This window comes from Saccharopolyspora cebuensis (genome assembly GCF_039542665.1).
Lineage (GTDB): Bacteria > Actinomycetota > Actinomycetes > Mycobacteriales > Pseudonocardiaceae > Saccharopolyspora > Saccharopolyspora cebuensis.
Genome location: NZ_BAABII010000005.1, coordinates 1 through 55,273, shown reverse-complemented (window position 1 = coordinate 55,273; position 55,273 = coordinate 1). Strand labels below are relative to the sequence as shown.

The window sequence follows — 55,273 nt, the reverse complement described above, 5'->3', positions numbered from 1 at the left end:
GGTAGCCCCATTCCTCCGCGCGCCGGGCCAGTTCGACGCTGGCGGCGAAGCTCTCACCCGCCGTCTCACCGGAGCCGATGTGCGCGAGATCGAGGACGGAGAGCGGAGCAGTCACAGCGGGTCAACCCTTCAGGTCACGTACGTGCGGCGCGAGACGCCGGTTCCGGGGACGAAACGCCCGCGCGGACCGGGCTATTCCCCGCCGGGCCGCGCCACCGCGCGGAGGAGATCGCGGCCGGGAGGTGTCGGCCGGTGTTCAGCCGGGAACACCCGTCGCGGGTCGAGCTGCTGTCCGGACATCGGCCCGGCCAAGGCCCTCGCCGGTTCAGACGTGGAGCCGGTGGGGGCCGTCGTCGGCGGCCGCCGCGTTCCCGGTGCGCCCGTGCTCGATCGCCAGCCGCTCCAGCACCGGCACCACCTGGTGCGGGCTCGGCATCGCCCGGACCTGCGCCCGCAGCCGCGCGGCCTGCGCGGCGAAGCCGGGCTCCACGAGCAGGCGGGCCAGCCGGAACCGCACGTCGGCGTGGTCGTCGGAGGTCGTGGCGAGGGCCGCGCCCTGGCGGACGAGCGCCGCCGTCCGGTGCGGGTCCGCGCCCGGTGCCGTCGCCAGCACGAGCTGCGGCACGCCGTGCACCATCGCGGCGGTCATCGCGGTGCGGCTGCCCCGGTGCACGACCGTCGCGCAGTCCGGCAGCACCTCGTCCAGCGGGATCGCCGTCGCGTCCCTGGCACGTCCGGTCCCGGGGTGCGTCACGACCACCTCGACGTCGAGCTCGGCGACCGCTTCCGGCAGTTCCGCCGGTGCCGGGTCGACGAAGCACACCCGGGGGCGCCGCGGCGGTTCGCGCAGCCACTCCGGCAGGATCGCCGGGCCGCCGTAGGGGATCGGCCGGATCGGCGTGCTGCGCAGGTCGAGCGCGGGGCGCAGCCAGGGCGGTGTCGGGTCGAGGGTGAGCTGGCCGACCACGACCTCCTCGGCGAAGGCGCAGCCGAAGCGGGCGAGCTTGCCCTCGAGCCAGGCCGCCACCGGATCGGCCCCGCCGCCGTCGAGCTCCGCGTGCAGCGCCAGGAACACCGACCGCAACCGGGCCCAGTGGTCGACCCCGCTGAGCATCCTGGCGTGCGCCGCGCCCACGGCGGTCGCGACCACCGGCCCGGCGTAGGACACCTCGTCCCACACCACCAGGTCCGGTCGCCAGCGCTGCGCGACGTCGGCCAGGTCGTCGAGCATCGGGTCGTCCAGCGCGAGCGGTTCGTGGACGCAGGTGGTGAACAGCGCGTGCAGGCGCTCGTAGGTCAGCGCGGCGGGACTGGTCTCGTCCAGCAGCACTTCCCACCCGGGCGCGGCGCGACCCCGGTCACGTCCGACCTCCACGGCGGTGAGCCCGGTCCGCGCCACGGCGTCGGCCATCCCGGGCGGCCCGGCGACCCGGACCTCGTGCCCGGCCGCGCGCAACGCCCAGGCCAGCGGGGCGAGGGCGTGCAGGTGCGCCGGGGCGGGGGTGAACAGCACGCGCACGGGTTCACCCGCGCGCGGCGGGCCGGGTGCGGGACATCACCGGTCAGCCGCCGTAGAACAGGAAGCCGTCGTCCTTGAACCCGACGTCGGAGCCGAGCGTGTCCGCGTTGAACCCGCCCACCTCGGCCAGCGCCGGCGGCCGGTACGTCGGTTCGTCCATCGTGCTCTCCCCGGTGATCGGCGACCGCCCTCCGCGGTCGTCCGCGCCTACAGCACGGATCGTGTACGGCGACCGGTTCCGGGTCAACGGCGCGGCACCCGGCTCACCCGCTCCGTGCACGGGGATCATCCGCTCGGGGCCGCCGATCGGATCCGCCACCCGCACCGCTGCGCAGATCATGCTGAGAACAGTCCTTGCAGTAGGGGTCCTTTCGGAATGCGGCGGAGCCGCATGCGGTGCGGCCGTCAGCTTGCACCGCTGCGGGTTCTCAGCGGTCTTCTCGCGAGGACGCCCTGATGCCGTGTATGGGCATACATCAAGAAGGGCGCCCGGAGCGAGAAGGCCGCTGAGGTTCCGCTACCCGCACCGCCACGCAAGCCATTCTGAAAACAGTCCCTAGGGTGAGGGCATGGTTCCGGAGGACGAGGCCGACTCGTCGAAGCGCAAGCCGCTGCTGGTGCTGGGCAAGATCACCGAGATCCTCGACGCGTTCTCGCTGTCCCGCCCGGTGCTGACGTTGGGGGAGATCCAGCAGGCCACCGGCATCCCGGCGTCCACGGTGCAGCGCCTGGTGTCCAACATGGTGGGCGAGGGACTGCTGGACCGGGCGGGGGAGGGCATCCGGATCGGAGCGCGGATGGCCTCCTGGGCGGCGACCGCGGTCTCCGGGGTGGACGTGCTGACCCTGGCCCAGCCGGTGCTGCGGAGCCTGCGCGACCGCACCGGCGAAACCGCCTGCCTGTTCCGCGCCGAGCAGGGGCACCGGGTGTGCGTCGCGGTGGCCGAGACCCGGCACGCGCTGCGGCGCGAGATGCACGTCGGCAAGATCATGCCGCTGCACGCGGGCTCGGCCGGGCGGGTGCTGCTGGCCTGGGACGCCGAACTCGCCGAGGCGGTGCTGGCCGGGCCGCTCGAAGCGCTGACCGGGACCACGGTGACCAGTCCGGGGACGTTGCGCGGGCTGCTGGACCGGACCCGGCGCGACGGGTACGCGATCACCGCGGCCGAGCGCGACGACGGGGCGTCCGGGCTGGCCGCGCCGGTGTTCGGCGCCGGTGGCGAGCTGGCGGGGGCGCTGGCGGTCAGCGGTCCCACGATCCGGATGACGCGGTCCTGCTGCGAGCAGTGGGTGGAGCCGCTGCTGGAGCACGCCGAGCGGCTCACCGGCGTGCTGGGCGGCCGCCCGCCCGGCTGAGCCCCTCGATCGCGAGTCTTGCTCATATCGCGGGTGGTGGCCCATGATGTGAGTCGCCGCCGAGGTGAGGAGAGGAACACGTGAGCGCCGACAAGCCCTTGCCGCTGGAAGGCGTGCGGGTCCTCGAACTGGGCAACTACATCGCCGCGCCCACCGCCGGGCGGCTGCTCGCCGACTTCGGCGCGGAGGTGATCAAGATCGAGCGCCCGCGCACCGGCGACGAGCTGCGCGGATGGCGGCTCTACGGCGGCTCGACCTCGATGCTGTACCGCACCGTGAACCGGAACAAGAAGTCCGTCGTGCTCGACCTGCGCACGGCGGCGGGGCGCGACGCCGTGCTGCGGTTGGCCGAGCGCAGCGACGTGGTGCTGGAGAATTTCCGCCCGGGCACGCTGGAGCGGTGGGGGCTCGGCCCCGAGGAGCTCGACGCGGTCAACCCCGACCTGGTGCTCACCCGGATCTCGGCGTTTGGCCAGACCGGGCCGATGGCCGGGCGACCCGGTTTCGCCGCCGTCGCCGAAGCGGTCGGCGGGCTGCGCGCGCTGGTCGGCGAACCCGACCGCCCGCCGTCGCGCACCGGCGTGTCCATCGGGGACTCCATCGCCGGCCTCTACGCCGCATTCGGCGCCATGATGGCGCTGTTCCGCCGGGAGACCCGGCGCGGCGGCACCCGTCCGCCGCTCGACGAACGCGTCATCGACGTGGCCCTCAACGAATCCGTGCTGTCCATGATGGAATCGCTGGTGCCCGATCACCTGGCGTACGGGGTGGAGCGGCAGCGGGTCGGCGGCCGGATGGAGGGCATCGCGCCGACCAACGCCTACCCGTGCGCCGACGGCAGCAGCGTGGTGATCGCGGGCAACGCCGACGGCATCTTCCGGCGGTTCATGACCACCATCGGCCGGGACGACCTGGCCGCCGACGACGGGTTGGGCACCAACGCCGGGCGGTGGGCGCGCCGCGACGAGCTCGACGCGGCCATCGGCGAGTGGACCTCGTCGCTGCCGCGGGAAGCGGTGCTCGCCGAGCTCGACGCGGTCGGCGTCCCGGCCGGGCCGATCTACACCGCCGCCGACATCTGCGCCGACGAGCAGTACCGGGCCCGGGACATGGTCCAGCACTTCGACGTCGACACCGGGGACGACGAGCCCCGGCGGGTCGGTTTTCCCGGCATCGTGCCGGTCCTCGGCGGGACCTCGCTGCCGATCCGGGGCCTGGGCCCGGACCTCGGCGAGCACACCGAGGAGGTGCTGACCGGCCTGCTGGGGCTCAGCGCGGACGAGCTCGCCGCCGCCCGGGGCTGACGGTCAGCTCGCGTGCTGCCTGCGGCGGACCTGGAAGAAGTTGCTGTCCCCGCCGCCCTTGCGGTGCTCCTGGTAGACGAACTCCAGGTCGCGTTCGTCGAAGGTGTGGAACCAGTCGTCCCACGAGACGGTGCGCAGCTTCTCGCCGCCGTAACCGGGGAAGTCGACCTCCAGCACGCCGAGGTGATCGCCGTGCTCGGTCCCCGGTGGAGTCGCGGGCGTGCCGCCGCGCTGCTCGACCCACTGCTGGATCGTGTCGTGGTCGGTGGTGGTCAGGGACTGCCCGGGGTAGTCCTCGCGGGTCATCGTGGGCACCTCCTGTTCTGGGGTCGTCCACCGGTGGCTACCCGCCGGCGCGCGGACGGACCACATCCGCGTTCGGGGTCGACGGCCCCGCCCGGTACGCAGAGCGGGGCCGTCGCGCAGGACACCGCTGCGCCTGCGATTCGGGCCGGACGCGGCCGCACCCGGCCCGGTGATCGACACCCAAGCGCACGCCCGCTCCGCGCGCTGGCCGGCCCACCGGATCGGGCGACCGCGGTCAGCTCGGCAGGTGCGCGCGGGTGGTCGCGGTGATCCCCGCCGCGACGCCGAGCATGCCCGCGGTCAACCCGAACACCGCGCCGATCCCGGTGACCCCGGCCAGCGCACCGGCCAGGTAGGGCACCGCGACCTGGCCGAGCCGGTTGCCGCTGAGCCGCAGCGACAGCGCGCTGCCCCGGTCCTGGTCGGAGACCAGCCGCACCACCCAGGTCATCGTCAGCGGCTGGCCGAGGCCCATGAAGAACCCCGCCACCGCCAGGCAGACCAGCAGCACCCACGGCACCGGGACCAGCGGGACCACCGCCAGGGCGATCGCCGAGCACAGCGGCGCCGAGACCAGCAGCAGCCTGCGGTCGACCAGCGCCACCAGCCTGCCGAGCAGCAGGCGGGACAGCACCGAGGTGATCGTGCGCGCGGTGAGCAGCGCGGTGACCACGCCGACGCCGATGCCGTGGTGCTCGCCGAAGACCGGCAGGTAGGCGGTCAGCACGTCGGTCGCGGACAGCACCGCGAGGCTGGAGTACATCGCCGGTTTCATGCCGGGCGTGCGCAGCATCCGCCAGCTCGACTGGCGCTGCGCCCGGCGCACCGGTGCCGGCGGCGGCGTGCGCAGCACGGCCACCAGCGGGAGGGCCAGCACGGCGAGCGCGGTGGCCACCAGCAGGCCGGGTGTCGTGTTCAGCTCCCCACCGGGCCCGCGCGTCGCCGCGGTCACCGCGCCGCCCAGCGGCAGCCCGACGGCTTGGCCGAGCGAGACGCCGAAGGTGAGGCCCCCGAAGCGGCGGTCCAGCTCGGCGGTGGTGGAGAGCTTGGCGATCACGGCCTGCCCGGAGACGGTGAACAGGAGCTGCCCCAGCCCGAGGACCACGTTGCCCGCGCCGAGCAGCAGGAGGTCGGAGCTGACCGCGGTGAGCCCGGCGCCGGCCGCGGTCAGCACGGTGCCCGCGACGATGGCGGGTCCGGTGCGGTACCGGTCGACGGCCCGTCCCACCGGGAGCGCGATCAGCAGCGGTACCAGGGCGAAGGCCCCCGCGATGACGCCGACCGCGGTCGCGTCCCCGCCCAGCGCCAGCGCCCGGTACGAGGTGTTCACCCGCACGATGCTGTAGACCGCGTTGGCCAGCACCGTGGCGGCCACCAGGGGGCCGAACCACCTCAGCTCAGCCCGCGTCGTGCTCACCTGCGCAACGCGCGGGGGCGAGGGCCGCCCGGGTGACGTCGAGGTGCCCGGCGGGCGCGGGCCGGTCTCCGGGGGGCTGCGGTGGGGAGGAGGCGATCATCGACGGCCAGTCTGCTCCGTCGTCACCCGGTCGTGCGAGTTCAGGTAGCGGGGCTCACAGGCCCAGGACGAGGCGGGCGATCAGGAAGTAGATGATCAGCCCGGTGGCGTCGACCAGGGTGGTGACCAGCGGCGCCGAGATCACCGCCGGGTCGACGCCGACGCGCTTGGCCAGCAGCGGCATGGTGGAGCCGATCATCGCCGCCCAGGCGCACACCAGGACCAGCGAGGCGGCGACCGTGACGGCCACCGGCAGGTCCACCAGCAACCCGCCCACGACGAGGCCCACCGCCCCCAGCGCCACGCCGAGCACCAGCCCGACCCGGCACTCCCGCCACGCCACCCGCGGCACGTCGCCGACGCGCACCTCGCCGACGGCCAGCGCCCGGACGGCGGCGGTGGCGGCCTGCGCGCCGACGTTGCCGCCGGTGCCCACCAGCAGCGGGATGAACAGCGCCAGCGCGGTGACCTGTGCCAGGGTGGCCTCGAAGAACTGCAGCACGTTGACCGTGAGGGTGGCCGCCACGATGAGCAGCAGCAGCCAGATGATCCGCGAGCGGGCGAGCGCGACCACCGAGACCGACATGTAGTGCCCGCTCCAGGGGGTCGCGGCGGCCTGCCGGGCGATGTCCTCGGTGTCGGCCTCCTCGATCAGGTCCACCGCGTCGTCGATGGTGAGCAGCCCGACCACCCGGTCCTCGCTGTCCACCACGGTCAGGTCCACGAGGTTGGCGTCGGACATCAGCCGGGCCGCGGCCTCGGCGTCGTCGGTGGCGCGGACCCGCGGCGCGCCGTCGTCGACGAACTCGGCCACCGGGCGGTCCGGCGCGCTGAGCACCAGGTCGCGCAGGCTCACCGTGCCGACGAAGCACCGCTGGTCGTCCACCACCGGCAGGGTGTAGACGGTCTCGGCCTCCAGGCCCTTCTCCCGGACCGCCTCCAGCGCGTGCCCCGCGGTGCGGCCGTACCGGACGGCGACGGGTTCGGGGCTCATCGACCGCCCCACCGAGCCCTCCGGGTAGCCCAGCAGCGCCGCGGTGGTGACGCGTTCGCGGTGGCTGAGCCCGGCCAGCACCCGCTGCGCGAACTTCGCCGGGGCCTCGCCGAGCAACCGGACCCGGTCATCGGGGTGCATCGCCTCGACGAGCTCCCGGAACGACTGGTCCCGCAGCCCGGACAGCACGTGCTGCTGGTCGGGCGGGTCGAGCTCTTCGAACACCGTCAGCGCCTCGTCCTTGGGCAGCAGCCGGAACAGCAGCACCGCCTGCACCGGGGAGGCGCGGGCGATCTCGTCGGCGATCTCGTGCGGGCGGTGCTCGTCGAGCCAGCGCAGCAGGCCGACGACGTCGTTGTCGTCGAGCAGGTCCTCCACCTCTGCCATGCTCACCCCCCGGCGGGTCGGTCCCCTCCCGAAGGATGCCGTACCCGGCGGCACCGGGCAGATCACCCGCGTTCGGCGGATTGTTCCGGTCAAGAAGATGAGATTTGCTCATGTTCATTCCGCCGCCGTCCGGGAGGTCGTCGATGATCCGCTTCGCCGCGATGCTGCTCGCGGGAGCGCTGGCCGTCTCGCCGGGCGCCGCCTCCGCCGGGCCGGAGGCCGAGGAGGGTGCGTTCTCGGTGCTCACCTACAACGTGGCCGGGCTGCCCGAGCCCCTCTCCGGCAGCGAGCCGGCGCGCAACACGCCGCTGATCGGGGAGCGGATCGCGCCCTACGACGTGGTGCACGTGCAGGAGGACTTCAACTACCACGCCGCCCTCTACGAGGCCGACGACCACCCGCACCGCACCCCGACCAGCGGCGGGGTGCCGTTCGGGTCCGGGCTCAACACGCTGGCGAACTTCCCGGTGACCGACCTGGACCGCGTCACCTGGGAGCAGTGCTGGATCAACCAGGCCGACTGCCTCACGCCGAAGGGCTTCACCTTCTCCCGCGTCGAGATCGCCCCGGGGGCCTCGATCGACTTCTACAACGCGCACGCCGACGCGGGCGACACCGCGCTGGACGAGGCCGCGCGGCGGGCGAACCTCCTCCAGCTCGCCGACTACATCGCCGAGCGCTCCGCCGACCGCGCCGTGGTGGTGATGGGCGACCTCAACTCCCGCTACACCAGCAGCGGCGACATCGTGCGGGAGTTCGCCGCCCGCACCGGGCTGACCGACCCGTGGGTGGAATTGGTGCGCGACGGCGTCCCGCCGCCGATCGGCGGTCCGGCGCCCGCGTGCGAGCCGGCCGACCAGTGCGAGGTGGTGGACAAGATCTTCTACCGCAGCGGCGCCGACCTGCGGCTCACCGCCACCGACTACGCCAACGACCGCACCGGGTTCCTGCGCGAGGACGGCGAGCCGCTGTCCGACCACGACCCGATCAGCGCGGAGTTCACCTGGCACCAGCGCTGACCGGTGGCTCCGTCGAGCCCGAGCGCACCAGGAGCTTCCTCAGCCGGATCCAGCACTTCACCCCGGAGGAGCTCACCGCCGAGCTCGCCCGCGCGGGCTTCGCCCACGTCGAGGTGCTCGGCGACCTCGCCGGTGCCGAGCACGACCCGGCGGCCCCGTCCTTCGCCGCCGTGGCGTCCTGAGCGCCGGGCGGTGCGGATCAGCGCCGCGGCGGGAGGGTGCGGTCGTGCAGGGACTGCATCCGGGCGTCGAGATCGGCGGCGGCTTCGGCGGCGGCGGTGAGCTCCCCGGCGAAGTCCTGCGGGACGGCGCCGCCGCTCTTGTAGGTCAGCTCGTGCTCCACGGCGGCCCAGAAGTCCATCGCGATGGTCCGGAGCTGCACCTCGACGGTGACCGGCTCGGTGCGGTCGGACAGGTGGACCGGGACGCGCATGATCAGGTGCAGGCTCCGGTAGCCGTTCGGTTTGGGCTCGGCGATGTAGTCCTTGACCAGCACGGTCTCCATGTCGTGCTGCCGGAGCAGGTCGTGCACCAGGTAAACGTCGGAGATGAAGGGGCACACCACCCGCACGCCCGCGATGTCGTCGAGGTGCTCGCGCGCCGCGTCCGGGGTGATCGGGTGGCCGCGCCGGTGCAGCTTCGCGGCGATGGCGGCGGGGCGCTTGATCCGGGAGGTGATGTGCTCGATCGGATCGTGCTCGTGGGCGTGGTCGAACTCCTCGCTCCAGATCCGCATCTTGGTCATCATCTCGTCGACCGCGAACTTGTGGAGCAGCAGGAGGTACCCGGCGCGGCGCATGAAGTCCAGGTCCGGCACCTCGTCCGGCGGCCCGGCGGGCAGCTCCCGGTGCGGGGAGGACCAGCCGTGGCCGGGTTCGCGCGGTGGTCGGTCCCTGGGCGGCATCAGGTCTCCTCGGCGGCGGTCGGCTCGCCGTCCAGCCTAGGCACGCGATGCCCGGTATGCCCGGAAAGTGGTGTACGCCTCCACGACGCGCACACGCCGAGGGCGCCGCCACGTGGCGGCGCCCCCGGCGGGTCAGCGCTTGCGGTTCTCGCCGAGCTCCTCGGCGATCGGGTGGCTCGGGATCGGCTCGTCCCGCTCGCTCATCCCGGACTTGCCGGGCTGCCGGTGCTGCTCCTGGGCCTCGGCTTCGGACGGTCCGGTCCCGAGCGGGACGGACTGCTCCACCTCCGCCAGGTTGGCGTACTCGACCGGCGGGATCGAGTTCAGCGCGCGCATCGTGTCGCGATCCGCGCCCGCTTCCTGCGCGTCGCGCACCAAGGTGTCCTTGTCCGCCGGGAAGTCGGATTCGGACAGGGCGGTGCGCAACCGGCGCACATCGGTCGTCACCATCGTGGCTCACCTCCCTCCCGGAGCTACCCGGCAGGGAGGTGGGCCAAACGGCTCAGCGCCAACGGTTCAGCGCCGCAGGAAGTGCCGGTACTGGTGGGCGATCGTGCGGTGGTCGGCCGCGGTGTCCAGGAACATCAGCGAATCCATCCGGCAGTCGCAGGGGTTGCGCTCCTGCGTGTTCTGCGGATAGCTGCCGCCGACCTTGATCCCGCGCGGGTCGGTCGGCGAGGTGCCGGTCCCGTCGACCTGCCACGGGTCGCCCGGCACCACGTAGGATCCCGGCACCGGACGCCCGTTGCGGTAGAGCGCCATTTCCCCGGTGGTGTAGTCGAACGTGGCCGCCAGGTGCACCCACTCGCCGCGGGGCAGCAGCGTGCGCCAGTCCTGTTGCGCGGCGAAGGTCTGCGAGGCGCCGCCGTCCAGCCGCCTGCCCAGCGCCACCAGCTTGAGCTCGCCGTCCACTTCGATCAGTTCCAGCAGCGCCCGGACGCCGTGGCCGTCGGAGTCGCCGCTGAGCACCCCGGCCAGCCCGACCGAGTTGAACCGGTCGTGCGGATCGGGCGTGGTGGTGTCCGGGGCCGGGTGGTCGCCGGTCATCTTGAACCAGCCCATCACGGTGATGCCCTCGGCGCCGTTGAAGTCCCGCAGCGACTCCACGCCGCCCTCGTCCCAGATCCCGGCCTTCCAGTCGTCGTCGCCGGCCTGGTCCGGGTTCACCTGCCGGGTCTGCAGCGCGTTGTTGCTGCCCGGGAACGCCCCGTCGTCGACGCGCATCTCCTCGCCGCCGTTGACCAGATCCAGCAGCGAGTTCGACGAGCCCTGGTCCTCCTCGTAGGAGTCGTCCGCGGCGAACGGGTGCTCGAAGTCGTAGTGCGCCACCAGATCGCGCTGCACGCGGTCGGTCACCGGCGGTTCCTGGCCCCAGCGGGTGCCGGTGACCTTCCAGATGGTGCCGTTGGCCTTGGCCAGCAGGTACAGCTCGCCCTCGGTGTCGACGCCGAAGCGCAGGTCCACCCGGCCGTCGCCGACGAAGTCGGTCATCCGCATCGGGTCGCCCTCGGCGTTGAAGAGCTGGAGCTCGTGCAGCGGCGCGCGCTCGGCACCGCGCTCCATCTCGTCGACCTCGGTGTAGTAGACGCTGCCGTTGACCAGGTCGCCGAAGACGTACTTGCCGCGCAGCGCGGGGACCTCGTCACCCCGGTACACCTGCCCGCCGGAGATCGCGTGGCCGCTGTCGGAGTTGCACGGCCAGTTCAGCGGCGCGTCGTGGTCGTAGGCGGCCACCGGGTAGGTGTAGCCGTACCGCTCGTCGTCCTCCGGCAGCGGGTAGAGGTAGCACTGCGTCTCGGGGCGGAACGACAGGTAGCCCTCGCGCTCGCTCCAGCCGAGGTTGTCCCCGGCCCGCACCTCGTAGACGGCTTCCACCGCGCGCTGCCCGATGTGCCCCAGGTACATCGCGCCGCTGCGCGGATCCCAGCTGAACCGGTGCGGGTCGCGCATCCCGTAGGCGAAGATCTCGCCCAGCGCCCCGTCCCGGCCGGCGAACGGGTTGTCCGGCGGGATGCCGTACCGACCGCCGGGACCGTTGTCGCCGGCCGGATCGATGCGCAGGATCTTGCCCGCCGGGTTGCCCAGGTCCTGCGGGATGTCGTTGTCCACCGCGATCCCGCCGTCGCCCACGGCGAGGTAGAGCAGCCCGTAATCGGGGTCGCCGGGACGCGCGGTCGGGTTGAAGTCGATCTGCTGGATGGCGTGGACCTGGCTGCCGAAGCCGAAGCGGAAGATCTCCCGGCTGGTGCCCCGAAACACGTCGGCGGACGGGTCCTCGGCGGTCCACTCGGTCACCACGCTCTGCACGACCGAGTCCGGCTGGTTCGGGTAGGTCGGCTCCTCGGTGGCGATCGCCTCCTCGCCCTCGGTGTGCACCGTGTAGAAGATGCCGTTGTCGGCGAACTCCGGGTGGAAGGCGGCGAAGCCGAACCCGCTGCCCATGCCGCGCCCGGAGAAGAAGTGCTCGAAGCGCTCCCGGAAGTCCAGGTAGACGTGCTGCTGGTCGCCTTCCAGCAGGTACAGCGGTCCGTTGAGGTCCGGGACGTACATCCGCCCGGAACCGTCGGGTACCTCGCCGACGAAGTTGATCCGGTTGTGGCGCATCAACCGCTCGTCGGTCGGCGGCGGCGTGGGTTCGGTCTCGGGGAGCTGGGCGTACTCCTCCAGCACCAGGCCGAGCCGGGAGGGGATCGGGTCCTCGGGGATCGGGTCGGTGATCGGCTCGTCGCCGACCGGGGCCGCCGCCGGGGCGGGCCCGGCCGACACCACCGGTGCCACCAGGGTCGAGGCGACCGCTGCCGCGGTCACCACGGGTAACCACCATCTGCGCTTGCGCACTGCGGAACTCCTGTCTCGTCGGGTCCGGTCAGGACAGGTGCGGGAGGGCCCGGCCGACGGCGGTGACCTCGCGGACGCGGCCGTGGTTGTCGAACGAGCCGAAGCCGATCCGGCCGCCGCGCAGCCGGTGGTCGGTGGCGGTCATCAGCAGCCGCCCGTCGACGTGCACCGCGATCCGCCCGGACGGGACGTGCTGGTCCACCCGGACGCGGTGCCAGTCGGTGTCGTCGATCGCCGGCGGTGCCCCGCTCGTCCCGTCCCACTGGTCGTCGATGCGCTCGCGGTCGGCGTCGTCGACGACGAAGATCCCGTTGTGCGGGTAGATCGTGTTGTCCTGGGACAGGTGGACGTAGCTGAACCGGGTCGGGGAGCGGTAGTTGAGCAGGAGCACCACGTCGCGGTCGTCCCGGGCGACCGGTTCGTCGATGCGGACCTCGGCGGTGTAGCGCAGCGTGCCCAGCGCCGGTCCGCGCTGGACCACGGCGTACTCGAACGGGCGCCGCGGTCCCTCCGGCGGGTCACCGCGTTCGACCAGCACCACCTCGCCGGCCCGGAACTCCCACTTCTCCGGGGTCAGCGGTGCCCAGTCCCGCTCGTCGGCCCGCGGCTGCACCCGCGCCCAGCTCGCCGCCTCCTGCGCGGTGGCCACCGGCGCGGCCAGCAGCGCGAGCACCCCGGCCAGGGCGACCGCCCACCGGCGGCTCACCGGTCGGCCCCCAGGTGCGGGGCGACGAACTCGGCGTAGCGGCGGGCGATCGTGGCCAGCACCGCCGCGCCGTCGGCCGCCCACACGTCGGCGTTGAAGATCTCCACCTCGACATCGCCCCGGTACCCGGTGTCGCGCACCGCCCGGGTGAGCGCGGCGAAGTCGATGTGACCGTCGCCGACCATCCCCCGGCTCAGCAGCGCGTCCGGGGGCAGCGGGGTGATCCAGTCCGAGATCTGGTAGCTGACGATCCGCTCCCCGGCGCGGGCGATCCGCTCGGCCACGTCGGGGTCCCACCACACGTGGAAGGTGTCGACGACGACGCCGACGACGTTCGCCGGGTGCTGCTCGGCGAGGTCGAGCGCCTGGCCCAGGGTGGCGACCACCCCCCGGTCGGCGGTGTAGATCGGGTGCATCGGTTCGATGCCCAACCGCACCCCGCGCTCCCGGGCCGGTCCGGCCAGGGCGGCCACCGCCTCGGCCACCCGCGCCCGCGCGCCCGGCAGGTCCCGGTCGCCCGCGGGCAGCCCGCCGGGGACCAGGACGAGCACCTCGCAGCCCAGCGCCGCCGCCTCGTCCAGCGCGTCGAGGTTGTCCCGGTGCGCGGCGGCCGGATCGGGCCCGGTGAAGAACCCGCCCCGGCACAGCGACGAGACCCGCAGGCCCGCGTCGGCCACCAGGCGCGCGGCGGCCGCGGTGCCGACCTCGGCGACCGGTTCGCGCCAGAGCCCGATGGCGCCGATGCCGCGCTCGACGCACCCGGCCACCGCTTGCGGCAGCGACCAGCGCGCGGTGGTGCGCTGGTTCAGCGACAACCGGGCCAGCGCGGGATCTCCCGGTCGCGGGGTGGCGATCCGCGCCGGGTCGCCGGAGGGCACGTCGCGCGCGGTCACGACGCCGCTCCCGAGGTCTCCAGCAGCAGCCGCATCCGGTGCGCCGCCAGCTCCGGGTCGGGCAGCAGCCGGGCTTCGTTGGCCAGCGCGAAGATCCGCGCCAGGTGCGGCACGCCGCGGGCCGACTGCATCCCCCCGACCATGCTGAACCCGGGCTGGTGGCCGCTGAGCCAGGCGGTGAACGCGATCCCGGTCTTGTAGTGGAACGTCGGCGCGCCGAACACGTGCCGGGACAGCGCCAGGGTGGCGCCCATCTCCGCGTCGTAGGTCGCCAGGTCGCCCTCGTCCAGCGCGGTCAGCGCCGCCGAGGCCGCCGGGGCGACCGCCGAGAACGCGCCGAGCAGGGCGTCGGAGTGGTGCTCGCCGTCGCCCCGGATCAGCTCCGGGTAGTGGAAGTCGTCGCCGGTGTAGAGCCGGACCCCGGCGGGCAGCGCGGCGCGCAGCGCGCGTTCGTGCTCGGCCGACAGCAGCGACACCTTCACCCCGTCGACCTTCGCGGCGTGCTCGCGGACCAGGTCCAGGAACACCTCGGTGGCCGCGGGCAGGTCCGCCGCGCCCCAGTACCCGGCCAGCAGCGGGTCGAACGCCTCGCCCAACCAGTGCAGGACCACCGGCTCGGCGACCTGGCGCAGCACCGCCCCGTAGACCTCGCGGTAGTCCTCGGGGCCGCGGGCGATCCGGGCCAGGTGCCGGGAGGCCATCACGATCACCTGCGAACCGGTGGACTCCACGAACCCGACCTGCTCCTCGTAGGCGGCGAGGACCTCGGCGGTGGAGCCGACCTCCGCCCGGTGGTCGGTGCCCGCCCCGGAGGCGATCCGGGCGCCGTGGTCGCGGGCCACCTCGGCGCTGCGCCGGACCAGCTCGCGCACCGCGGCCCAGTCCAGCCCCATGCCGCGCTGCGCGGTGTCCATCGCCTCGGCCACCCCGAAGCCGTAGCCGAACAGCACCCGGCGGAACTCCAGGGTGGCGTCCCAGTCCAGCACGGCGGGAGCGCCGGGGGAGTTGTCGGCCAGCGGGTCGGCGACCACGTGCGCGGCGGCGAAGGCGACCCGGCTGCGGTGCGGTCGCGGATGCCGCGGCCACGCCCGGGGTTCGCGCAGCACGACCTCGGTCCAGCCGTCCTCGGTCGGCAGCCGCAGGGAGGCGCTCATGCCGCACCGCCCTCGGGCAGCTCCACCCGGCGGCCTTCGGCCGACGACGTCAGCCCGGCGTCGACCAGCCGCAGCCCGCGCACCCCGGCGGCGAGGTCGTAGGGGTGCGGGCGTCCCAGGTGCACGTCGAGCAGGAAGCGCTCCCACTGGGCGCGGAACCCGTTGCCGAACTCCGCGTTGTCCGGCACCTCGTCCCACTGCCCGAGGAAGTCCTCGTCGGTCGGCTCGTCGGGGTTCCACACCGGACGCGGGGTGCGCACCCGGTGCTGCACCCGGCAGCCGAACAGCCCGGCCACGGCCGAGCCGTGGGTGCCGTCCACCTGGAACTCGACCAGCTCCCGCCGCGCCACCCGCACCGCCCACGAGGAGTTGATCTGGGCCACGGCGCCCCCGTCGAGCTCGAAGAGGGCGTACGCGGCGTCGTCCGCGGTCGCCGCGTAGGGCTCGCCGCGCTCGTCCCACCGCTGCGGGAGGTGCGTGACGGCCTTCGCGGTCACCGCCCGGACCCGGCCGAAGAGGTTCTCCAGCACGTAGTTCCAGTGGCAGAACATGTCCAGGACCATGCCGCCGCCGTCCTCGGCGCGGTAGTTCCAGCTCGGCCGCTGCGCGGGCTGGCCGTCGCCTTCGAAGACCCAGTAGCCGAATTCGCCGCGCACCGACAGGATCCGGCCGAAGAAGCCGGAGTCGGCGACCCGCTTGAGCTTGCGCAGGCCCGGCAGGTAGAGCTTGTCGTGCACGACGCCGTTGACGATCCCGGCCTCGGTGGCGGCCCGCACCAGCTCCTGCCCGTCGGCGACCGAGGCGGCGATCGGCTTCTCGGTGAACACGTGCTTGCCCGCGCCGATCGCCCGCAGCAGCGCATCCTTGCGGGCGGCGGTGATCTGCGCGTCGAAGTAGATCGGGGCGTCGTCGTGGGCCACCAGCTCCGCCGCGTCGGTGCTCCACTCCGCGACGCCGTGCTCGTCGGCCAGCCGCTTGAGCCGCTCGGCGTTGCGGCCCAGCAGCACCGGCTCGACCTGCACCCGGCTGCCGTCGGGCAGCGGGATCCCGCCGTCGTCGCGGATGGCCAGCACCGAGCGCAGCAGGTGCTGCCGGTAGCCCATCCGCCCGGTGACGCCGTTCATCAGGATGCGGTAGGTGTGATCGGTCATGGTCGTGCGGCTCCGTTCCCGGTGGTCAGGCCGAAGAGGGGTCGGTGCGGCGGTTGCCGAGGTAGAGCTCGCCGAGCCGCCGGTCGGCGAGCAGGTCGGCGGCGGGACCGGAGATGTGCACCCGGCCGAGGTCGAGGACGCAGCCGAAGTCGGCCGTCTCCAGCGCGCGGCGGGCGTTCTGCTCGACCATCAGGACCGCGGTGCCCGCCTCGCGCATCCGCACCACCTGCTCGAAGACGGTGCTGGTGGCCTTCGGGTCCAGCCCCATCGACGGTTCGTCGAGCAGCACCACGCGCGGGCTGACCATCAGCGAGCGGGCGAACTCGACCTGCTTCTGCTGGCCACCGGACAACGCCCCGGCCAGCGCCGTCCAGCGCTGCGCCACCACCGGGAACAGGTCCTTGACGAAGGCCACCCGCTCGGCGATCGCCGCCTTGTCCCGCATCGTGTAGGCGCCGAGCAGGACGTTCTCGCCGACGGTCATCTCCTTGAACACGCTGTGGCCCTGGAGCACGTGGGACAGCCCGGCGGTGAGCATCCGCTGCGGGCGGTGGTGGGTGATGTCCTGCCCGTCGAGCAGGACGCGGCCCGCGCGCGGCGGCAGCATCCCGCTGGCGACCTTGAGCGCGGTGGACTTGCCCGCGCCGTTCGGGCCGACCAGGCACACCACGCTGGCCGGCGGCACCCGCACGGTCAGCCCCCGCAGCACCAGCGCGGCCCGGCCGTACCCGGCTTCGACGTCGATGAGCTCCAGCAGGTCAGACCCCAAGGTAGGCCTCCAGCACTCGGGGGTCGTCGCGCACCTCGGCCGGCGTGCCCTGGGCGATCGGCCGGCCCCGGTCGAAGACGACCACGTGGTCGGACAGGCTCATCACCATGTCCATGTTGTGCTCCACGACGAGGAACGTCCGGCCCTCGGCGTTGAGCTCGCGGACCAGCGCGCCGATCCGGTCGATCAGCGCCGGGTTCACCCCGCCCGCCGGTTCGTCGAGCAGGATCGTGTCCGGATCGGCCATCAGCACCCCCGCGAGTTCGAGGAGCTTCTGCTGGCCGTAGGACAGGTCGCGGCCTTCGACGCGCTCCAGGTGCTCGATGCCGACGCGGGTGAGCAGGTCCCGCGCCTTGGCGACGTCGGCGGGCTGGGCCGACCGCTTCAGCGCGCCCAGCGGGGAGCGGGGGCGCACCGCGACGAGCAGGTTCTCCAGCACCGTCATCCGGGGGAACACCCGGCAGAGCTGGAAGCTGCGGCCGATCCCGGCGCGGGCGATGCGGTGCGGGGCCAGCCCGGTGATGTCGGCGCCCCGCAACCGCGCCGTGCCCGCGTCCGGGCGGATCATCCCGGTGACGCAGTTGAAGAACGTCGTCTTGCCGGACCCGTTCGGCCCGATCAGCGCGTTGATCCGGCCGTCGAGGAACTCCACCGAGGCGTCGTCGACCGCCCGCACCCCGCCGAAGGACTTCGTCAGCCCGGTCGTGGTCAGCCCGCTCACCGGGACACCTCCTGCTCGTCGCCGGCCCGCCGTTCGCCGAGTTCGGCCTGGGTGACCTCGCGGATGGACGTCGTCCTCGGCCGGAACCGGTTCACCAGGGAGCCCAGCGCCGGGATGATCCCGTCGGGCATGAACAGCACCACCGCGCCCAGCAGCAGCCCGAGCGCGACCAGGTGGATCTGGGTGTCGCCGTACTCGTTCTTGAAGTACTCCATCGCGTAGCCGACGATCACCGCGCCCAGCGCCGGGCCGAACAGGCTGCGCAGCCCGCCGAGCAGGCTCATCAGCACCATGTAGGAGCCGGTCAGGATGGAGAACTGGAAGATCGGGTCCAGGAACCCGAACCACAGCGCGTAGAGCCCGCCGCCCAGCGCGGTGAACAGCGCCGAGAGCACGAAGGCGATGAGCTTGTAGCGGAACGTCGGCACCCCGAGCGCCTGCGCCTTGTCCTCGTCCTCCCGGATGGCCTTGAGCCCGGTGCCGAAGCGGGACCGGTCGATGGCCCACCAGCACAGCAGCGCCACCGCCAGCAGCACCCCGTGCAGGTAGAAGAAGCGCGCGTGCTGCTCCGGTCGCGGGACGTCCTCGCCGAACGGCCGGGGCAGCCGCAGCCCGTTGGAGCCCCCGGTGACCTCGCTCCAGCTCTGGAACACCAGCAGCAGGATCAGCACCAGGGCCAGCGAGACGATGACGAACGAGGCGCCGCGCACCCGCAGGCTGGCGATGCCCACCGGGACCGCGATCGCGGCCACCGCCGCGCCGCCGAGCAGCAGCGCGACCCACGGGTTCAGCCCGGTGTGCAGCACCAGCAGCGCGGTCGCGTAGCCGCCGAGGCCCGCGTAGGAGGCGTGGCCCAGCGAGATGTAGCCGGTGAAGCCGCCGACGAAGTTCCACGAGGTCGCCAGCACGGCGTAGCTCATGATCACCACGCCGACCGAGAGGATGAACGGGTCCGGCGCCAGGCCCGGGAAGGCCAGCACCGCGCCGACCAGCGCGAGCAGGCCCACCACCCGGGCGGCGCGCAGCGCGGTCCGGGCCCGGTCGGGAGCGGGGACGTCGGCAGCGGCGAGGTCAGAAGCGCTGGGCAAGGCGACCTCCGAAGAATCCCTGGGGGTGCAGCATCAAGGTGGCGAACAGCGCGAGGTAGAAGAACGTCTGGGCCCAGGTGGTGCCCAGCGGGATCTGCAGCATGCTCTGCCCGACGCCCAGCACCATCGCCGCGATCGCCGCCCCGGGGATGCTGCCGAGCCCGCCGACGACGATGATCGCCATCAGCGGTCCGATCCAGTGCCAGTGCAGCGACGGGTAGATCGTCGAGTCCAGCGCCAGCGCGGTGCCGCCGACCGCGGCGGTGGCCAGCCCGAGGCCGAAGCCCAGCCCGGCGATGCGGTCGGTGTTGATGCCGACGAGCTTGGCGGCTTCCTCGTGCTGGATGGTCGCGCGCAACGCCTGGCCGAACCGGGTCAGCTTGAGCAGCGCGTAGAGGCCGCCGAGGGCGAGCGCGGCGAGGCCGAACGCGATGAGCTTGACCACCGGCACGCTCGCCCCGAACACCTCGAGGTGGGCGCCGGAGTAGGGCAACGCGATGCGCCGGTGCGTGCCGGTGAAGGCGAAGCCGAGCAGCCCCTCGATGATCAGCGCCAGCGAGAAGGTCAGCAGCACCGACATCATGGTCAGCGTGGCGGGCCGCAGCCGGGAGATCAGCAGCCGTTGCAGCGCCACCCCGATGCCGAAGAACAGCGGCACCGTGAACAGCAGCGACAGCAGCGGGTCCAGCCCGGTGCTGGAGCTGAAGAACCAGGCCAGGTAGGCGGCCAGGACGAGGAAGGCCGAGTGCGCGAGCATCACCACGCGCATCACGCCGAAGTACAGCGTGAGCCCGGCGGCCAGCAGTGCGTAGAGCCCGCCGAGCAGCAGGCCGAGCAGCAGGCTCTGGAACAGCAGGGAACCGTCCATCGTGGCCTCACCACTCCGGTTTCGGGTAGACGAGACCGGTTTCGGCGGTGTCGTGCGGGAGCACGATGCGGATCTCGCCGTCGACGTACTGCTGGATCAGGTGTGCGCCTTGCGGTTTGCCGGTGCGGTCCCAGCTCAGCGGTCCGACGACGGTCGGGACCTCGTTGTGCCGCAACCAGTCGATCAGCCCCTGCTGGCAGGCGCGCGAGGGGTCGGCGCACCCCACGGCTTCGACGGCGGCGGCCACCACCTGCCCGGTCGTCCAGGCGTTGGCCTCGTCCTCGTTGGGTTCGGTGCCGTGCAGCCGCCGGAAGTGCTCGACGAACTCCCGGTTGGACGGGTAGGTCGCGGTGGGCGTGTACCCGGTGGGGGAGACGATCCCCTCGACGTGCTCGCCGAGTGCCTCGCGGAACTCCGGGTTGGTCGGCGCGGTGGAGAAGGCGGCCAGGTCCGGCTGGTAGCCGAGCTGGCGCAGCGCGACGATCAGGTTCACCGCGTCCTGGTACTGGGTGCCGCCGACCACGACGTCGGCGCGGGAGTCGGCGATCTCGGCGGCGATGGAGGCGAAGTCGGTGGTGTTGGGCGGGTACACCTCGTCGACGACGGTGCGGACGCCGCCCGCTTCCAGGGCTTCCTTCAGCCCGTAGGCGGTGCCCTGGGCGAACGGGTCGTCCATCGTGGCGTAGGCGGCGGTCTTCGGCCGCTGCTCCGGCGGCAGCGCGAGGATCGCCTCGGCGAGGTGGTCGTAGTGGTCCTGGGCGATGGCCGGGGCGGCGTAGAAGAGGTTGTCGAAGCCCTGCTGGAAGATCTCCTCGGCCGCGCCGGCGGGTTCGACGAACAGGTACCCGTAGTCCTCGGCCACCTGCGCGGCGGGGATGACCAGGCGGGTCGAGAAGGGGCCGAAGACCAGGTCCACGCGGTACTGGTTGATCAGCTTCTCGTAGTCGGAGGCGACCCGGTCGGCGCTGGACTGGTCGTCCAGGATGATGAGTTCGACCTGCTTGCCGAGCAGTCCGCCGCGGGAGTTGACGTGGTCGGCCCAGGCCTCGTAGCCGCGCTGCACGCCCTTGCCGGGTTCGGAGAAGTCCCCCGTGAGCGGGAGCGAGATCCCGATCTGGATCGCGTCGGGATCGCCCAGCTCGCTGGAATCCGCGCTCAGACAACCGCTGAGCAGGAGCGATCCGGCCGCGAGGGCGGCTCCGAGGCGGAGGCCGTTGGCTCTGTTCATGGTCCACCCGTCGTCGGGGGCATGTGTGAAAGCGCTTTCGTAAGCGCTTTCGGTAGAATAGGGATCACCGCACGGGGTGGCAAGGATCACTTCCGGTGATCGTGGTGCGATGGGCGGACCGCCGCCGGGGAGCGTGCGGCGGGGTCCGGCGCTCCCGCACCGCTGCGGGCGAGGCGGACGGGTGGTGCGGAACCGACGAGGAGCGGGAATGGCGCAGCAGGGCGGGCGGCTCCGGCTGGTCGACGTGGCGGAGGCCGCCGGGGTCTCGATCGCGGCGGCGTCCCGGGCGCTGTCCGGGTCGAAGGGCGTCAGCGACGCCATCGCCGCGCGGGTGCGGGAGGTGGCCGCCGAGCTCGGCTACGTCGCCGACGCCCACGCCCGGTCCCTCGCCGGAGGCGCCAGCACCAGCGTCGGCCTGCTGGTGCACGAGATCGGCGACCCCTACTTCTCCGAGATCGCCAGCGGGGTCCTGGGCGTCGGTGCCCGGGAGGGCTTGACGGTGCAGATCTGCCACACCGGGCGCGAGCCCGACAACGAGCTGGTCCAGGTGCGCGCGCTGATCGCCAACCGGGTGCGGGCCGTCATCATCGCCGGTTCCGGGTTCGTCGATCCCCGCACCCAGCTCGCCGTCAAGGAGGAGCTGCGCGGGTTCCAGGACTCCGGCGGGCGGGTCGCGGTGATCGGCAGGCACCACCTGGGCGTCGACGCGGTGCTGCCGGACAACGTGCCGGGCGGGCGCACCATCACCGAGCACGTGCTGTCCCTCGGGCACCGGCGGATCGCCTTCGCCGCCGGCTCGCTGGAGCTGACCACCGTCGCCGACCGCCTCGCCGGTGCCGAGCAGGCCCTGTCCGCCGCCGGGCTGGCCCTCGCGGACCTGCCCGTGGTGGAGGCCCCGTTCACCCGGGACGGCGGCAAGCGCGCGATGGCGCGCATCCTCGACGAGCACCCGGGCACCACGGCGGTGATCGCGCTCAACGACGACATGGCCATCGGCGCGCTCGCGGTGCTGCGGGAGCGCGGCGTGCCGGTGCCGGAACGGATGTCGGTCGCGGGGTTCGACGACGTGGCGGTCGCCGAGCACCTCGCGCCGGCGCTGACCACCGTGCGGCTGCCGATGGCGGAGCTGGGGGAGCAGGCGCTGCTCATGGCGCTCAAGCCGAAGTCCGCGCGGCCGCGCCGCCGCGCCACGCCGCACCGGTTGGTGGTCCGCGGGTCCACCGCCGCGCCGCGCTCCTGACGTCGCACCGTTTGCCCACGTCAGCGCCGTGCGTCAACACGGGCGGTGATCGTTCACCGGGCTGGTTGATTCGTCCCGTCTGAGCGGGTGAGGGCCCCCGCGCTCCATTGACGCGATCTTGGACCGGCCTCAACGATGCTCTTCGTGTTCGCACGGTCGCTGCGGGTGATGCCGAGTCGGAGCCCGTGCGGCCGAGGGTGACCGCCCGGGTCCGGAGCGCGGGGCGGGTTCCCCGGTGCGGCGAGGTGGTTCGCGGCGCGCGGCGGCGCGGCGGATCCTGCGGAACGGCCCGCGGTGGCGCGGGCGTGAGGAGTGCGTGGTGACGAGTAGTGCTGGCTTCGTGGTGCTGCCGGATTCGATCGGCGCGGGCGAGCTGCGGGTGGCGGTGCCGTTCGAGTCCGCCCGCGTGTACACCCACGCGTCGGGACGTCCGTGGCTGGTGACCCGCGACGACGTCGTGCTGGCCACCGCGGGTCCGGTGCGGTTGGCGGTGATCGGCCGGAGCCCGGTGGACGCGGACCGGTTGGCGGAGCTCGCCGCGCGGATCACCGATCTGTCCGATGTGGACAAGATCGTGGGTGCGGTGCTCGGCTCCTGCCACCTGGTCGCCTCGGTGCGCGGCCAGGTCCGCATCCAGGGCAGCCTCTCCGGGCTGCGGCGCGTCTTCCGCTCGCGGGTGCACGGCGTTCCGGTGGCCTCCGACCGGGCCGACGTGCTCGCCACCATGACCGGCGCCGCGATCGACGAGGAGGCGCTGGCCGTCCGGGTCGCCTGCGGCGTGCAGCTCGGTCCCCCGGCCGGGGATCGCAGCACCTGGTCCGGGGTGGTCGCGGTGGCCCCGGACCACTGCGTGCTGTGGGACCGGGACGAGGAGCGGGAGGCCCGGTGGTGGCACGCCCCGCCGGCGGAACTGTCGCTGGAGCAGGGCGCCGCGGTGGTGCGCGAGGCCCTGACCGAGGTGGTGCGCGGGCGCGCCCCGGAGGAGGGCAGGCTCAGCAGCGACCTCTCCGGCGGCATGGACTCGACCACGGTGTGCTTCCTGGCCGCCCGGGACGCCCCGGACCTGTTCAGCTTCCGCTGGGGCGAGGCCGAAGCGGGCAACGACGACGCGCTCTACGCCGCCCAGGCGGCGCGCGAGCTCCCCGGCGTCGAGCACCTGGTGCTGCCGCAATCCGAACTCCCGGAGATCTTCGCCGATCCGGACGTGCCGGTCACCGAGGAAGAGCCGTACGTGATGAGCCGGACGATCGCCCGCACCCGGCACAACGCCCGGTGGCTGGCCCAGCGCGGCTCCCGCAGGCACCTCGCCGGGCACGGCGGCGACGAGGTCTTCTGCCCGCTTCCCGGCTACCTGCACCGGCTGATCCGGCGGCACCCGCTGACCGCGTGGCGGCACCTGCGCGGCAGCGTGGCGCTGCGCCGCTGGCCGCTGTGGTCGACGCTGGGCCAGATCCTCACCCCGTCCACGCTGGACGCGTGGTGGCGGATGCAGGCGGACCGGCTGACCTACCCGGCACCGCCGCTGCGCCGCGCCGTGCTGGCGTGGGGCACCGGACCGCTGCGCGCTTCGCCGTGGGTCACCGACGGCGGCGTGGAACTGGCCCGCGAGGCGCTGCGCCGCGCGTCCGAGGACGCCCACCCGCTCGCCGAGGACCCCGGCCTGCACCAGCTCATGCTGGTGGTGCGGGCCAACTCCGCGCGCTACCGGCTGCTCGCCCGGCTGTACGAGGAAGCCGACGTCGAGCTGGAGATGCCGTACCTTGACGACCGGGTGATCGAGGCCGTGATGCGGGTCCGGCCGCACGAGCACGGCGGTCCCTGGCGGTACAAGCCGCTGCTGTCCGACGCGATGCGCGGCCTGGTGCCCGCCGAGGTGCTCGGTCGCTCCACGAAGGGCGAGTTCGGCGAGGACGTCCGGGTGGGCCTGCGCAGCAACCTGCCGGTGGTGCTGGAGCTGTTCGCCGATTCGGCGCTGGCCTCCCGCGGGCTGATCGACCCCGACGACCTGCGCGCCCGGCTGACCGCGCCGCAGCCGGACAACACCACCGTGATCGCGCTGGAATCGCTGATCGGCTGCGAGACCTGGCTGCGCACCGCCGCTCCGACGATCCCGGCGCCTCGCCAGCCCGGCACCCGGACCGGCGAACCCGACCTCGCCACCGGCTGATCCGCACCGACCACGACAGGAGGTCCGACGCCCATGCAGTTGCACCCGGACGTGTCCACCACCGAGACCGATGACGGCACCGTGCTGCTGCACCAGCGCACCGGTCGCTACTGGCAGCTCAACACCACCGGCAGCCACGTGCTGCGGTTGCTGCTCGACGGCAGCGCGCCGGAGGACATCGCGGCCGGGCTCGCCGACCGGCACGGCATCGACCCGCAGCAGGCCGAGCGCGACGTCAGCGCGGTGGTCGAGCAGCTCCGCGGCGCCAGCCTGGTGGTGCGGTCATGAGCGCCCCGGTCGCGCTGTCGCCCCGGGAGCGGCTGCCGCTGCGGCGCCGGGTGCTGCCGCTGCTGGCCGTCGGCGCGGGCCGGTTGCTCTCCCGCGCCCGGCCCGCCCGGTTGCGCCGGGTGCTGGAGTTCGCCCGCAAGCGGGCGACCCCGGCCACCGCCGAGCAGGCCCGGGCCGCCCGGTCCGACGTGGTCTCGGTGAGCCTGCGCTGCGCCGGGCAGGGCTGCCTGCAGCGCTCGATCGCCACCGCGCTGCTGTGCCGGATGCGCGGCACCTGGCCGACGTGGTGCACCGGGGTGCGCACCCACCCGTTCGCCGCGCACGCCTGGGTCGAGGTGGACGAGGTGCCGATCGGCGAGCCCTACCCGAAGGGCCACTACAAGCCGATGCTGGCGGTGCCGCCGGTCGCCGCCGAGGTGGCCGAGGAGGGCTGACCCCGCGCCCCGGAGCGCCCGGGACCTGGTGCGGACCACTGCGCGCGGCGGCGGGGCCGCGTCACAGCACCAGCTCGGCGCCCTCCGGGGCGAGCTCGGCGCCCGCCGCGCGCATCGCGGCGTGCTCGGGCGAGCTCTCGTCGAGCACCGGGTTGGTGTTGTTCAGGTGGGTGTAGAGCAGCCGGGCGCCGGGCGGTCGGGGTTTGCGCAGGCTGCCGCCGGGTCCGGCCATCGGCAGGTGCCCCATCGCGCGCTGCGCCGGGTCGCCGACGTCGCCGCCGGTGGCACCGGACATCTCGGCGGAGCCGTGGAAGGACCCGTCCAGCAGCACCACGTCGGCTCCGGCGCAGAACTCCTCGAAGTCGAACGGCCACCCGGCCAGGCAGGGCGCGTAGACGAGCCGGCCGCCGGTGGCCGGGTCGGTGAAGCGGTAGGCCACCACCCAGGTGCCGGGGGCGTCCGCGGCGTACTTCGGCCGCTTGCCGCTGACCGGGAGCACGTCCACCCGCAGCCCGCCGAGCTCGCCGGACCCGGCGATCCGCCAGTCCCACCGTGCGTACGGCGCCAGCACGGCCCTGGCGGGCAACGTCGTCAGCACCGGTTCCGGGGCGTGCACGGTCAACCCGCCCGCCTCCTTGAGCTGGAACAGGCCCGTGGTGTGGTCGAGTTCGCCGTCGGTGAGCAGCACGCCGCGCAGCGGGGTTTCCCGGGCACCGGGCCCGGGGGCCAGCGCCGGGCACCCGAGGAGCTGGGTGCGGATGTCCGGCGAGGCGTTGACCAGGTACCAGGACGCGCCGTCCGCGCTGATCGCCAGGCAGTCCTGGGCGCGCGCCGGGTGCCTGCCCGCGCGGGCGCCCCGGCAACCCGGGCAGGCGCAGTTCCACTGCGGCACCCCGCCGCCCGCGGCGGTGCCCAGCAGCACCGCCCTCATCGCGGTCCCCGCATCGCGTAGCCGGTGCGGGGCGGGGCCTCCAGGGCCAGGTCGACCAGGCCCCGGTCCGGGGAGCGCCGGCAGACCGGATCGGTCGCGGCGGCGTCCCCGGTGAGCAGGAACGCCTGGCACCGGCAGCCGCCGAAGTCGGCGGTCCGGCGTTCGCAGCTCCGGCACGGTTCCTGCATCCACTCCTCGCCCCGGTAGGCGTTGAACGACGCGGACTCGTACCAGATCTCGGCCAGCGGCCGGTCGCGCACGGACTCCAGCTCCAGGCCGGTGATCACCGACGCGGCCGGGCAGGGCAGCACGACCCCGTCCGGTGCCACGGTGAACTGGCGCGCGCCCCAGCCGGACATGCACGGCTTGGGGAACTCCTCGTGGTAGTCGGCCAGCACGTAGCCGATCTCCATCCGCCCGCGCAGCCGGTCCACCGCCGCGCGCACCACCGGCTCGGCCCGGGCGAGCTGCTCCCGGGTGGGCATCAGCGCGCCCCGGTTGCGCCACGCCCAGCCGTAGTACTGGGTGTTGGCCAGTTCGAGCCGATCGGCGCCCATCCGCTCGGCCAGCGCGATGATCCCGTCGATCTGGTCGTGGTTGTCCCGGTGCAGCACCGCGTTGACCGTCAGCGGCAGTCCCGCGCCGGTGATCAGCTCGGCGGCGGTGAGCTTGTGCGCGTGGGCGCGGGTGCCCGCGATCCGGTCGGCGGTGTCCGCCTCGGCCGCCTGCACCGAGAGCTGGACGTGCGCCAACCCGCGCTCGACGAGCTCGGCCAGCCGCGCCGCGGTGAGCCCGAGACCGCTGGTGGTCAGGCTGACGTAGCACCCGTGCCCGGCGGCGGCGCCCACCAGCTCGGGCAGGTCGCGGCGGGCCAGCGGCTCCCCGCCGGAGAGGTTCACCTGGAGCACCCCGAGCGCGCGGGCCTGGGCGAACACCGATTCCCACGCCTCGGTGCCCAGCTCCCGGTCGCGGCCGAGGAGTTCCAGCGGGTTGGAGCAGTACGGGCAGTGCAGCGGGCAGCGGTGGGTCAGCTCGGCGAGCATCCCCAGCGGCGCGTCGGTCACGTCCACTCCACCACCCGGCGTTCGACCAGCCGTTCCAGCACTTCGCGCACCTCCTGCTCGCGGACCCCGCTGAAGCGCTCGCGCAACCGTTCGGCGATGCCGTCGACGGTGGTCCGGCCGTCGCACAGCTCCAGCACCGCGGTCGCCGTCCGGTTCGGCATCAGCACGCCTTCCGGGTAGAGCACGACGGGGCGGTCCCGGACGTGGTCGTGGTCCAGGCGCACGCCGCGGCGCAGCGCCGGGGCGCTCACCCGGCGGCCCGTTCGACGGCGTCGAGCACCGACCACAGCACGTCGCACTTGAACGCCAGCGCCGCCACGGCCGCGTCCTGCTCCGCCCGGGTCGTGCAGTGGCGCAGGACGATCTCCAGCGCCTCGGCCCCTTCGCCGCGCACCGCGTCGATCCGGTCGGTGAAGTAGGCGAGGTCGGCGCGGTCGATCCAGGGGTAGTGCGCGAGCATGTCGACGACCCGCCTGCGCATCAGGGCGCCGGAGAACATCTCGGTCAGCCCGGAGGCCACCCCGAGCGCCCACGGCTGCTCCCGGGCGAAGGTCACGTAGGCGTCCACGGCGAAGCGGACGCCGGGCACCAGGTGGCGTTCGTCGAGCACTTCGGCGCGATCGAGCCCCACCGCCTCGCACAGCCGCAGCCAGCGTTCCGCGCCGCCTTCACCGTCGGCGCGGCCGTCGTGGTAGGCGATGCGCTCCAGCCACCGGCGCCGGACCTCCGGCACCGGGCAGTTGCTGATGATGGCCGCGTCCTTCTGCGGCAGCATCCGCTGGTAGTACCACCGGTTCGCGGCCCACAGCCGCAGTTCCCGCTTCGACAGCGCACCGCGGTGCAGCCGCTCGTGGAACGGGTGGGCGGACCAGTAGCGGGATTCCAGCGCGCGCAACGACGCGGTGAACTCGTGTTCGCCGAGCGCGGGCACGGGCGTCACCTCCGGCCGGGCGGGCCGCCCGCGCGGGGCGCGGGCGGCCGTCCCGGAGCGCTCGTGGTTCACTCCATCCGGGCCACGTAGGCGGTGACCTCCGGTGGGGTGTCGTAGTCGGTGAACTCCGGCGTGGTCCAGGGCTCGAGCTCGTCGATCATGGGCGCACCTCCCGCGCACGATGGGACAGTTGTGCACGGTAGGTGTTGTGCGGCCGGATGCGCTTCCCGCCGAACGGACGGTTTTCCGTTGCAACCCGGGCGCGGGGCTTCCCCCCTTCGAGCTGCCCGACGATTATCCGGAGGCGCGTCGGGATACCCGGAGAACCGGCCCCCGGGCCGCGTCGAGCACGACCACCGAACGCGAGGAGACGAGATGGACGCCCAGCGCGCCACGGGTGGCCTGCGGACCTACATCCACGTCGTGAGCAGCGCGCTCGGCGGCGCCGTCGACGTGGTGGACATCGACGCCTCCAAGGGCCCCGCGACCGCCATCATCCTGCTGCACTCGACCATACCGACGTTGCCGGAACTGCCGCTCCTGCTCACCTGGGACGAGATCAACGGCTGGGCGCTGCGGGTGAAGATCAGCGACGACGGCGACACCACCGCGCTCGGGTACCTGGGCGACGAGATCCTGCCCGACCCCGCGGTCGTGCGGACGTTCCTGACCGAGGCGGTCGACGGCGGCAACCCCGGCGTGATCATGCCGCCCGGGTTCCGGACCCCCGGTGCCGACGACGACCTGGAGCACCGGCTCGCGCACTTCGACCAACCGCCGTTCTGAACCCGCGGGAGCGGCTCCCGCACCGGGTTCCGAGGAAAGCGAGAGGATGACTTCCGCACCCCCGGCCCAGGCTTCCGCGGCCGACACCGTCCGCGCCGCGACCGACGTGCTCGTCCCGATCCTCGCCCAAGGCGTCATCGCGCGGCGCCCGGCGGCCGTGCGGCTGGCCGGCCGGGTCGGCGCCGATCGGCGGACCGTCCGCTTCCTGCAGCGGATGCGCGACCGCTACGGCGACGGCCCGCTGCGCCTGCGGGTGCCCGGGCGGTCGTTCTACCTGCTGCTCGCCCCGCGCGACGTGGCGCGGGTGCTGGCCGGCTCGCCCGACCCGTTCGCGCTCGACGCGGTGGAGAAGCGCGCCGCCCTGCGGCACTTCCAGCCGCGCGGGGTGCTCATCTCGCCCCCGGAGGCGCGTCCGGCCCGGCGCGGGTTCAACGAGGCGGTGCTGGACACCGGGGCGCCGGTGCACCACCTCGCCGGGTCGCTGGTCGGCAAGATCGAGCAGGAGGCGCGCCAGGCCGGTGCGGCGGCCGCGCGCCGCGGCGCGTTCGGCTGGGACGACTTCGCCCCGGCGTGGCGCCGGGCGATGCGCCGGGTGCTGCTCGGCGACGGCGCCCGGGACGACACCGAGCTCACCCGCCTGCTGGAGAAGCTGCGCCGGGACGCCAACTGGGCCTACGCCAAGCCCGCCCGGACCGCGCTGCGCCACCGCTTCGACCGCCGCCTCGCCGGGCACCTCGACCGCGCCGAGCCGGGCAGCCTCGCGGGCCTGGTCGCCGGGACCCCGGCCGCGCCGGGGACCGACCCGGCGGGGCAGGTGCCGCACTGGTTGTTCGCCTCCGACCCGGCCGGGATGGCGACCGTGCGAGCGCTGGCGCTGCTGGCCTCGCACGACGGGATCGCGGCGCGGGTCCGCGCCGAGTTGGCCGACCGGGACCTCACCGCGCCCCAGGACCTGCCGCTGCTGCGCGCCTGCGTGCTGGAGTCGGTGCGGTTGTGGCCCACCACGGCCGTGGTGCTGCGCGACAGCACGTCCCGCACCCGGTGGGACGGCGGCGCGCTGCCCGAGGCGGCCACGGCGCTGATCATCAGCTCGTTCTTCCACCGCGACGAGCGGACCGTGCCGCAGGCGCACCGCTTCGACCCGGACGCCTGGCTGGACGGTCGCGCCCGGCGCTCCGAGGCGCTCGTCCCGTTCAGCGCCGGTCCCGGCACCTGCCCGGCCCGGGAGCTGGTGCTCTACAGCGCGAGCACCTTCCTGGCGGTGCTGCTGCGCGACCAGGACTTCCGGTTGCGCCCGTTCGGGCGCCTGGACCCGGCCCGGCCGCTGCCCTACGGGCTGAACCCGTTCGCGTTGCGCTTCACCGCCCGCGCCCGGGACTAACCGTCCGGACCCGCGGGTAATCGGCGGGCATGGTGGAACAGCAGAACGGCCGGGCCCGCCGCGACCTCGAACCGGAGGTCGAGGAGGACGCGCAGGTCCGCCACCAGCCCGGTGGCCTCGGCGGGGAGGAGACCGAGGCCGAACGGCAGGTCGCCGACCAGCCCGAGCACGACGCCGTGCGGGAGCAGGACGAGCTGGACGCCCCGATCGGCCCGGAGATCGGCGGCGAGGCCGACGAAGGCCGGACCGGCCCACCCGACGAGTAGTTCCCGCGGCGCGCCGGGGGTCGCCCGAGCAGGAGGTGCTCGCCCGCGCACCGGCCCGGCCACCGCCCGCACCCACGTCAGCGGGCTGCCGGGCGTCGGACTGGACGGGAGTCTCGCCGGGTAGTCCGCTGGCATGCCCGAACTGCCCGACGTCGAGGGGTTCCGCCGGGTCGTCGCCGACCACGCGGCCGGAGCGACGACGCGGCGGGTCCGGGTGCGGGACGCGGGCGTGGTGCACGGGTCCGCCGACGCCTTCGCCCGGGAGCTGACCGGCCGGACCTTCGGGCGGCCGGACCGGCACGGCAAGTGGCTGGTGGTGCCCACCGGCGGGCGGTTCCCGGAGCTGCTGGCCCACTTCGGGATGACCGGGGCGTTCGTGTGGGGTGGCACCGACGAGCCGGACCACCGGCACGACCGGGTGGTGTTCGAGTTCGACGGGGGTGCGCTGCGCTACCGGGACATGCGCAAGCTGACCGGCCTCCGGTGGGCCCGCGACGAGTCCGAGGCCGACGACGTGCTGGGCGATCTGGGCCCGGACGCCGCCGCGATCGACCGCGACGACCTGCGCGCCCGGCTGACCCGCTCCCGCAGGCAGCTCAAGCCCGCGCTGATGGACCAGACCGCCCTCGCCGGGCTCGGCAACCTCTGCGTCGACGAGATCCTGTGGCGGTCCAGGTTGCCCCCCGACGCGGCCACCACCGAGCTGCGCGCCCCGGAGTGGACCAACCTGCACCGGCGGTTGGGCGCGGTGCTGCGGCAATCCAGCCGCGTCGGGCGGGTGCCGGACCGGCCGTCCTGGCTCACCGGGCACCGCGACGAGCACGACGGCCGCTGTCCGCGCTGCTCGACGGCGTTGCGGCGCGGCCGGTTCGGCGGTCGCGCGACGGTGTGGTGCCCGCACTGCCAACCCGGCTGATCGCCCGCCGCCGGGCGGCCGGACCGGACGGGGTCGTCAGCCGCTCGGCGGCAGGTACTTCGGCGCGAACAGCTCCTCCACGGGGCGGGGCCCGACGTACTGCCGACAGGTGCACGGGACGTACTCGTGCCCGTCCCAGCCCCCGTCGACGTACCGGGAGCGCCGCAGTTCGGCGTGGCAGGTGCCGTCCTCGGGATCGTGCTGGTCGAGGCCGTGGCCGCAGCCGCAGGACGCGGTGATCTGCTCCTTCGCCCGCGCCTTCGACCGGACCCGGCCGAACCGCCCCGCCGCGAAACCGAGGGCGAGCAGCACCCCGCCGACCACCAGGCTGATCGGATCCATCGCCACCCCTCCCGGCACCTCACCCGTCCGGGTGGGTTCGAGCAGCATAGCGATCCGCCGGGCGCGCGGTCCCCGATTCGCCGCCGGTCGCGGGCTGCGGATCACCGGAGCCGGTGCGCCGGGGTGTCCGCCGTGCTCGGCTGCTGCGCGGGCACCTCCACCTCCGGGGTGATCCCGGCGAGCACCTCGGGCAGCTCGGTGATCGGGGTGGGCCGGCCGAAGTGGAAGCCCTGCACCTCGTCGCAGCCCAGGTCGACCAGGACCGCGAGCTGCTCGGCGTCCTCCACGCCCTCGGCGATCACCGAGAGCCCCACCGCGTGCGCCATCGCGATGATGCTCTGCACGATCGCCCGCGCCTCGGCCGCCGGGCCGATCCGGGCGGTGAACGAGCGGTCGATCTTGAGCGTGTCCACCGGCAGCCGCAGGAGCTGCGCCAGCGACGAGTGCCCGGTGCCGAAGTCGTCGATGGCCAGCGCCACCCCCGCGCGGCGCACCGACTCCAGCGTCTGCTTGGCGTTGCGCACGTCCTCCATCAGCGCGCTCTCGGTGATCTCCAGGCAGAGCACCTCGGGCGGCAATCCCGCCGCCTCCAAGGCGGCCAGCACCGACTCGACCAGCGACGGGTCGTCGAGCTGCCGCGCCGACAGGTTCGCCTTCAGCGTCAGCGGCAGCCCACCCCCGCCGCGGTAACCGGCCAGCTCCCGGGTCGCGGTGCCGAGCATCCGGGCACCGATGTCGTGGATCAGGCCGGACTCCTCGGCCAGCGGGATGAACTCGCCGGGCGAGACCGTGCCGTGCACCGGGTGCGTCCAGCGCAGCAGGCCCTCCACCGCCACCGGCCGGCGTTCGGGCAGCGAGACGATCGGCTGGTAGGCCAGCCACAACTGGTCCAGCCGCCCGGCCCGGCGCAGGTCCTGCTCCAGTTCGAGGTGGCGCTGCATCCGCTCCCGCAGCCCGACGTCGAACACCGCCAGCTGCCCGCGTCCGCGGCTCTTGGCCTGGTACATCGCCACGTCGGCGTCCCGCAGCACCTCCTCGGCGTTGCGCCGGTCGTCGGTGTCGGCGACCGCGATGCCGACGCTGGCCTCCACGTGGATCTGCCTGCCGTGCGCGGTGAGCGGTGCGTCCAGCGCCGAGCGCACCCGGTCGGCGAGCCGGCGCAGGTCGCCGACCTCGCCGCCGCTGAGCACCACGAACTCGTCGCCGCCGAGCCGGCCCGCCAGTTCGTCGGGGCGCACCATGCCGGACAGCCGCCGGGCGATCATCCGCAGCACCCGGTCGCCGAACTGGTGGCCGAGCGAGTCGTTGATCACCTTGAACCGGTCCAGGTCGATGAACAGCACCGCGACCGGCGTGCGCGCGGTGCGCAGGTCGGTGCTCAGCCGCCGCAGCACGGTGCTCCGGTTGGCCAGCCCGGTCAGCGGGTCGCGGACGGCCTGGCGCTCCAGCCGCTTGCGGATGGCGCGGGACTCGGTGATGTCGGTGAAGGACAGCACCACCGGGTGCGGCGGCGGGTCCCCGGGGGTCAGGGAGTGGGTGGAGATCGACAGCCAGACCCCGCGCCCGTCCCCGCGCACGGTCCGCACCGAGCGCAGCCGCTGGGGTTGCCCGGTCCGGCCCGTCATGCTCGACGGGTGCGCCCCGTCCTCCAGGGCCTTGCCGTTGCGGTGGTACAGCGCCCAGGTCGCCGCGCGCAGGCCGAGCAGGTGTTCGCGGGTGGTCCCGAGGATCTGCGCCGCCGCCGGGTTGGCGGATTCGATCCGGCCGTCGGTGTCGACCACCACGACGCCTTCGCCGAGCGAGTCGACCACGGTGGCGTAGTGCTCCTCCGCGCGGCGCCGGGCGGTCTCGTCGGCGCACACCAGGATGAACCCGTCGGCCAGCCGCGCCGCCGAGATCCGGATCGTCAGCGGGGTGCCGTCCGCGTGCCGGTGCTCGATCTCGGTGACCCCGCCCGAGTCCACCAGTTCCGCCGGGTCGACCGCGGCGCCGAACACCTCCCCGGCGGGGCGGCCCAACGCCCGGTGCGAGGGAAGGCCGTAGATCGCCTCCGCCGCGGGGTTCCAGCTGGTGATCACCGCGTCCCCGGTGGTCGAGATGATCGCGTTGTGCACGTGGTGCATCAGCGCGGCCTGGTCGTGCAGCGCCGCTTCGGCCGCCCGCTGCGCGGAGATGTCGCGCAGCACCGCCTGCACCGCCGGTCGGCCGTTCCAGGTGGTGCGCACCGACACCGCCTCCACCAGCACCTGGGAGCCGTCCAGCCGCACCAGGTAGCCGGCGGCGGGCGGGGTGCCCGCCGGGCCGCTGAGCACCGCGAGCTGCCTGCGCAGCCCGACCCGCGTCTCGCGGGTCAGGAAGTCGGCGAGGGGGCGGCCCACCACCGCCGCGCTGGACTCCGCGCCGACCAGCCGCAGCGCCGCGGTGTTGACGTAGACGACGAGCTCGTCCTGGTGCACGCACACCGGCTCCGGGTGCTGCTCGATGAGCGACCGGTAGCGCTCGGCGAGATCGGCCAGCGCCTGCCTGCCCTCGGCTTCGGTGGTGACGTCGGTGATGACCCCCACCAGGCCGCCTGCCTCGTCATCGCACCGCCGGGCGCGCAGGCGCAGCACCACCGGTCCCGTCTCGCGCGATTCGCGGGCCCGGTGGACGTCGAACTCCCGCCGGTCGGGTTCGGCGTCCGCGGCGTCGAGCAGCGGCCGGAGCAGGTGGGCGAACTCGGCGCGGACCTCCGCCTCGGCGGCACCGGGCAGCCCGAGCAGCGGCCCGAGGTTCCCGGACCAGCCGGGCTCCGCGTCGCCACCGGTGCCGCACCACCACGGGACCGAACCGGTGAGCGGCCACGCGGCGTCGCGGAGCTCGCGCGCGGTCCGCGCGAACCCGTTGCTGTCCTGGGCGTCGGCCATGGTCCTCCCCGCGGTGTCCTTCGGAGTTCCCGGTGGGCGGCGGGGGCAAACGGCCGCCGCCCGAATGGGGGAGCGGTGCCCGCCGGGTTTCCGCCCGGTCGCGCGCGGGAAAGCCCGGCCTGCAACTGCCCATCGAGCCGAGGAGGGGACATGTCCCACCTCTGGCGCGGTGCCGCGGCGGGAGCCGCCGGGACCACCGCGCTCCAAGCGACGACCTACCTGGACATGCTGCTGCGGGCCCGGGGGCCCAGCAGCACGCCGGAGGAGACGGTGCGCCGGGCCGAGCAGGCCGCGGGCACCTCGCTGAGCTCCGACGACGAGGCGGAGGGGAACCGGCGTTCGGCGGCCGGGGCGCTGCTGGGCATCGTCACCGGGGTGGCCAGCGGTGTCGGGTACGCGGTGGCGCGCGGGCGGTGGCCGCGGCTGCCGACGCCGGTGCTGGCGGTGGGCGTCGGTCTGCTCGCCGCCGCCGGATCGAACGCGCCGATGACCGCGCTCGGCGTCACCGACCCGCGCACCTGGGACGCGGATTCCTGGGTCAGCGACCTGGTGCCGCACCTGTGCTACGGGATCGCCACGGCCGGCGCGTTCGAGGCGATGAACCGGCGCCTGGTCGAACCCCGGTGAGCGCGCGCGATCGGGGCCCGTCCGCAGTGGACGGGCCCCGATCGGCGCGGGTCGCGCTCAGCGGGTGCTGCGGTGCTTGCGGTCCTGCTCCAGCTTGCGGGCCCGCTCCCGCTCGACGGCCTCGGCCTGCTCGCGGGTCGCGGTGCCTTCGGCGACCGAGATCTCGGCGTCCATCAGCCGCTGGTGCTGCTCGTCGCCCGACTCGGCGCGGATCTGCTCGTCCGGGTCCGGCCGGTGGTGCTTGATCGGGTGCTCGCGCCGGTACGGGTTGTCCGGCGGCAGCCCGCCGCTGACCCGGCCGTAGAACCCGAGCACCGCCAGGAACAACCCGGCGATCAGGCTGAACAGGCAGTTCGACAGCCGGAAGCCGAGCACGTTGGCGCCGGTGTGGATGATCCCGAGGTGCACCAGTCCGGACAGCAGGAACAGCACGCCGAGCCCGATGCTCACCGTGGAGGCGAGCCGTCCGCCCCACACCGAGGAGATGACCAGCACCAGCCCCGCCACGATCGACAGCACCGCCAGCGCGCCGTTGGTGGACAGGCCCCACACGAGTTCACCGGCGAACAGCCACGGCACGTTGCGGGCGAGTCCGAGCACGCCGAACACGAGCAGTGCCACGCCCAGCGCCGCGGCGCCGATCCGGTGCACCACGTGCACCGGGTGTGTCTGAGTCCTGGCCATGACAGCACCTCCTGTAGCTGTGTCCTCGCCCCGCCGGCGGGCTCAGCGCCCGCGCCGGTGGTCCGGCGGGACCCTCGGGCCGGTGTGCAGCAGCGGGTCGCGGCGGAACCGACGACCGCGGGCGATCCCGGTCCGCACCACGTCGCCGAGCTTCCTGCGCACCTGCTGCGGTACGGCTCCGATCCCGTTCCGTCGCACGGGGTGACCTCCTCCCTCGGTCCGGGCCCGGCGATCACCGGGCGGCTCCTCGCGCACTGGGTTGACGCTGCGGGCCCGGATCAAACCCGCGCGCGGCGATCAGCGCGCCGCCGGGTCACCCGATCACGACGCGGAAGACGAAGAACCCGGCCACCAGCAGCACGACCACGGCGAGGAGCACCAGCCAGATCCACTTGGCCGACCGCGAGCCGGGTCGGGTGGTGAACGTGGTGGCCTCGGTGGCCGAGGCCGAGTCCGGTGGGGTCTCACCCGGCGGGACCCCGCCGCCGGGGTCCAGTCCGGGGGTGCGGTCGGGGTCCGGGTCGGGCGGTTGCTGCTGTCGTGCCATGGGACTCCTCGCAGAACGGATCGCGGGGCGGTGCCGGCCGGGCGCCCCGCCCTGCCCGGGAGGACCTCCTAGCAGGCGGGTTGCCGACCGCGTTCGGGGTGAAACCCCGGCGGCGCCCGCCGCGCGACGGCACCGCCACCGGGGTTCCGCGACCGCGCCGCCGCGCGGCGCTGCCGGAGGCCTCAGACGTGGTCGCGGGGGATCCAGCGGTCCCAGTTGTCCGAGTACACCCGTTGACCGCCTTCGTAGGCGTCGAGCTCGGCGTGCAGGTGGAACTGGGTCCGGGTCGAGGTCAGCGTGGTGCGGGTGACCGTGCCCGCCGACCAGTCGCCCCGCGAGAAGCCCATCGTCCACTCCACGTCGCCGCGCACCGAGTCGAAGTCGTCACCGGACCAGCTGTAGGTCTCCTCGGCGCGCCGCTCGACGTCGAGGCCGATGTCGTCGAACCGGACCACGCCGAGGTCCTTGACCACCTCCAGCGCCGAGCTGTAGTCGGCCAGGTCCTTGCTGATCTGCCACTTCTGCTCCCCGGCGGACAGGTGCGTGCTGGCCAGCGGCTCGGCGCCCTCCGGTTCGTGGAACAGCGGGGTGGGCAGCTCGTCGGGCTCGCGCACCGGGCGGATCGGCAGCTCGAACGAGCTCTGCTCCGGGTAGACGGTGAGCTGCACGGGTTCCGGCGGGGGCCACGCCAGGGGCCAGTACGAGGTCGACAGCGCCAGCCGGATGCGGTGGCCCGGCGGGAACGCCTGCGCGACGCCGTTGAGCTGCACCCGCACCTGGTAGCGCTGCCCGGGCACCAGCGGCTCGGGTTCGGCGTTGCCGTTGCGGTGGGTCAGGTTGAGCAGCCCGTAGGTGACGCGGGTGGCGCGGCCGTCCTCGTCGACGTCGGAGAGCCGCGCGGCCACCATCGCCACCGGCCGGTCCACCTCGATGCTCAGGTCGGCCACCGCCCCGCCGAGGATCTCGCAGCGCTCGGTCAGCGGGTCGCTGTCGAACACCAGCGAGCCGCCGTCCTCCTCACGCTGGTCGTAGGGCAGGTCCGGGGGTGCGTTGTAGGAGCACCACTTGCCCGCGTACTGCCCGACCGACAGCGGGGATTCCACGCTCAGCGGCCGGGAGCTCAGCTCCTGGCCCTCCTTGCCGATCTGGTAGAGGCCGAGCGGGTAGGGGATCCGCCGCACGTGCGGGGACGGCCACGACGGTTCCCCGACCCAGCGGCCGGGGCGCTCCTCGTAGGCGGTGGAGGGCGGCACGCTCTCCTGCATCCAGGCGCACAGCATCGGCCCGTTCATGATGCCGTTGTCGACGTCCTTGAGCCAGCGGTCCCACCAGCGCACCAGGGACTGCAGGAAGCCGATCGCCGGGCCGGGCTTGCCGAGGTGCGGGTACTTGTGCGACCACGGCCCGATCAGGCCCTTCCGCGGCACGTCGAGGCCCTCCAGGGTGCGGAACACCGCGTTGGAGTAGCCGTCAGCCCACCCGCTGACGCCGAGCACCGGGCACTGGACGCTGGAGAAGTCCTCGCACACCGACCCGTGGCGCCAGTAGTCGTCGCGGCGCTGGTGCTCCAGCCACGCCTCCAGCCAGTGCCCGCTGCCCTCCAGCCGCTCGCGCCACATCTTCCGCCACCGGTCGCCGACCAGCTCCGGGTCCGGCGGGCACGAGGTGTAGGCGAACATCGTCGCCGCCCAGGACAGGTTGTCGCCGAGCAGGCAACCGCCCATGTAGTGCACGTCGTCGGCGTAGCGGTCGTCGGTGTAGCTCAGCGCGGCGATCGCGCCGAGGCTCGGGGGGCGGCGCGCGGCGATCTGCAGCGCGTTGAACCCGCCCCAGGAGATGCCCATCATGCCGGTCCGGCCGGTGCACCACGGCTGGGACGCCAGCCACTCCAGCACCTCCATGCCGTCCTGCAGCTCCTGCTCCAGGTACTCGTCGACGAGCACGCCCTCGGAGTCACCGCTGCCCCGCAGGTCCACCCGGGCGCACGCGTAGCCGTGCCCGGCCAGGTACGGGTGGTTGATGGAGTCCCGCAGCGCGGTCAGGTCGCGCTTGCGGTAGGGGATGAACTCCAGGATCGCGGGCACCGGCTCGGCATCCGATGCGGTCGGACGCCAGATCCGGGCGGCCAGCCGGGTGCCGTCGGACAGCGGGATCCAGACGTGTTCCTCCTCGGCGATCTCGTGGGGCAGGGAGCTGACGGTCTTCATCCGATGGCCTCCTCGTCCAGTTCGAAGGGCAGCAGTTGCACGCAGCGGTCCCACTTGGCCGCGAGGTCGTCGTCGTCCTGGCCGCCGAGGTAGACGGCCGCGAGTTCGTAGCTGTAGCTGTCCTGCGCGTACAGCTCGGAGAGCCGGAGCCCGGCGGTGGCGGGGATGTCCACGATCGCCTCCGGGAACTCGGCGTGCAGCCGGGCGAGGTCGTCGGGCGAGGGCGAGCGGCGCACCACCGCGTCGCCGCGGAAGGTGCGCAGGTGCCACTTGCCCGCGACGGCGAAGTCCCCCGCCCGGTGCGGCAGCTCCGGGGCGAGCCCGAGCGCGAGCCGCACCATCGCCTGGAGGTTGGGCGCCCCGTCGACGAACGCGAACAGCGGGGCGTGCGACTGCGACAGCCGCGGGTTGATCTCCAGGATGTCGAGCCGGTCGCGCTCGGCGTCCCAGAAGAACTCGATGTTGAACGTGCACCGGTCGAGCCCGATCCGGCGCAGCACGCGGGTCGAGATGCCGGTGGCCCGGTCCACCACCTCCGGGGGCAGCGCCGAGGGGTAGCGGTAGCACAGGAAGCTCGACGTCCCGGGGTAGCAGGCGGAATCGATCGCCCCGTAGACGTGCGGTTCACCCTGGTGGCAGTAGCCCTCGACGGTGAGCTGGTGCCCGTGCACCTCCTCCTCGGCCAGGCACGCCCGGCCACCGGCGGCGGCGATCTCCGGCGGCAGCGCGTCGAGCATCGACAGCAGGTGGTCGAAATCCGAGCCGACCCGGTCGATGCCGTGCTTGATCCCGGCCACCGCCGCGTCGAACTCGGCGCGGTCGGCGGCCTTGTACGCCAGCTCCGAGGAGTAGGACTTCACCGGCTTGAGCCACATCGGATAGCCCACCCCGGCGGGCGGTGCGGGCCGCTCGGGACCGAGGTCCACCAGCGAGAACGCCGGGTGCGCCGTGGTGACCCGCTGCTGCTCCAGCCGGCTCCAGTACTTGTCCTCGCAGGTCGCCACCGCCCGCAGGTCCGGGGCGGGCAGGCCGTGGCGGTGGCACAGGATCGGCACCATCGAGGTGACCGGGAAGTCCCAGTAGCCGATGACGGCGTCCGGGACCGCCCCGGCGGAGCACAACCGCTCCTCCGCCATCTCCAGCAGGCGGGGCAGGTCGTGCGCGTCGGACATGATCTCCTCCCGGCGCAGCAACGGGTGGTAGCGGCACGGCGGGAGGCCGGGCAGGCCTTCGACGAGCTGGAGGTTCCGGTCGTCCAGCCCGAGCACGAAGACGTTCGCGACACCGCTCACGCATGTCGCCTACCCGCTGGCCCGGACGTTCATGCGGGTTCCGGCGCCGCGGCGGGCACTTCAGTCGACGTAGCGGCGGGCCGCGGACCTGCGCTGGCTCTCCTCCAGGCGGCGCAGGCCGCGCTCGACCCCGGGCGGGACGACGCGCCGCTCGCGCAGCACCCAGCGCAGCCCGCCGACGGCTTCGGAGACCGCGCCGAGGGTGTGCCGGTCCTTGGGGGAGGAGCCGAGCACGGCGGCGCTGCGGCGCACCGCGCTCGGCAGCGGCCGGCGCAGCCACGTCGTCCACAGCGTGTTGCGGATGCCCAGCTGCCTGCGCCGCCGGGAATCGCGGGCCGCCGAGGGGGCGTGGTGCACCACGACGTCCTCCACCCAGCACAGCCACCAGCCCGCCGCCGCCAGGTCCAGCGCCAGCAGCTCCTCCTCCCCGCCGAGCCACAGCCGTTCCCGGAACCCGCCGGCCGCGCGGAACGCCGAGGTGCGGAAGGTGGTCAGCCCCGCCATCACGCTGAGCAGGGCGGGGCCGGGCAGCCACGCCGGGGCGGGCACCGGTGAGCCGCGCAGCTCCGGGGTGAGCGGGTCGTCCCGCCCGTCGGGTTCCACCACGCACCGGCCCATCACCGCGCCGACCGCCGGGTGCTCGTCGAGCACCCGCGCGGCGCGCCGCAGCGATCCGGGCGCCCACCAGCAGTCGTCGTCGCAGAAGGACACGTACGGGGTGGTCACCTCGCGCACCGCCAGGTTGCGGGCCACCGCGCCGAGGTTCTCGGTGCTGCGCAGCAGGCGCACCTGCGGGAACTCGGCGGCCAGCAGGTCGGCGGTGCCGTCGGTGGACCCGTTGTCCACCGCGATGATCGGCACCCGGTCGGGCAGCGCGGTCATCCGCTCCAAGGCGCGCGCCGCTTCGGCCCGCCGGTTGTGGGTCATCATCACCGCGGTCGTGCGCGGACCGTCCTCGGGCATCGAACACCTCCAGCGTCGTCCTGCCCGGAGTACCCGCGTTCGTTTGCCCCCGCACCGGCGCGGGTAAGTCCGCGGCAGCCGGACGCGGCGGAGCCGGCGGGGAAAGGCGGTAGCACCACGTGTTCTTCCACCGCGCGCTGATCACCGGAGGGGCCGGGTTCGTCGGCTCGCACCTGTGCGAGGAGCTGCTGGCCCGGGGCACCCGGGTGGTGTGCCTGGACGACTTCTGCACCGGTCGCCGGGAGAACCTGGCCGCGCTGCGCGGGAATCCGCGGTTCGAACTGGTGGAGCGCGACATCGGCGCCGCGCCGGTGCTCGACCTCGGCGACCGCGAGGGGTTCGACCTGGTGGCGCACCTGGCCTCGCCGGCCTCCCCGGAGCACTACTTCCGGCTGCCGCTGGCGACGCTGCGCGCGGGCAGCGCGGGCACCGAGCACGCGCTGGAGCTGGCCGAGCGCACCGGCGCCCGCTTCCTGCTGGCCTCGACCAGCGAGGTCTACGGCGACCCGCTGGTGCACCCGCAGCCGGAGGACTACCGGGGCAACGTCAACCCGGTCGGCCCGCGCGCGGTCTACGACGAGGCCAAGCGCTACGCCGAGGCGATCACCACCGCCTACCGCGCCCGCGGCGTGACCACCCGGATCGCCCGGATCTTCAACACCTACGGACCGAGGATGCGCGCCGACGACGGCCGGATGGTGCCCACCTTCATCCGGCAGGCGCTGCGCGACGAGCCGATCACGGTGACCGGGGACGGCGAGCAGACCCGCTCGCTGTGCCACGTGGACGACACGGTGCGCGGCCTGCTCGCGGTGGCCTCGGGCGAACGCGCCGATCCGGTCAACATCGGCAATCCCGACGAGCTGCGGGTCCGCGACCTCGCCGAGCTCGTCCGCGAGCTCGCCGGCTCCCGGTCGCCGATCGAGCACATCGCGGCGGCACCGGACGATCCGCGCCGCCGGTGCCCGGACATCGCGGTGGCCGTGGCGGAACTCGGGTGGCGCCCGGAGATCGACGCCCGCACCGGGCTGCGGTCCACCATCACCGCACGAGCCGAGGAGCGGCCCGCTCCCGTCGCACCTGGTCGATGACCGCGAGCCCGGCCCACCGCGCGACCTCCTCGGCCTCCGGGGCGAAGCGGCCGTAGAAGCTCAGCGTGCCGAGCGGCTCCGCGCGCTCGACCAGCGGCACGGCCACCACGCCCCGGATCCGGAACTCCCGCGCGGCGCGGGCGAATTCCGGCCAGAACGTGCGGATCTCGGTGACCGCGGCCAGCACCGGACGTCCGCTGCGGGCGGCTTCCACGCAGGGGCCGTCGCCGCGGGCGAACTGCGCGTCGTCGATCGCGGCCGCGCGCCGGTCGGTGTGCACCGCGCCGAGGCCGTCGAGCAGCCGGGCGCACCCCATCTCCGCGCCCGGCACCGCGACGACGAGCCCGGTCAGCGCGTTGCGCAATTCCCTCACGTCGCCGGGCTCCCGTGCTCGGATTCGAGCACCTCCACCTCGTGCTCGACCCCCGCGGGCAGCCGGTGGCGGTGGGCCAGCGCGGAGGGCAACCGGCGCAGCGCGCCGAGCGCGGCCCGGCGGGCGGGCCCGGTGCGCACCGCCGCACCGGCCAGCCGGGCGGAGTCGCGCAGCGCGATGCCCACCGGGCGGCGCATCCAGGACAGCAGCACGGTGTTGCGCTGCTCCTGGGACAGCCGCCACCGGTCCCCGCCGCGCCGGGACGACGGGTGGTGGTGGGCCACCACGTCGTCGACGTAGACCAGGTCCCACCCGTGCGCGGCGAGGTCGTAGGCCAGCAGCTTCTCCTCGGCGACGAAGAACAGCACCTTGCTGAAGCCCCGCGCCTCGCGGAAGGCCGAGCGCCGCACCACCGCCGCGCACGCGGTGAAGCCGAGGATCCGCGGTCCGGGCAGGCCGTCGCCGTCCGGCAGCGGGGAGGAGCGCATCAGGTCGTTGACCGGGTCGGCCGCGCCCGCGTCGCCGACCAGCGTCCGCGCCGCGATCAACCCGATGCCGGGGTGCTCGTCGAACACCTCCTCGGCGCGCGGCAACGCCCCCGGGTCCCACCACGAGTCGTCGTCGCTGAACGCCACGTACGGCGTGATGGCCCGCAGCAGCCCGACGTTGCGCGCCACCGCGCCGAGGTTGCGGTCCGAGCGCACCAGCGTCACCGCGGGGTGCTGCTCGGCGACCGCGTCCGGGGTCCCGTCGGTGGAGGCGTTGTCCACCACGATCACCGGCGGGCGCGGTTCGAGGCCTTCGAGGTGCCGCAGGGTGCGCAGCAGTTCCTCGCGGCGGTCGCGGGTCGCGATCACCACGCTGGTGCGGGCGACGGCGCTCACGGCCGCGCCCGCAGTTCCCGGACCAGCTCGGCCACCAGCGGCGAGCCGTCCTCGGCAGCGGCGGCGCGCTGCCGCGCCCGCGCCCGCCCGGTCTCCGACCGGCACCACGACCACCAGCGGTCCAGCGCCCGCCCCCGCTCGTCGCCGACGAGCTGCTCGGCCCCGACCAGCGCGGGCCAGTCCCACGCCCGGGCCTGCTCGGTGACCTTCCCGCCGCCCGCGACCGGATCGACCGCCAGCGCGGGCACCCCCTCGCCGAGGGCGAACACCAGTCCGTGCAGCCGGCTGGTGAGCACCACGTCGACGCGGCCCAGCAACGCCGCGAACTGGTCGGCGGTCGAGCAGTGCCGCCAGTCCGCGGTGTCCAACCGGGAATCCAGCACCACCGGGGCCGCGTCCAGCGCGCCCAGCCAGCTCCCGATCCGCTCGTGCACCACGTCGTGCCTGCGGCGGGGGCCGTACTCGGGCTGGCCGGGGGCGAGCACCACGCCCACCACCGGCACGTCGTGCCTGCCCGGGCGGGTCGCCAGGTCCAGCTCGGGCGGTGCGGTGCCGCCGTCGCGGGGCAGCACCACGTGGAACCCGTCCGCACCACCGTCCACGACCGACACCCCGACGGCGATCCGCCTGCTGCGCGGGAACGCCTCGTGCAGGGCGTCGATCCGGTCCCCGGCCACCGGGCCGCAGGCGAAGACCACGTGGCTGTACTCGGTGCCGCGGGCGGCGTCCAGGTCCCACCCGCCGGGCACGAACCGGGGGCTCCACGCCACGTCGAGCGGGATGCCGTGATCGGACAGCCCGGCGGCCACCCGGCACATGCTGCGCACGTCGCCCGCGGTCGCCTCACCGCGCACGAAGCTCGGCCACCCGGTGATCAGCACCCGCATCGGTTCCTCCCTTCGCGCCTCACGCCCGTGTGCTACCCGCAACGGCCGGTCCGCAAGCGCACTCGACTGCACGGGGTGAGCGACCGGCGCGCGTCGGGGGACGTGGTTTCCGGCGTCGCTCCGGAGGGTAGCGGTGTAGTGGGGCCGCCCGCCCTGGTGCAGCTCAGGGGAACGGGGCGGCCGAAGTGGACGAAGCGGTGGAAGGCGGCACAGTGCGCGTACTCGGCATCAACGCGGTGTTCCACGACCCGGCCGCAGCGCTCGTCGTGGACGGACGGGTGGTGGCCGCCGCCGAGGAGGAGCGCTTCTCGCGGCGCAAGCACGGCAAGAGCCCGGTCCCGTTCTCGGCGTGGGAGCAACCCGAGCAGGCGGCGGCGTGGTGCCTGCGGCAGGGCGGGATCGACGCCGCGGAGCTCGACGCGGTGGCCTACTCCTACGACCCGGCGCGGGTGGACGTGGCACTGCCCGGCACCGACCCGACCTGGGAGTGGTTGCGGACCAGGTACGCCGAACGCGCGCCCGCCTTCCTGCGGACCGCGCTGCCCGGTCTCGACCCGGAGATCGTCCACTTCGTCCCGCACCACGTCGCGCACGCCGCCTCGGCGGGCCTGGCGGCGCCGGTGCAGGAGTGCGCGGTGCTCACCGCCGACGGGCGCGGCGAGGACGTCTCGGCCCTGCTGGGCAGCTATCGGGGCGGCGTGCTGGAGGTCCTGGCCACGCAGTCCCTGCCGCACTCGCTGGGCCTGATGTACGAGGACCTCACCGAGCACCTCGGGTTCCGGCGCTCCAGCGACGAGTACAAGGTGATGGCGCTGGCCTCCTGCGCCAAACCGATCTTCCGCGCCGATTTCGCCGAACTGGTGCGCGCCGACGGCGGGCGGTTCGAGATCGGCCGGATCGACTGGTCGCGCTGGGCGCCGCCGCGCCGCCCGGGCGAACCGATCGACGAGACCCACGCCCAGCTCGCCGCCAGCGTGCAGACGCGGCTGGAGGAGGTGCTGCTGGACCTGGCGTCGTGGCTGCACCAGCGGACCGGGCAGCGGGCCCTCGCGCTGGCCGGCGGGGTCGCGCTCAACTGCGTGGCCAACACCCGGCTGGCCGCCGAGGGCCCGTTCGACCAGGTGTGGGTGCAGCCGGCGGCGGGGGACTCCGGGACCGCGCTGGGCGCCGCGCTCCAGGTCTCCGCCGAGCGCGGCGGACCGGTCACCCCGATGCCCGGCGCCGACCTGGGCCGGGGCTGGACCGACGCGGAGCTCGAACAGGTGCTCGTCGACGCCGACCTGCGCTACGAACGCCCCGACGACCTCGCCGGGGTCGTCGCCGAGGCGCTGGCCGACAACCGCACGGTCGGGTGGTTCCAGGGGCGGGCCGAGTTCGGCCCCCGCGCGCTGGGGCACCGCTCGCTGCTGGCGCACCCCGGGCACGCCGACAACGTCGAGCGGCTCAACGTGATCAAGGGGCGCGAGCAGTTCCGCCCGGTCGCCCCGATGGTGCTGGCCGACCGGGCGCACGAGCTGTTCTCCCGCGGACCGCTGCCCAGCCCGTACATGCTGTTCGTGCACGACGTCGCCGAGGAGTGGCAGGAGCGCATCCCGGCCGTGGTGCACGTGGACGGCACGGCCCGCATCCAGACCGTGGACCGCGCCGACGAACCCCTGCTCGGCGCGGTGCTGGCGGAGTTCGACGCCAGGACGGGGCTGCCCGCCGTGATCAACACCAGCTTCAACACGGCGGGCCGCCCCATGGTGGACAGCCCGGTGGACGCCCTGGAGTGCTTCGGCGCCTCGCCGATCGACCTGCTGGTGCTGGGCCCGTTCGTGGTCCGGCGGAACGGGAGGTCGGCATGAGCGCCCCGCAGCGGCACCGCTACGCGGTCGTCATCCCCACCACCGGGCGGGAGAGCCTGCTGGCGCTGCTGCACGCCCTGGAGACCGCCGCGGGCCCGCCGCCGGAGGAGGTCGTGGTCGTCGACGACCGGCCGCGCCCCGAGCTCCCGCTCGCCCTGCCGCCGACCGGGCTGGACCGCCGGGTGCTCACCTCCGGCGGCCGGGGGCCCGCCGCGGCCCGCAACGCCGGGTGGCGCGGCACCGAGGCGGACTGGGTGGTGTTCCTGGACGACGACGTGCTGCCCGGCCCGTGGTGGCGCGAGCAGCTCGCCCAGGACCTCGACGACGTCGCGCCGGACGTCGCGGCGTGCCAGGGCCGCATCGTGGTGCCGCTGCCCGCGCACCGCAGGCCCACCGACGCCGAACGCGGCACGGCGGGGCTCGCCGGGGCCTGGTGGATCACCGCCGACATGGCGTACCGGCGGGACGTGCTCACCGCCACCGGCGGCTTCGACGAGGACTTCCCGCGCGCCTTCCGGGAGGACGCCGACCTCGCGCTGCGGGTGCAGGCGCTCGGGCACCGGCTGGTCAACGGCGGTCGGACCACCGAACACCCGGCCCCGGTGGGCTCGCTGCTGACCAGCGTCCGCGCCCAGCGCGGCAACGCCGACAACGCGGTGATGCGGCGCAAGCACGGCCCCGGCTGGCGCCGGCTCAGCGGGGAGGGGCCGGGACGCACCCGGCTGCACCTGCTCACCACGGCCGCCGCCGGGCTCGCTCCGCTCGCGCTGTCCCGCCGCCCGGCCCTGCGCCGCGCCGGACGGCTCGGCGCGGCGGTGTGGCTGGCGTCCACATTGGACTTCGCGGTGCGCCGGGTGCTGCCCGGCCCGCGCACGCCCGCCGAGCTCGGCCGGATGGCGGTGAGCAGCGCGCTGATCCCGCCCGCGGCGTGCTGGCACCGGCTGCGCGGCGAGGTGGCGGTGCGGCGCCGGGGCCGGATGCCCGCGGCCGTCCTGTTCGACCGCGACGACACGCTCATCCACGATGTCCCCTACAACGGCGACCCGGACCTGGTGCGGCCGGTGCCCGGCGTGCGCGCCGCGCTGGACCGGCTGCGCGCCAAGGGCGTGCCGCTCGGGGTGGTGAGCAACCAGTCCGGCATCGCCCGCGGTCTGCTCACCGGCGACCAGGTCGAGGCGGTCAACGCCGAGCTGCGGCGGCTGCTCGGACCGTTCGGCACCGTGCAGGTCTGCGCGCACGGCGAGGACGACGGCTGCGGGTGCCGCAAGCCCGCCCCGGGGCTGGTCCGCCGCGCCGCCGAGGCGCTGGCCGTGGAGCCGGGCGGCTGCGTGGTCGTCGGCGACACCGGCGGGGACGTCGGCGCGGCGCTGGCCGCGGGCGCCCGCGCCTTCCTGGTCCCCACCCGCCGCACCCGGTGCGCCGAGATCGAGCACGCCGCGCTGTCGGCCCAGGTCGCGCGCACCGTCTCCGAGGCGGTGGACCGCTTGCTGCGAGGTGGGGTCCGATGACGGCGCTGGTGGTGCGGCAGGACAACCTCGGCGACGTGCTGCTCGCCGGGCCCGCGGTGCGCGCGGTGGCGGCGGCCGGTGAGCCGGTCGCGGTGCTGGCCGGACCGCGCGGCGCCGCGGCGGCCGGGATGCTGCCCGGGGTGGACCGGGTGCTGCGCTGGTGCGCCCCGTGGATCGACCCGGAACCCCCGCCGGTGCACCGGGACGACGTGCGCGCGCTGGTCGACGAGATCGCCGAGCTCGCCCCGAGCCGGGCGCTGGTGCTCACCTCGTTCCACCAGTCGGCGCTGCCGATGGCGCTGCTGCTGCGGCTGGCCGGGGTGGAGTGGATCGGCGCGATCAGCGAGGACTACCCCGGCTCCCTGCTGGACCTGCGCCACCGCGTCGACGGTGACCCGCCGGAGGCCGAGCGGGCGCTGTCGCTGGCCAGGGCCGCCGGGTACGCGCTGCCGCCGGGGGATTCCGGGCGGCTGGCGATCGAGGGCCCGCTGCCGGACGTCTCCGGCCTGGTGGGCGAACCCGGCTACGTCGTGCTGCACCCGGCGGCCACCGCCCCGGCCCGGGAGTGGCCGGTGCACCGGTGCGCGGAGGCGGTGGCGCGGTTGTCCGACGCGGGCCACCGCGTCCTGGTCACCGGTGCCGCCGCCGACCGGGAGCTGACCGCCGCGGTGGCGGGGGACCGGGGCGCCGACCTCGGCGGGGCGACCGACCTGCGGGAGCTGGCCGCGGTGCTGGCCGGGGCGGACGCCGTGGTGGCGCCCAACACCGGCCCGGCGCACCTGGCCGCGGCGGTGGGCACCCCGGTCGTCTCGTTGTTCGCCCCGGTGGTGCCGGCCGCGCGCTGGGCGCCGTACGGGGTGCCGACGGTCCTGCTCGGCGACCAGCACGCCCCGTGCCGGGACACCCGGGCGCGGGTCTGCCCGGTTCCCGGCCACCCGTGCCTGTCCGGCGTCGGGGCCGGGGACGTGGTCGCGGCGGTGCGGCGGCTCGGCGCGGTGCGGAGGGCGGCATGAGGATCCTGATCTGGCACGTGCACGGTTCGTGGACGACGGCCTTCGTGCGCGGCGGGCACCGGTACCTGGTGCCGGTCAACGCCGAGCGCGACGCCTGGGGCCGGGGCCGGGCCCGGACGTTCCCGTGGCCGGACGACGCGGTGGAGGTCGCGCCGGAAGAGCTGCGCGACGCCGAGATCGACGTAGCGGTGCTGCAACGACCGTCCGAAGTGGAGCTCGTCGAGCGCTGGACCGGCCGCCGGCCGGGGACCGACCTGCCCGCCGTCTACGTCGAGCACGACACGCCGCGCGGCCCCGCGGCGGCGACCCGGCACCCGCTGGCCGACCGCACCGACATCCCGATCGTCCACGTCACCCCCTTCAACGAGGCGATGTGGGACTGCGGCCGGGCCCCGACCACCGTCGTCGAGCACGGCATCGTCGACCCGGGCCACCGCTGCACCGCCGAGCTGCCGCGGGCCGGGGTAGTGATCAACGAACCGGTGCGCCGCGCCCGCATCGCCGGGACCGACCTGCTGCCGCGGATCACCGGCGGCACCCCGCTCGACGTGTTCGGCATGGGCGTGCGGGACCTGCCCGGCTGGCTCGGCGACGACCGGGTGCGGGTCCACGAGGACCTGCCGCAGCGGGACCTGCACGCCGAGCTGGCCCGCAGGAGGGTCTACGTCCACCCCTACCGGTGGACCTCGCTCGGCCTGTCGCTGCTGGAGGCCATGCAGCTCGGGATGCCCGTGGTGGCCTTCGGCGCCACCGAGGCGGCCCGCGCGGTGCCGCCGGAGGCGGGCGTGGTCTCCACCCGGCCCGACGTGCTCGCCGACGCCGTCGCGAAGTTCGTCGCCGATCCCGATCTGGCCCGGGAAACCGGGGCGGCCGCGCGGCGCACGGCGCTGCGCGAGCACTCGCTCGGCCGGTTCCACGCCGCGTGGGACCGCTTGCTGGAGGAGGTGCGCGGATGAAGGTCCACCTGGTCTCCGAACACGCCAGCCCGCTGGCCGTCCTCGGCGGCGTCGACGCCGGCGGGCAGAACGTGCACGTCGCCGAACTCGCCAGCGGCCTGGCCCGGCTCGGTCATTCGGTGGTCGTGCACACCCGCCGCGACGGCGCCGACCTGCCCGAGCGCGCGGAGTTCAGCCCCGGGGTGACCGTCGAGCACGTGCCCGCGGGCCCGCCGAAACCGGTGCCCAAGGACGACCTGCTGCCCTACGTCGACGACTTCGGCGACCACCTGGCCCGGCGCTGGGCGGCCGATCCGCCCGACCTGGTGCACGCGCACTTCTGGATGAGCGGGCTGGCCGCCTGCCGGGGAGCCACCGGGCTCGACCTGCCGGTGCTGCAGACCTTCCACGCGCTGGGCCGGGTGAAGCGGCGCCACCAGGGCGAGCTGGACACCAGCCCGCGGGACCGCCCGGCGCTGGAGGCGGGCCTGGCCGGGCGGGTGGACGCGGTGCTGGCCACCTGCTCCGACGAGGTCGACGAGCTCGCCGGGATGGGGATGCCGCGCGACCGCGCCGCCATCGTGCCCTGCGGGATCGACCTGGCCAAGTTCTGCCCGGACGGCCCCCGCTTCCCGCGCGGCGAGCGGCCCCGCGTCGTCAGCATCGGGCGGCTGGTCGAGCGCAAGGGGGTGGACGCGGTGATCGAGGCGCTGGCCGCGGTGCCCGACGCGGAGCTGCTCGTGGCGGGCGGCCCGGCCCCACCGGCCTGGGACACCGATCCGGAGGTGGCGCGGCTGCGCCGGATCGCCCGCGAGCGCGGGGTCGCCGACCGCGTCGTGTTCCTCGGGCCGGTCGACCACGACGACGCGCCCGCGCTGTACCGCTCGGCCGACGTGGTGGTCACCGCGCCGTGGTACGAGCCGTTCGGCACGGTGCCGCTGGAGGCGATGGCCTGCGGCGTGCCCCCGGTGGCGACCGCCGTGGGCGGCCACCTGGACACCGTCGTGGACGGCGGCACCGGACTGCTCGTGCCGCCCCGCGACCGCGCCGCGCTCGCCGCGGCGCTGCGCGACCTGCTGACCCGACCCGCCCGGCGCGCCGACCTCGGTGCCGCCGGGGTGCGCCGGGTCCGGGAGAAGTACGCGTGGGACCGGCTGGTCCGCGACACCGAGACCGTCTACCGCGGTGTGCTGGCCGCCCGGCGCCCGCGTGCCACCGCGACCGGAGGTGCCCCGTGATCGAGGAACACTTCACCGCGCTGGGCGCGGCCGCGCAGCGGTCCTGCGAGGCCGCTCCGACGCTGCGCCGCTGGGCGGCCCGGCTCGCCGAGGTCCTCGAATCCGGCGGGCGCCTGCTCACCTGCGGCAACGGCGGCAGCGCCGCCGAGGCCCAGCACCTCAGCGGTGAGCTGTCCGGCAGGTTCCTGCGGGACCGCAAGCCGTACGCGGCGATCCCGCTGCACGCCGACAGCTCGGCGTTCACCGCCATCCTCAACGACTACGGCGAGCAGGAGGTCTTCGCCCGCGGGGTGCGCGCGCACGGCCGCCCGGGCGACGTCCTGATCGCGCTGTCCACCAGCGGCCGCAGCCACAACATCATCGCCGCGGCCAAGACCGCCCGGGAGCTCGACATGGCGACCTGGGCGATGACCGGCCCGCTGCCCAACAGCCTCGCCGCGGTGTGCGAGGACGCGATCGGCGTCGAGGCGCCGAGCGTGGCCACCATCCAGGAGATGCACCTCGCGCTGGTCCACGCGCTCTGCGCGGCGTTCGAGGAGGAGATCTGCCGTGAACCTGGTGATCATCGGGGACGCCCTGCTTGATGCCGACCTGACCGGAACGGCGACGCGGCTGTGCCCGGACGCCCCGGTTCCGGTGGTCGATCTCGACGCCCGCCGCCGCCGGCCGGGCGGTGCCGCGCTCGCCGCGCTGCTCGCCGCCGAGGAGGGCGCGGACGTCACCCTGATCGCGGGACGCGGGGACGACGCCGCGGGCCGCGAGCTGGACCGGTTGCTGGCCGGTCGGGTCCGGCTGGTCGACGTCCCGTTCCTGGGCGGCACGCCGACGAAGACGCGGGTCCGCGCCGACGGCCGCTCGGTGGTCCGGCTGGACGCCGGGGACGGCACCGCCGCGGACGTGCCGCTCGGCGAGGCGGTGCAGGAGGCGCTGCGGGACGCCGACGCGGTGCTCGTCGCCGACTACGGGCGCGGCGTGGCGCGCAACACCTGGCTGCGCCGGGAGCTGTCCCGGCTGCCGCCGCACGTCCCGCTGGTGTGGGACCCGCACCCGCGCGGTGCCGAACCGGTGGCCCGCGCCGACCTCGTGGTGCCCAACCACGCCGAGGCCGCCCGGCTCAGCGGGGCCACCGCACCGGACGCCGCGGCGACCGCGCTGTGGCGGCACTGGGAGTGCGGGGCGGTCGCGGTCACGCTCGGCGCCCGGGGCGCGGTCGTGGTGCCGCCAGGTGCCCACCTGCCCGCGCCCGAGGTGCCCGCGGGTTCCGACGTCTGCGGTGCCGGGGACGGGTTCGCCGTGGCGGTGGTGCGGGCGCTGGCCGCCGGCGCGCCGATCGCCGAGGCGGTCCGGGCCGCGGTCGAGGAGGCGAGCCGGTTCGTGGCCGCGGGCGGCGCGGCGACCTGGACCACCGAAGCCGAGCAGGGCGCCGGCCGGCAGCCGGGCCGTTCGGCGTTCGACCTGGTGCGCCAGGTCCGCGGCGGTGGTGGGCGGGTGGTCGCCGCGGGCGGCTGCTTCGACCTGCTGCACCCCGGGCACGTGAACCTGCTGGACCGGGCCCGCTCGCTCGGCGACGCCCTGGTGGTCTGCCTGAACTCCGACGATTCGGTGCGCAGGCTGAAGGGTTCGGACCGCCCGGTGGTCCGCGCCGAAGACCGCCGCAGGCTGCTCGAAGCGCTCGAATGCGTCGATGCCGTGGTCGTCTTCGACGAGACCTCCCCCTGCGAACTGCTCGCCGAGCTCCGCCCCGACGTCTGGGTGAAGGGCGGCGACTACGAGGTCGAGCGGCTGCCCGAGACCCGCGTGGTGGAGAGCTACGGCGGGCGCACCGTGCTCGTCCCCCTGGTGGCGGGCTACTCGACCAGCCGGCTGCTCAGCGGGGCGGCGGGCTGAACGGCGCGGCGGCTCTCGCGCGCGCCGGAACACGCGGGCCGCGCCCGGCCAGGACGGGCGCGGCCGTTCGGAAGGAGGCGCATGGAACAGCTCGGCAACGTCCTCATCACCGGTGGGTCCTCCGGTCTCGGGGCGGCCGCGGTGCGCGCGGTCGCCGCGCACGGGGGCACCCCGCTGGTGCTCGACCGCAATGCGCCGGACGAGCCGGTGAAGTACCGCGTCGTCGACCTGGCCGACGGCCGGGCCGCCGAGCAGGCCGTCCGCGACCTGGCCGATTCGGCGGGCGGGCTGGACGGCGTGTTCAGCGCGGCCGGGATCGATTCGTGCGGATCGCTGGAATCGGTGCCCGCCGAGGAGTGGGAGCAGGTCGTGCGGGTGAACCTGCTCGGCACCGCGGCGGTGGCCCGCGCCGCGCTGCCCTACCTGCGGCGGAGCCGGGGCACCTTCGTCACCGTCGCCTCGACGCTGGGCATCAACGCGGTGCCCGACGCGACCGCCTACTGCGCGTCGAAGTTCGGCGTCGTCGGGTTCAGCCGGGCGCTGGCCGCCGAGACCGCGGGCGAGGTCGGGGTGACCGCGCTGGTGCCCGGCGGGATGCACACCGCCTTCTTCGACGGTCGCGACGAGCAGTACAAGCCGCCGCCGGACGCCAAGCTCAACCAGCCCGAGCACGTCGCCGAGACCGTGGTGTTCGCGCTGCGCCAGCCCGCGGGCTGCGAGATCCGGGAAATGGTGGTCTGCGCGTCGGAGGAGGGTTCGTGGCCGTGACCCCCGTGGTGCTCGTGCTGCGCGCCCTGGGCCTCGGCGACCTGCTCACCGCCGTGCCCGCGCTGCGCGCCGTGCGGGCGCACTGGCCCGGCCACCGGATCGTGCTCGCCGCCCCCGAGGGGCTGACCTGGCCGGCCCGCGCCACCGGCGCCGTGGACGAGGTCGCCGGAGTCCCCGACCTGGCCGCGTTCCGGTGGTCCGGGCCCGCTCCGGACGTCGCCGTCAACCTCCACGGCAGCGGACCGCAGAGCATCGCGGCGCTGCGCGGCACCGGAGCCCGCCGGGTGCTCAGCCACGCGCACCCCGACCACCCCGAGGTGCCCGGCCCCGACTGGTCCGCCGACGAGCACGAGGTGCGGCGCTGGTGCCGCCTGCTGGCGCACCACGGCGTGCCCGCCGACCCGGCGGACCTCGGCTTGCCGCCGCCGGGACCGACGCCGCTGCCGGGCGCCGCGGTGCTGCACCCCGGCGCCAGCCACGCCGCCCGCCGGTGGCCCGCCGAGCGGTTCGCGCGGGTCGCCGCGGCGCTCGCCTACCGGGGCGAGCGCGTCGTGCTGACCGGTGACCGGCGGGAGCGGGCGGCGGTGCTCGCGGTCGTCCCGGCGGGCGGGCTCGGCGACGAGGCGGTGCTGGCCGGGCGCACCGGGCTCCCGGAGCTGGCCGCGCTGGTGGCCGCGGCCCGCCTCGTGGTGTGCGGCGACACCGGGGTCTCGCACCTGGCGACCGCCTACGGCACCCCGTCGGTGACCCTGTTCGGGCCGGTCGCCCCGGCGCAGTGGGGGCCGCCGGAGGACCCGCGGCACGTGGCGCTGTGGGCGGGCCGCCGCGGCGACACCTTCGCCGACCGGCCGGATCCCGGGCTGCTCGCGCTGCACCCCGAGGACGTGCTCGACGCGGCCGGTCCGCTGCTGCGCGCGGAGGTCCCGCGATGAGCTCCGCGCGTCGCCTCGCCGTGGTCGGCGCGGACCGCACCGCCGCCGCGCTGGCCACCGGGCTGGCCGGGCTCGGGCACGACGTGGGGTGGGCCGATGGTGCCGCCACCGCACCGCCGCGGGTGTCCGGAGCCGACTTCGTCTTCGTCTGCGGCGCCGCCCGGTCCGTGGTGGACCGGCTCGGGAGCTGGATGCCGACCGGGTCGGTGGTGGTGAACTGCTGCGTGCCGCCGTGGCACGACACGGCGGAACTGCGCGCCGCGGTGGGACGCGACGTCCCGGCCGCCAGCCACCCGCTGAACCTGCGCGCCGGTCGCGCGGCGCCGGACGTCGCCGCCCCGGACCGGATCGTCGTCGGTGCCGCCGACGAGCGGACCCGGGAGGACGTCCTGTCGCTCTACGCCGGGGTCGACGCGCCCGTGCTGCGGACCGGGGTCCGCGAGGCGGACGTGATCGCCGCGGCCACCGATGCCTACTGCGTGCTGCGGCAGGAGTTCTTCGACCAGCTCGCCGGGCTGTGCGCGGCCGTCGGCGTCGGCGTCGACGGCGTGGTGGCGGGACTGCGGCCGGACGAGCGGATCGATTGCGACGTCGAGCCCGACGTGGTGCCGCCGGGGGTGGCGTCGCTGCTGGACTTCGCCGGGGAGCAGCCGGATCCCGTGCTGCGCGCCTGGCGGTATCGCGGAACCGCGTGAGAGGTGAGCGCTGTGCCTTGGTCTCGTCGGATTGTGGTGGTGGGGACCGGTTATGTCGGGTTGACCACGGGGGCGTGTCTGGCGTCGTTGGGGCATCGGGTGGTGTGCAGCGATGTGGATGCGGTGAAGGTGGCGGCGTTGCGTCGGGGTGAGGTGGGGATTCGGGAGCCGGGTTTGGGGGAGTTGGTGGCGGAGGGGTTGTCGGCGGGGCGGTTGGAGTTCGTGGTGGGTTCGGCGGAGGCGGCGGCGGGGGCGGAGGTGGTGTTCCTGTGCGTGCCGACGCCGATGGGTGCGGGGGGTTTGGCGGACCTGTCGGTGGTGGAGTCGGTGGTGGCCGAGGTGGGGCCGGTTTTGGCTTCGGGTGCGGTGCTGGTGACGAAGTCGACGGTGCCGGTGGGGACGGCGGCGCGGTTGGGGGCGTTGGTGGGGCGGCCGGATGTGGGGGTGGTGAGCAATCCGGAGTTTCTGCGGGAGGGTTCGGCGGTGGAGGATTTCCTGCGTCCGGACCGGATCGTGGTGGGGT

Annotated in this window: 57 protein-coding genes and 1 pseudogene (1 of these 58 cut by a window edge); 24 read left to right on the top strand and 34 right to left on the bottom strand. The window is 74.6% G+C overall.

The window, feature by feature from the left end:
* From ABD976_RS10030 to ABD976_RS10020, 3 genes are all read right to left on the bottom strand, one after another.
* Positions 1–115 carry the start of an LLM class flavin-dependent oxidoreductase gene (locus tag ABD976_RS10030; protein WP_345360811.1) on the bottom strand. 872 nt of this gene lie to the left of the window's left edge, so only the first 115 of its 987 coding nucleotides appear in the window; it begins with the start codon at positions 113–115; its stop codon lies beyond the left edge, outside the window.
* 210 nt (positions 116–325) lie between these two features.
* The gene (locus ABD976_RS10025) at positions 326–1,519 is read right to left on the bottom strand and encodes a nucleotide disphospho-sugar-binding domain-containing protein (RefSeq protein WP_345360808.1); all 1,194 of its coding nucleotides are present in this window, start codon (positions 1,517–1,519) and stop codon (positions 326–328) included.
* 43 nt (positions 1,520–1,562) lie between these two features.
* Positions 1,563–1,679 carry a lasso RiPP family leader peptide-containing protein gene (locus tag ABD976_RS10020; protein ID WP_345360805.1) on the bottom strand — a complete coding sequence of 39 codons (117 nt, stop codon included), beginning with the start codon at positions 1,677–1,679 and terminating at the stop codon, positions 1,563–1,565.
* Between the two features lie 409 nt (positions 1,680–2,088).
* Between ABD976_RS10020 and ABD976_RS10015 the strand changes: the two genes are divergently transcribed.
* Positions 2,089–2,874 (top strand): IclR family transcriptional regulator, encoded by a 786-nt coding sequence (locus ABD976_RS10015; protein WP_345360802.1) that lies wholly within the window; start codon positions 2,089–2,091, stop codon positions 2,872–2,874.
* Between the two features lie 80 nt (positions 2,875–2,954).
* On the top strand, positions 2,955–4,178 hold the full coding sequence (locus ABD976_RS10010) for a CaiB/BaiF CoA transferase family protein (RefSeq protein ID WP_345360799.1): 1,224 nt from the start codon (positions 2,955–2,957) through the stop codon (positions 4,176–4,178).
* Between the two features lie 3 nt (positions 4,179–4,181).
* On the opposite strand, the gene ABD976_RS10005 is transcribed toward ABD976_RS10010, so the two are convergent.
* The 3 genes from ABD976_RS10005 to mgtE all read right to left on the bottom strand — a co-directional run bounded on the left by ABD976_RS10005 (position 4,182) and on the right by mgtE (position 7,381).
* Positions 4,182–4,484, bottom strand: a complete 303-nt coding sequence (locus ABD976_RS10005) for a hypothetical protein (RefSeq protein WP_345360798.1) — start codon at positions 4,482–4,484, stop codon at positions 4,182–4,184.
* 235 nt (positions 4,485–4,719) lie between these two features.
* Positions 4,720–5,901: an MFS transporter gene (locus ABD976_RS10000; RefSeq protein ID WP_345360795.1), complete on the bottom strand. Its 1,182-nt coding sequence runs from the start codon at positions 5,899–5,901 to the stop codon at positions 4,720–4,722.
* 154 nt (positions 5,902–6,055) lie between these two features.
* Positions 6,056–7,381, bottom strand: a complete 1,326-nt coding sequence (gene mgtE, locus ABD976_RS09995; RefSeq protein ID WP_345360793.1) for a magnesium transporter — start codon at positions 7,379–7,381, stop codon at positions 6,056–6,058.
* Positions 7,382–7,524: 143 nt separating this feature from the next.
* Between mgtE and ABD976_RS09990 the strand changes: the two genes are divergently transcribed.
* Complete coding sequence (locus ABD976_RS09990; protein WP_345360791.1) at positions 7,525–8,400, top strand: endonuclease/exonuclease/phosphatase family protein; 876 nt, start codon at positions 7,525–7,527, stop codon at positions 8,398–8,400.
* A 199-nt stretch (positions 8,401–8,599) separates the two neighbouring features.
* Here ABD976_RS09990 and ABD976_RS09985 read toward each other — a convergent pair whose 3' ends face one another.
* The 12 genes from ABD976_RS09985 to ABD976_RS09930 all read right to left on the bottom strand — a co-directional run bounded on the left by ABD976_RS09985 (position 8,600) and on the right by ABD976_RS09930 (position 20,720).
* Positions 8,600–9,304 (bottom strand): GTP pyrophosphokinase, encoded by a 705-nt coding sequence (locus tag ABD976_RS09985; protein ID WP_369775210.1) that lies wholly within the window; start codon positions 9,302–9,304, stop codon positions 8,600–8,602.
* A gap of 132 nt (positions 9,305–9,436) precedes the next feature.
* Positions 9,437–9,754 (bottom strand): DUF2795 domain-containing protein, encoded by a 318-nt coding sequence (locus ABD976_RS09980; RefSeq protein WP_345360788.1) that lies wholly within the window; start codon positions 9,752–9,754, stop codon positions 9,437–9,439.
* A gap of 66 nt (positions 9,755–9,820) precedes the next feature.
* Positions 9,821–12,112 (bottom strand): PQQ-dependent sugar dehydrogenase, encoded by a 2,292-nt coding sequence (locus tag ABD976_RS09975; protein ID WP_345360785.1) that lies wholly within the window; start codon positions 12,110–12,112, stop codon positions 9,821–9,823.
* 58 nt (positions 12,113–12,170) lie between these two features.
* Complete coding sequence (locus tag ABD976_RS09970) at positions 12,171–12,848, bottom strand: hypothetical protein (protein ID WP_345360782.1); 678 nt, start codon at positions 12,846–12,848, stop codon at positions 12,171–12,173.
* Positions 12,845–13,741 carry a sugar phosphate isomerase/epimerase family protein gene (locus ABD976_RS09965; RefSeq protein ID WP_345360779.1) on the bottom strand — a complete coding sequence of 299 codons (897 nt, stop codon included), beginning with the start codon at positions 13,739–13,741 and terminating at the stop codon, positions 12,845–12,847. The genes ABD976_RS09970 and ABD976_RS09965 overlap by 4 nt, the downstream gene beginning before the upstream one ends.
* On the bottom strand, positions 13,738–14,895 hold the full coding sequence (locus ABD976_RS09960; RefSeq protein WP_345360776.1) for a dihydrodipicolinate synthase family protein: 1,158 nt from the start codon (positions 14,893–14,895) through the stop codon (positions 13,738–13,740). The genes ABD976_RS09965 and ABD976_RS09960 overlap by 4 nt, the downstream gene beginning before the upstream one ends.
* A complete protein-coding gene (locus ABD976_RS09955; protein WP_345360773.1) occupies positions 14,892–16,046 on the bottom strand; it encodes a Gfo/Idh/MocA family protein in 1,155 nt (384 codons plus the stop codon). Before ABD976_RS09955 ends, ABD976_RS09960 begins: the two co-directional genes overlap by 4 nt.
* 25 nt (positions 16,047–16,071) lie before the next feature.
* On the bottom strand, positions 16,072–16,815 hold the full coding sequence (locus ABD976_RS09950) for an ABC transporter ATP-binding protein (protein WP_345360770.1): 744 nt from the start codon (positions 16,813–16,815) through the stop codon (positions 16,072–16,074).
* Positions 16,805–17,536, bottom strand: coding sequence for an ABC transporter ATP-binding protein (locus ABD976_RS09945; RefSeq protein WP_345360767.1), 732 nt, complete (start codon positions 17,534–17,536; stop codon positions 16,805–16,807). The genes ABD976_RS09950 and ABD976_RS09945 overlap by 11 nt, the downstream gene beginning before the upstream one ends.
* Positions 17,533–18,624 carry a branched-chain amino acid ABC transporter permease gene (locus tag ABD976_RS09940; RefSeq protein WP_345360764.1) on the bottom strand — a complete coding sequence of 364 codons (1,092 nt, stop codon included), beginning with the start codon at positions 18,622–18,624 and terminating at the stop codon, positions 17,533–17,535. The genes ABD976_RS09945 and ABD976_RS09940 overlap by 4 nt, the downstream gene beginning before the upstream one ends.
* Positions 18,608–19,492, bottom strand: coding sequence for a branched-chain amino acid ABC transporter permease (locus ABD976_RS09935; protein ID WP_345360761.1), 885 nt, complete (start codon positions 19,490–19,492; stop codon positions 18,608–18,610). Before ABD976_RS09935 ends, ABD976_RS09940 begins: the two co-directional genes overlap by 17 nt.
* 7 nt (positions 19,493–19,499) lie before the next feature.
* Positions 19,500–20,720, bottom strand: a complete 1,221-nt coding sequence (locus tag ABD976_RS09930; RefSeq protein ID WP_345360758.1) for an amino acid ABC transporter substrate-binding protein — start codon at positions 20,718–20,720, stop codon at positions 19,500–19,502.
* A gap of 208 nt (positions 20,721–20,928) precedes the next feature.
* Between ABD976_RS09930 and ABD976_RS09925 the strand changes: the two genes are divergently transcribed.
* From ABD976_RS09925 to ABD976_RS09910, 4 genes are all read left to right on the top strand, one after another.
* The gene (locus ABD976_RS09925; protein WP_345360755.1) at positions 20,929–21,960 is read left to right on the top strand and encodes a LacI family DNA-binding transcriptional regulator; all 1,032 of its coding nucleotides are present in this window, start codon (positions 20,929–20,931) and stop codon (positions 21,958–21,960) included.
* 319 nt (positions 21,961–22,279) lie between these two features.
* Entirely contained in the window at positions 22,280–24,127 is a 1,848-nt protein-coding gene (locus ABD976_RS09920) for an asparagine synthase-related protein (protein WP_345360751.1), read from the top strand.
* A gap of 33 nt (positions 24,128–24,160) precedes the next feature.
* Positions 24,161–24,415: a lasso peptide biosynthesis PqqD family chaperone gene (locus ABD976_RS09915; protein WP_345360748.1), complete on the top strand. Its 255-nt coding sequence runs from the start codon at positions 24,161–24,163 to the stop codon at positions 24,413–24,415.
* Positions 24,412–24,849 carry a lasso peptide biosynthesis B2 protein gene (locus ABD976_RS09910; protein WP_345360745.1) on the top strand — a complete coding sequence of 146 codons (438 nt, stop codon included), beginning with the start codon at positions 24,412–24,414 and terminating at the stop codon, positions 24,847–24,849. Before ABD976_RS09915 ends, ABD976_RS09910 begins: the two co-directional genes overlap by 4 nt.
* Before the next feature lie 61 nt (positions 24,850–24,910).
* Here ABD976_RS09910 and pqqB read toward each other — a convergent pair whose 3' ends face one another.
* The 5 genes from pqqB to pqqA are packed head-to-tail and all read right to left on the bottom strand — an operon-like array spanning position 24,911 to position 27,936.
* The gene (gene pqqB / locus ABD976_RS09905; protein ID WP_345360742.1) at positions 24,911–25,780 is read right to left on the bottom strand and encodes a pyrroloquinoline quinone biosynthesis protein PqqB; all 870 of its coding nucleotides are present in this window, start codon (positions 25,778–25,780) and stop codon (positions 24,911–24,913) included.
* The gene (pqqE, locus tag ABD976_RS09900) at positions 25,777–26,850 is read right to left on the bottom strand and encodes a pyrroloquinoline quinone biosynthesis protein PqqE (RefSeq protein WP_345360739.1); all 1,074 of its coding nucleotides are present in this window, start codon (positions 26,848–26,850) and stop codon (positions 25,777–25,779) included. The genes pqqB and pqqE overlap by 4 nt, the downstream gene beginning before the upstream one ends.
* Positions 26,841–27,095, bottom strand: a complete 255-nt coding sequence (gene pqqD / locus ABD976_RS09895) for a pyrroloquinoline quinone biosynthesis peptide chaperone PqqD (RefSeq protein ID WP_345360737.1) — start codon at positions 27,093–27,095, stop codon at positions 26,841–26,843. The genes pqqE and pqqD overlap by 10 nt, the downstream gene beginning before the upstream one ends.
* Entirely contained in the window at positions 27,092–27,784 is a 693-nt protein-coding gene (pqqC, locus tag ABD976_RS09890) for a pyrroloquinoline-quinone synthase PqqC (RefSeq protein WP_369775231.1), read from the bottom strand. Before pqqC ends, pqqD begins: the two co-directional genes overlap by 4 nt.
* Before the next feature lie 59 nt (positions 27,785–27,843).
* Positions 27,844–27,936: a pyrroloquinoline quinone precursor peptide PqqA gene (gene pqqA / locus ABD976_RS09885; protein ID WP_345360731.1), complete on the bottom strand. Its 93-nt coding sequence runs from the start codon at positions 27,934–27,936 to the stop codon at positions 27,844–27,846.
* A gap of 214 nt (positions 27,937–28,150) precedes the next feature.
* Here pqqA and ABD976_RS09880 point away from each other — a divergent pair, with 214 nt between their 5' ends.
* The 4 genes from ABD976_RS09880 to ABD976_RS09865 all read left to right on the top strand — a co-directional run bounded on the left by ABD976_RS09880 (position 28,151) and on the right by ABD976_RS09865 (position 31,124).
* A complete protein-coding gene (locus ABD976_RS09880; RefSeq protein WP_345360729.1) occupies positions 28,151–28,561 on the top strand; it encodes a DUF6292 family protein in 411 nt (136 codons plus the stop codon).
* Positions 28,562–28,607: 46 nt separating this feature from the next.
* Positions 28,608–29,942 carry a cytochrome P450 gene (locus ABD976_RS09875; protein ID WP_345360726.1) on the top strand — a complete coding sequence of 445 codons (1,335 nt, stop codon included), beginning with the start codon at positions 28,608–28,610 and terminating at the stop codon, positions 29,940–29,942.
* A gap of 29 nt (positions 29,943–29,971) precedes the next feature.
* A complete protein-coding gene (locus tag ABD976_RS09870) occupies positions 29,972–30,208 on the top strand; it encodes a hypothetical protein (RefSeq protein ID WP_345360723.1) in 237 nt (78 codons plus the stop codon).
* 133 nt (positions 30,209–30,341) lie between these two features.
* Positions 30,342–31,124 carry an Fpg/Nei family DNA glycosylase gene (locus tag ABD976_RS09865; protein WP_345360720.1) on the top strand — a complete coding sequence of 261 codons (783 nt, stop codon included), beginning with the start codon at positions 30,342–30,344 and terminating at the stop codon, positions 31,122–31,124.
* A 36-nt stretch (positions 31,125–31,160) separates the two neighbouring features.
* On the opposite strand, the gene ABD976_RS09860 is transcribed toward ABD976_RS09865, so the two are convergent.
* Positions 31,161–31,466, bottom strand: coding sequence for a hypothetical protein (locus tag ABD976_RS09860; protein WP_345360717.1), 306 nt, complete (start codon positions 31,464–31,466; stop codon positions 31,161–31,163).
* Positions 31,467–31,567: 101 nt separating this feature from the next.
* Positions 31,568–34,372 carry a sensor domain-containing protein gene (locus ABD976_RS09855; RefSeq protein ID WP_345360714.1) on the bottom strand — a complete coding sequence of 935 codons (2,805 nt, stop codon included), beginning with the start codon at positions 34,370–34,372 and terminating at the stop codon, positions 31,568–31,570.
* Positions 34,373–34,522: 150 nt separating this feature from the next.
* Here ABD976_RS09855 and ABD976_RS09850 point away from each other — a divergent pair, with 150 nt between their 5' ends.
* Positions 34,523–34,999: a hypothetical protein gene (locus ABD976_RS09850; protein WP_345360711.1), complete on the top strand. Its 477-nt coding sequence runs from the start codon at positions 34,523–34,525 to the stop codon at positions 34,997–34,999.
* 57 nt (positions 35,000–35,056) lie between these two features.
* Here the strand turns inward: ABD976_RS09850 and ABD976_RS09845 are convergent, their stop codons facing one another.
* From ABD976_RS09845 to ABD976_RS09820, 6 genes are all read right to left on the bottom strand, one after another.
* Entirely contained in the window at positions 35,057–35,683 is a 627-nt protein-coding gene (locus ABD976_RS09845; RefSeq protein ID WP_345360708.1) for a DUF4383 domain-containing protein, read from the bottom strand.
* Positions 35,684–35,725: 42 nt separating this feature from the next.
* Positions 35,726–35,881, bottom strand: coding sequence for a hypothetical protein (locus tag ABD976_RS09840; RefSeq protein WP_345360705.1), 156 nt, complete (start codon positions 35,879–35,881; stop codon positions 35,726–35,728).
* 115 nt (positions 35,882–35,996) lie between these two features.
* Positions 35,997–36,230 (bottom strand): DUF6480 family protein, encoded by a 234-nt coding sequence (locus ABD976_RS09835; protein ID WP_345360703.1) that lies wholly within the window; start codon positions 36,228–36,230, stop codon positions 35,997–35,999.
* Positions 36,231–36,412: 182 nt separating this feature from the next.
* Positions 36,413–38,437 carry a CocE/NonD family hydrolase gene (locus ABD976_RS09830; protein ID WP_345360701.1) on the bottom strand — a complete coding sequence of 675 codons (2,025 nt, stop codon included), beginning with the start codon at positions 38,435–38,437 and terminating at the stop codon, positions 36,413–36,415.
* Positions 38,434–39,729, bottom strand: a complete 1,296-nt coding sequence (locus ABD976_RS09825; RefSeq protein WP_345360699.1) for an ATP-grasp domain-containing protein — start codon at positions 39,727–39,729, stop codon at positions 38,434–38,436. Before ABD976_RS09825 ends, ABD976_RS09830 begins: the two co-directional genes overlap by 4 nt.
* A gap of 60 nt (positions 39,730–39,789) precedes the next feature.
* Positions 39,790–40,692 carry a glycosyltransferase family 2 protein gene (locus ABD976_RS09820; RefSeq protein ID WP_345360696.1) on the bottom strand — a complete coding sequence of 301 codons (903 nt, stop codon included), beginning with the start codon at positions 40,690–40,692 and terminating at the stop codon, positions 39,790–39,792.
* Positions 40,693–40,811: 119 nt separating this feature from the next.
* Here ABD976_RS09820 and ABD976_RS09815 point away from each other — a divergent pair, with 119 nt between their 5' ends.
* Complete coding sequence (locus ABD976_RS09815) at positions 40,812–41,783, top strand: NAD-dependent epimerase/dehydratase family protein (RefSeq protein ID WP_345360693.1); 972 nt, start codon at positions 40,812–40,814, stop codon at positions 41,781–41,783.
* Here the strand turns inward: ABD976_RS09815 and ABD976_RS09810 are convergent.
* The 3 genes from ABD976_RS09810 to ABD976_RS09800 are packed head-to-tail and all read right to left on the bottom strand — an operon-like array spanning position 41,734 to position 43,927.
* Entirely contained in the window at positions 41,734–42,156 is a 423-nt protein-coding gene (locus ABD976_RS09810) for a GAF domain-containing protein (RefSeq protein WP_345360690.1), read from the bottom strand. The two genes, ABD976_RS09815 and ABD976_RS09810, sit on opposite strands and share 50 nt — an antisense overlap.
* Complete coding sequence (locus tag ABD976_RS09805; RefSeq protein ID WP_345360687.1) at positions 42,153–43,040, bottom strand: glycosyltransferase family 2 protein; 888 nt, start codon at positions 43,038–43,040, stop codon at positions 42,153–42,155. The genes ABD976_RS09810 and ABD976_RS09805 overlap by 4 nt, the downstream gene beginning before the upstream one ends.
* Entirely contained in the window at positions 43,037–43,927 is an 891-nt protein-coding gene (locus ABD976_RS09800; RefSeq protein WP_345360684.1) for a polysaccharide pyruvyl transferase family protein, read from the bottom strand. Before ABD976_RS09800 ends, ABD976_RS09805 begins: the two co-directional genes overlap by 4 nt.
* A 212-nt stretch (positions 43,928–44,139) precedes the next feature.
* On the opposite strand from ABD976_RS09800, the gene ABD976_RS09795 reads away from it, so the two are divergent.
* The 11 genes and pseudogenes from ABD976_RS09795 to ABD976_RS09745 all read left to right on the top strand — a co-directional run.
* Complete coding sequence (locus tag ABD976_RS09795; protein WP_345360681.1) at positions 44,140–45,774, top strand: carbamoyltransferase family protein; 1,635 nt, start codon at positions 44,140–44,142, stop codon at positions 45,772–45,774.
* Positions 45,771–47,282 carry an HAD-IIIA family hydrolase gene (locus tag ABD976_RS09790; protein WP_345360678.1) on the top strand — a complete coding sequence of 504 codons (1,512 nt, stop codon included), beginning with the start codon at positions 45,771–45,773 and terminating at the stop codon, positions 47,280–47,282. Before ABD976_RS09795 ends, ABD976_RS09790 begins: the two co-directional genes overlap by 4 nt.
* Positions 47,279–48,295, top strand: coding sequence for a glycosyltransferase family 9 protein (locus ABD976_RS09785; protein WP_345360675.1), 1,017 nt, complete (start codon positions 47,279–47,281; stop codon positions 48,293–48,295). Before ABD976_RS09790 ends, ABD976_RS09785 begins: the two co-directional genes overlap by 4 nt.
* Positions 48,292–49,251, top strand: coding sequence for a glycosyltransferase (locus ABD976_RS09780; protein WP_345360672.1), 960 nt, complete (start codon positions 48,292–48,294; stop codon positions 49,249–49,251). The genes ABD976_RS09785 and ABD976_RS09780 overlap by 4 nt, the downstream gene beginning before the upstream one ends.
* Entirely contained in the window at positions 49,248–50,468 is a 1,221-nt protein-coding gene (locus ABD976_RS09775; RefSeq protein ID WP_345360669.1) for a glycosyltransferase, read from the top strand. The genes ABD976_RS09780 and ABD976_RS09775 overlap by 4 nt, the downstream gene beginning before the upstream one ends.
* On the top strand, positions 50,465–51,052 hold the full coding sequence (locus tag ABD976_RS09770) for a D-sedoheptulose-7-phosphate isomerase (RefSeq protein WP_345360666.1): 588 nt from the start codon (positions 50,465–50,467) through the stop codon (positions 51,050–51,052). Before ABD976_RS09775 ends, ABD976_RS09770 begins: the two co-directional genes overlap by 4 nt.
* Entirely contained in the window at positions 51,018–52,355 is a 1,338-nt protein-coding gene (rfaE2, locus tag ABD976_RS09765) for a D-glycero-beta-D-manno-heptose 1-phosphate adenylyltransferase (protein WP_345360663.1), read from the top strand. Before ABD976_RS09770 ends, rfaE2 begins: the two co-directional genes overlap by 35 nt.
* An 81-nt stretch (positions 52,356–52,436) precedes the next feature.
* Positions 52,437–53,123 carry an SDR family oxidoreductase gene (locus ABD976_RS09760; protein WP_345360660.1) on the top strand — a complete coding sequence of 229 codons (687 nt, stop codon included), beginning with the start codon at positions 52,437–52,439 and terminating at the stop codon, positions 53,121–53,123.
* Positions 53,120–54,055 carry a glycosyltransferase family 9 protein gene (locus ABD976_RS09755; protein WP_425570087.1) on the top strand — a complete coding sequence of 312 codons (936 nt, stop codon included), beginning with the start codon at positions 53,120–53,122 and terminating at the stop codon, positions 54,053–54,055. The genes ABD976_RS09760 and ABD976_RS09755 overlap by 4 nt, the downstream gene beginning before the upstream one ends.
* Positions 54,052–54,750, top strand: a complete 699-nt coding sequence (locus tag ABD976_RS09750; protein ID WP_345360654.1) for a hypothetical protein — start codon at positions 54,052–54,054, stop codon at positions 54,748–54,750. The genes ABD976_RS09755 and ABD976_RS09750 overlap by 4 nt, the downstream gene beginning before the upstream one ends.
* Before the next feature lie 36 nt (positions 54,751–54,786).
* Positions 54,787–55,273: pseudogene (locus ABD976_RS09745) on the top strand (UDP-glucose 6-dehydrogenase); the annotation flags it as partial.

Excerpts from the sequence above, each read along its gene's own strand:
- ABD976_RS10020 (WP_345360805.1), bottom strand. The coding sequence starts at position 1,679 with ATGGACGAACCGACGTACCGGCCGCCGGCGCTGGCCGAGGTGGGCGGG.
- ABD976_RS10015 (WP_345360802.1), top strand. The coding sequence starts at position 2,089 with ATGGTTCCGGAGGACGAGGCCGACTCGTCGAAGCGCAAGCCGCTGCTG.
- ABD976_RS10005 (WP_345360798.1), bottom strand. The coding sequence starts at position 4,484 with ATGACCCGCGAGGACTACCCCGGGCAGTCCCTGACCACCACCGACCAC.
- mgtE (WP_345360793.1), bottom strand. The coding sequence starts at position 7,381 with ATGGCAGAGGTGGAGGACCTGCTCGACGACAACGACGTCGTCGGCCTG.
- ABD976_RS09990 (WP_345360791.1), top strand. The coding sequence starts at position 7,525 with ATGATCCGCTTCGCCGCGATGCTGCTCGCGGGAGCGCTGGCCGTCTCG.
- ABD976_RS09985 (WP_369775210.1), bottom strand. The coding sequence starts at position 9,304 with ATGCCGCCCAGGGACCGACCACCGCGCGAACCCGGCCACGGCTGGTCC.
- ABD976_RS09980 (WP_345360788.1), bottom strand. The coding sequence starts at position 9,754 with ATGGTGACGACCGATGTGCGCCGGTTGCGCACCGCCCTGTCCGAATCC.
- ABD976_RS09960 (WP_345360776.1), bottom strand. The coding sequence starts at position 14,895 with ATGAGCGCCTCCCTGCGGCTGCCGACCGAGGACGGCTGGACCGAGGTC.
- ABD976_RS09955 (WP_345360773.1), bottom strand. The coding sequence starts at position 16,046 with ATGACCGATCACACCTACCGCATCCTGATGAACGGCGTCACCGGGCGG.
- ABD976_RS09935 (WP_345360761.1), bottom strand. The coding sequence starts at position 19,492 with ATGGACGGTTCCCTGCTGTTCCAGAGCCTGCTGCTCGGCCTGCTGCTC.
- ABD976_RS09930 (WP_345360758.1), bottom strand. The coding sequence starts at position 20,720 with ATGAACAGAGCCAACGGCCTCCGCCTCGGAGCCGCCCTCGCGGCCGGA.
- ABD976_RS09925 (WP_345360755.1), top strand. The coding sequence starts at position 20,929 with ATGGCGCAGCAGGGCGGGCGGCTCCGGCTGGTCGACGTGGCGGAGGCC.
- ABD976_RS09915 (WP_345360748.1), top strand. The coding sequence starts at position 24,161 with ATGCAGTTGCACCCGGACGTGTCCACCACCGAGACCGATGACGGCACC.
- ABD976_RS09910 (WP_345360745.1), top strand. The coding sequence starts at position 24,412 with ATGAGCGCCCCGGTCGCGCTGTCGCCCCGGGAGCGGCTGCCGCTGCGG.
- pqqB (WP_345360742.1), bottom strand. The coding sequence starts at position 25,780 with ATGAGGGCGGTGCTGCTGGGCACCGCCGCGGGCGGCGGGGTGCCGCAG.
- pqqA (WP_345360731.1), bottom strand. The coding sequence starts at position 27,936 with ATGATCGACGAGCTCGAGCCCTGGACCACGCCGGAGTTCACCGACTAC.
- ABD976_RS09880 (WP_345360729.1), top strand. The coding sequence starts at position 28,151 with ATGGACGCCCAGCGCGCCACGGGTGGCCTGCGGACCTACATCCACGTC.
- ABD976_RS09875 (WP_345360726.1), top strand. The coding sequence starts at position 28,608 with ATGACTTCCGCACCCCCGGCCCAGGCTTCCGCGGCCGACACCGTCCGC.
- ABD976_RS09870 (WP_345360723.1), top strand. The coding sequence starts at position 29,972 with ATGGTGGAACAGCAGAACGGCCGGGCCCGCCGCGACCTCGAACCGGAG.
- ABD976_RS09865 (WP_345360720.1), top strand. The coding sequence starts at position 30,342 with ATGCCCGAACTGCCCGACGTCGAGGGGTTCCGCCGGGTCGTCGCCGAC.
- ABD976_RS09860 (WP_345360717.1), bottom strand. The coding sequence starts at position 31,466 with ATGGATCCGATCAGCCTGGTGGTCGGCGGGGTGCTGCTCGCCCTCGGT.
- ABD976_RS09855 (WP_345360714.1), bottom strand. The coding sequence starts at position 34,372 with ATGGCCGACGCCCAGGACAGCAACGGGTTCGCGCGGACCGCGCGCGAG.
- ABD976_RS09850 (WP_345360711.1), top strand. The coding sequence starts at position 34,523 with ATGTCCCACCTCTGGCGCGGTGCCGCGGCGGGAGCCGCCGGGACCACC.
- ABD976_RS09845 (WP_345360708.1), bottom strand. The coding sequence starts at position 35,683 with ATGGCCAGGACTCAGACACACCCGGTGCACGTGGTGCACCGGATCGGC.
- ABD976_RS09835 (WP_345360703.1), bottom strand. The coding sequence starts at position 36,230 with ATGGCACGACAGCAGCAACCGCCCGACCCGGACCCCGACCGCACCCCC.
- ABD976_RS09830 (WP_345360701.1), bottom strand. The coding sequence starts at position 38,437 with ATGAAGACCGTCAGCTCCCTGCCCCACGAGATCGCCGAGGAGGAACAC.
- ABD976_RS09820 (WP_345360696.1), bottom strand. The coding sequence starts at position 40,692 with ATGCCCGAGGACGGTCCGCGCACGACCGCGGTGATGATGACCCACAAC.
- ABD976_RS09800 (WP_345360684.1), bottom strand. The coding sequence starts at position 43,927 with ATGCGGGTGCTGATCACCGGGTGGCCGAGCTTCGTGCGCGGTGAGGCG.
- ABD976_RS09790 (WP_345360678.1), top strand. The coding sequence starts at position 45,771 with ATGAGCGCCCCGCAGCGGCACCGCTACGCGGTCGTCATCCCCACCACC.
- ABD976_RS09785 (WP_345360675.1), top strand. The coding sequence starts at position 47,279 with ATGACGGCGCTGGTGGTGCGGCAGGACAACCTCGGCGACGTGCTGCTC.
- ABD976_RS09780 (WP_345360672.1), top strand. The coding sequence starts at position 48,292 with ATGAGGATCCTGATCTGGCACGTGCACGGTTCGTGGACGACGGCCTTC.
- ABD976_RS09775 (WP_345360669.1), top strand. The coding sequence starts at position 49,248 with ATGAAGGTCCACCTGGTCTCCGAACACGCCAGCCCGCTGGCCGTCCTC.
- ABD976_RS09760 (WP_345360660.1), top strand. The coding sequence starts at position 52,437 with ATGGAACAGCTCGGCAACGTCCTCATCACCGGTGGGTCCTCCGGTCTC.
- ABD976_RS09750 (WP_345360654.1), top strand. The coding sequence starts at position 54,052 with ATGAGCTCCGCGCGTCGCCTCGCCGTGGTCGGCGCGGACCGCACCGCC.